This window comes from Pseudomonas sp. HN2-3, assembly GCF_020691745.1.
GTDB classification, from domain to species: Bacteria; Pseudomonadota; Gammaproteobacteria; order Pseudomonadales; family Pseudomonadaceae; genus Aquipseudomonas; species Aquipseudomonas capeferrum.
Genome location: NZ_CP085704.1, coordinates 5,460,777 through 5,518,447 on the forward strand (window position 1 = coordinate 5,460,777; position 57,671 = coordinate 5,518,447).

Genomic DNA, 57,671 nt, shown 5'->3' on the forward strand with positions numbered 1-57,671 from the left:
GGAAGCGGTTGAACAGCACGGTATCGTGTTCATCGACGAAATCGACAAAGTGGCCAAGCGCGGCAACGTCGGCGGCGCCGATGTGTCCCGCGAGGGCGTTCAGCGCGACCTGCTGCCGCTGATCGAAGGCTGCACCGTCAACACCAAACTGGGCATGGTCAAGACCGACCATATCCTGTTCATCGCTTCGGGTGCGTTCCACCTGAGCAAACCGAGCGACCTGGTGCCTGAGCTGCAGGGCCGTTTGCCGATCCGTGTCGAACTCAAGGCTCTGACCCCGGAAGACTTCGAGCGCATCCTGCAAGAACCGCACGCTTCGCTGACCGAGCAGTACCAGGCGTTGCTCAAGACCGAAGGGCTGAACATCGAGTTCCTTACCGACGGTATCAAGCGCCTGGCCGAAATTGCCTACCAGGTCAACGAGAAGACCGAGAACATCGGTGCCCGCCGCCTGCACACCCTGCTCGAGCGCCTGCTCGAAGAGGTGTCGTTCAGTGCCGGTGACCTGGCCAGCACGCACGACGAAGCGCCGATCCAGATCGATGCCGGGTATGTGAACAGCCACCTGGGTGAGCTGGCGCAGAACGAAGACCTGTCGCGCTACATCCTGTAAGCGGCAAGCCTTGAGCTGCAAGCGACAAGCTGTTCAGTGTCGCTTGCAGCACCGCGAGACATGATTTTTCCGCGATGGCTTGAATATCACTTCTTGTAGCTTGAAGCTTGTAGCTTATCGCTCAGAAGAGATTCAGCCCATGGCCCGCCTGCCCACCGCCATCAACCTGCACAAAGCCTCCAAGACCTTGAGCCTGACCTACGGCCCAGACGAGGTCTACCACCTGCCCGCCGAATTCCTGCGCGTGCACTCGCCTTCCGCCGAGGTCCAGGGCCACGGCAACCCCATCCTGCAAGTCGGCAAGATCAACGTCGGCCTCGCCGGCCTCGAACCCGCCGGCCAATATGCACTGAAACTGACCTTCGACGACGGCCATGACAGCGGCCTGTTCACCTGGGAGTACCTGGAACAGCTGTGCCTGCGCCAGGCGCAACTGTGGGCCGAGTACCTCGACGCGTTGCATCAGGCCGGAAAGTCCCGCGATCCGGCCGAATCCGTTGTGAAACTCATGCTCTAGCTCAAGCCGCCTGCGGTTTAGAGCGCATTTTCTAATCTCATCTGCTTGAATGCCCTACAGACAGCTCAGTGACGAGCTGTCTTGCGCATTACATGAAAGTCGGGTAACCAATGGAGCTGGCAAGGTCCCTGCATTGTCTTCAAGGCAACCAGGACCAGGCCGGTATGTAGAGGTCGCGAGCGAAAGCAGGCTGTCTTCACACGCAGAACTCCCCGCAGCTCATCACCCCATGCAACCGGCCCGCAGCACCGCTGTTCCTTATCACTGGTCACCCGAGTAGCAGTACCGGGCTCTGGACTGTGCACCCCGCCACAGGCAACCGGTACTCGTCTCTGGACAACGGAGCGTCGTAGATGAGTAACAAGAACAACGATGAGTTGCAGCGGCAGGCCTCGGAGAACACCCTGGGGCTGAACCCGGTCATCGGCATCCGCCGCAAGGACCTGCTGAGTTCGGCACGCACCGTGCTGCGCCAGGCCGTGCGCCAACCGCTGCACAGCGCCAAGCACGTGGCGCACTTCGGCCTGGAGCTGAAGAACGTGCTGCTGGGCAAGTCCAGCCTGACGCCCGAAAGCGACGACCGTCGCTTCAACGACCCCGCCTGGAGCAACAACCCCCTTTACCGCCGCTACCTGCAAACCTACCTGGCCTGGCGCAAAGAACTGCACGAATGGATCGGCAGCAGCGACCTGTCGCCCCAGGACATCAGCCGTGGCCAGTTCGTCATCAACCTGATGACCGAAGCCATGGCGCCGACCAACACCTTGTCCAACCCGGCGGCGGTCAAACGCTTCTTCGAAACCGGTGGCAAGAGCCTGCTCGATGGCCTGTCCAACATGGCCAAGGACATGGTCAACAACGGTGGCATGCCCAGTCAGGTCAACATGGACGCCTTCGAGGTGGGCAAGAACCTGGGCACCAGTGACGGCGCCGTGGTGTACCGCAACGACGTGCTCGAGCTGATCCAGTACAGCCCCATCACCGAACAGGTGCATGCGCGGCCGCTGCTGGTGGTGCCGCCACAGATCAACAAGTTCTATGTATTCGACCTGAGCCCGGAAAAGAGCCTGGCGCGCTTCTGCCTGCGCGCCCAGCAGCAGACCTTCATCATCAGCTGGCGCAACCCGACCAAGGCCCAGCGTGAATGGGGCCTTTCGACCTACATCGATGCGCTCAAGGAAGCGGTCGACGCGGTGCTGGCGATTACCGGCAGCAAAGACCTGAACATGCTCGGCGCCTGCTCCGGCGGCATCACCTGCACCGCGCTGGTGGGCCATTACGCCGCCCTTGGCGAGAAGAAGGTCAATGCCCTGACCCTGCTGGTGAGCGTGCTGGACACCACAATGGACACCCAAGTCGCGCTGTTTGTCGACGAGCAGACCCTCGAAGCCGCCAAGCGCCACTCCTACCAGGCCGGCGTGCTGGAAGGCAGCGAGATGGCCAAGGTGTTCGCCTGGATGCGCCCCAATGACCTGATTTGGAACTACTGGGTCAACAACTACCTGCTGGGCAACGAGCCACCGGTGTTCGACATCCTGTTCTGGAACAACGACACCACGCGCCTGCCGGCCGCCTTCCATGGCGACCTGATCGAGATGTTCAAAAGTAACCCGCTGACCCGCCCCGGTGCACTGGAAGTGTGCGGCACCCCGATCGACCTGAAGCAGGTCACGTGCGACATCTACAGCCTTGCTGGCACCAACGACCACATCACCCCGTGGCCATCCTGCTACCGCTCGGCGCACCTGTTTGGCGGCAAGATCGAGTTCGTGTTGTCCAACAGCGGCCATATCCAGAGCATCCTCAACCCGCCGGGCAACCCCAAGGCACGCTTCATGACCGGCGCCGATCGCCCGGGCGACGCGGCGGCCTGGCAGGAGAACGCCACCAAGCATGCCGACTCGTGGTGGCTGCACTGGCAGAGCTGGCTGGGCGAGCGTGCCGGCGAGCTGAAAAAAGCGCCGACCCGCCTCGGCAACCGCGCCTATGCCGCAGGCGAGGCATCACCGGGCACCTACGTTCACGAACGTTGAGTTGCAGCGCCGTGGCCACCTGCGGGTGACCACGGTGTTTACTTCACCACAGAGCCACGCGCATGCCGCAACCCTATATCTTCAGGACCGTCGAACTGGACCAGCAGTCCATCCGCACTGCCGTGCGCCCTGGCAAGCCGCATTTGACGCCGCTGCTGATCTTCAACGGCATCGGCGCCAACCTGGAGCTGGTGTTCCCGTTCATCGAAGCACTGGACCCGGACCTGGAAGTCATCGCCTTCGACGTACCGGGCGTGGGCGGCTCGTCCACGCCGCGCCAGCCCTACCGCTTTCCGGGGCTGGCCAAGCTGACGGCACGCATGCTCGACTACCTCGATTATGGCCAGGTCAATGTGATTGGCGTGTCCTGGGGCGGCGCGCTGGCCCAGCAATTCGCCCACGACTACCCCGAGCGCTGCAAGAAGCTGGTGCTGGCAGCCACGGCTGCGGGCGCGGTAATGGTGCCGGGCAAGCCCAAGGTGCTGTGGATGATGGCCAGCCCCCGGCGCTACATCCAGCCCTCCCATGTGATCCGCATCGCCCCGCTGATCTACGGCGGCGGCTTTCGCCGCGACCCGGACCTGGCCATGCACCACGCATCCAAGGTGCGTTCCGGCGGCAAGCTGGGCTACTACTGGCAACTGTTCGCAGGGCTAGGCTGGACCAGCATTCACTGGCTGCACAAGATCCAACAGCCCACGCTGGTGCTGGCAGGCGATGACGACCCGTTGATCCCGCTGATCAACATGCGCCTGCTGGCCTGGCGGATTCCCAATGCCCAGCTACACATTATCGACGACGGCCATCTGTTTCTGATCACCCGGGCCGAGGCCGTCGCCCCGATCATCATGAAGTTCCTTCAGCAAGAGCGTCAGCGCGCAGTCATGCACCCTCGCCCGGCTTCGGGCGTGTAGGCGCGGGTTTGCCTGCGATGGGCATCAGGCGCAAGGGTCAAGACCAGGGAGTGTTGCCATGAAAGACAAACCGGCCAAAGGAACGCCAACGCTTCCCGCCACCAGCATGAACGTGCAGAACGCCATGCTCGGCCTGCGCGGCCGCGATTTGATATCCACCCTGCGCAGCGTCGGCCGCCACGGGCTGCGTAACCCGCTGCACACCGCCCGCCACCTGCTGGCCCTGAGCGGCCAACTCGGCCGGGTGATGCTCGGCGACACGCCCTACCAGCCAAACCCGCGCGACACGCGCTTCAGCGACCCGACATGGAGCCAGAACCCGCTGTACCGGCGTGGCCTGCAAGCCTACCTGGCCTGGCAGAAGCAGACCCGCCTGTGGATCGAGGAAAGCCACCTGGACGCCGATGACCGGGCCCGTGCGCAGTTCCTGTTCACCCTGATCAACGACGCCCTGGCGCCCAGCAACTCGCTGCTCAACCCGCTGGCGGTGAAGGAGCTGCTCAATACCGGCGGCCAGAGCCTGCTGCGTGGCGCCGCGCACCTACTCGACGATCTGCGCCACAACGACGGCCTGCCTCGCCAGGTCGACGAGCGCGCCTTCGAGGTGGGCGGCAATGTGGCGGCAACCCCAGGCGCCGTGGTGTTTCGCAACGAGTTGCTGGAGCTGATCCAGTACCAGCCGATGAGTGAAAAGCAGCACACCCGCCCCCTGCTGGTGGTGCCGCCGCAAATCAACAAGTTCTACATCTTCGACCTGAGCGCGACCAACAGTTTCGTCCAGTACATGCTCAAGAATGGCCTGCAGGTGTTCATGGTCAGCTGGCGCAACCCCGATCCACGGCACCGCGAGTGGGGCCTGTCCAGCTACGTTCAGGCCCTGGAAGAAGCGCTCAATGCCTGCCGCAGCATCAGCGGCAACCGCGACCCCAACCTGATGGGCGCCTGCGCCGGCGGCCTGACCATGGCGGCGCTGCAAGGCCACCTGCAAGCCAAGCACCAGCTGCGCCGGGTACGCAGCGCCACGTACCTGGTCAGCCTGCTCGACAGCAAGTTCGAAAGCCCTGCCAGCCTGTTCGCCGACGAGCAGACCCTCGAGGCGGCCAAGCGCCGCTCCTACCAGCGCGGCGTGCTGGACGGCGCCGAGGTGGCGCGCATCTTCGCCTGGATGCGGCCCAACGACCTGATCTGGAACTACTGGGTCAACAACTACCTGCTCGGCAAGACCCCGCCAGCCTTCGACATTCTCTACTGGAACGCCGACAGCACGCGCCTGCCCGCCGCACTGCATGGCGACCTGCTCGACTTCTTCAAGCTCAACCCACTGACCCACCCGGCGGGCCTGGAAGTCTGCGGCACGCCCATCGACCTCAAACAGGTCGACCTCGACAGCTTCACCGTGGCCGGCAGCAACGACCACATCACCCCCTGGGACGCCGTGTATCGCTCGGCCCTGTTGCTGGGCGGCGAACGGCGCTTTGTACTGGCCAACAGCGGGCATATCCAGAGCATCATCAACCCACCCGGCAACCCCAAGGCCTATTACCTGGCCAACCCCAAGCTGTCGAGCGACCCGCGCGCGTGGTTCCACGACGCCCAACGTAGCGAGGGCAGTTGGTGGCCCTTGTGGCTGGAGTGGGTCACACCCCGTTCCGGCCCACTGAAGGCGCCACGCACCGAGCTTGGTAATGCAACCTATCCGCCGCTGGGCCCTGCGCCAGGCACCTATGTCCTGACCCGATGAGCACACCGCCTGGATGAAAACTCGCGACCGTATCCTTGAATGCGCCCTGCAGCTGTTCAACCAGCAGGGCGAACCGAACGTCTCGACCCTGGAGATCGCCAACGAGCTGGGCATCAGCCCTGGCAACCTGTACTACCACTTCCATGGCAAGGAGCCTGTGGTGCTGGGCCTGTTCGAGCGCTTCGAAGAGGCGCTGATGCCTCTGCTCGACCCGCCCCTGGAGGTGCGCCTGGATGCCGAGGACTACTGGCTGTTTCTGCACCTGATCGTCGAACGCATGGCCCAGTACCGTTTCCTGTTCCAGGACTTGTCGAACCTGACCGGGCGCCTGCCCAAGCTGGCCCGTGGCATGCGCAGCCTGATCAACGCGCTCAAGCGCACCCTTGCCGCGTTGCTCGCCAGCCTCAAGGGCCAGGGGCAGGTGGTAAGCGAGACCCAGGCACTGGGGCAACTGGTGGAGCAGATCACCCTGACGCTGATGTTCTCGCTGGATTACCAGCGCGTGCTGGGGCGCGAGGGGGATGTGGGGATTGTCGTGTATCAGGTGATGATGCTGGTGGCACCGCACCTGCAGCCCCCGGCAAGGGCGGCGGCGGAGCAGTTGGCGGTGAGGTACCTGGAGGGGTAAAGCTGTTCAATCGGCAGTGGCTTCTTCGCGGGGCAAGCCCGCGAAAAAGCCACGCAGTATCAGGCTTCGGTAACTGCGCTCACCGGTGCCGACGGTGTATTGCTGGCCGGTGCCGCGCTTGGCGCTGGCGCTGCGGTGGCAGCGGGTGCGGCGCTGGTGGCCGGTGTTGCCGGTTTGGCCGCAGCCGGTTTGGCCGGGGCCTTCTTCACCGCAGGTTTCTTCGCTGCAGCAGGCTTGGCTGCAACAGACTTGGCAGCCGGTTTTGCCGCCGGCTTGGCAGCGGCAACCTTGGCTGCGGGTTTGGCCGCGGGTTTGGCCGCAGCAACCTTGGCCGCAGGCTTGGCAGCAGCGGTTTTAGCAGCCGGTTTGGCAGGCGCCTTGGCCAACGGCTTGGCCGCAGTCTTGCTCGCAGCAGCTTTGCTCGCAGCAGCCTTGGAAACCGGCGTGACCGAAGCACCGGTCAGCTTCTCGATCTGCTTGGTCAGGCTGTCTACCTGCTGGTGCAGGGCCTTGATCTCGTTGCGGCTAGGTACGCCCAGGCGCGAGATGGCGCTGTTCAGGCGCTTGTCGAAGGCTTCTTCGAGCTCGCTCCACTTGCCCAGCGCACGGTCCTTCACGCCAGACACCCGCGAGGTGGTCGAAGACTTGGCGGTTTCGGCGACATCTTCAGCGGTCTTCCTGGCCTGCTTCTCGGCCTTCTCGCCGTCTTTCACCAACGTGTCGAACAGCTTCGGGCCGTCCTGGTCGATCTTCGAATAGATACCCAGCCCGGCCAGCCAGATCTTGCGGGAGTACTTCTCGATCCCGCCGACCCAGGAGCTGCTTTCTTTATCGGAATTCTTCTTGCCAGCCATCCTGCTCTCCTTATGGTTTGTGCGCGACGCGCTCAAGCAGCTCGTGCAGCTGTTCAAGCTTGATGGACAACGCCTCAACGTCATGTTTAGACGGAATGCCGAGGCGATTCAAGGCGCGACCAACCCGTGCGTCGAAAGCTTTTTCGATCTTGTCCAGTTGAACTTCGACCTTGCCGCGTACGCGGCTGACTTCCTGGGTCGCTTCGTCGATCTGGGTATTGGCGGCATCGAGCTCTTTGTCGATGCGTTTCTTGCCACGTTTTTCAACGCCTTCGCCGGCCTTGACCAGCTCGCTGAAGTACTCGGAACCTTCCTGGCCGACGCGGGCGTAAGCGCCGATACCTGCCAGCCAGATCTTGCGCGCGTAGCCGCGCACCTCGCCCAGGGTGCCCAGGGCGTCGTCCTTTTTCTTCACATTCACTTTGGCCATGCTCTGTACCTCATGCTCATGAGTGGAGAGGAACCGCCCATGGAGGTTGGGCTTGAGCATAAGGTAGTGGGCCAAATTAGAATCTTCACCCTAAGCTCGGCGCTTACGTATCTACCACCACGGCCCCTGGAAAGCGGACAAGCATGCAGCTCCCATCCGACTGGAGCGCTCCTGACATGCCCCCCGCCGCCCCCCTTGGTCATCTCTCCTTCAGGCACCTGGTTGCTGCCTGCTTTGCCGAACGCCCCAGCTTGCGTAGCGTCATGGCCAGGGCCGCCTTCGAAGCGCTGGCAGACCGTTACCCCTGGATTCGCAGCAACCACCCGCAGCTCCAGTCTCTCGAAGGCATGACCATCCTCCCCGCGCAAGCAGGCGATGGCTCAGTCGGGCAGCGTGATCTGGTCGAGACGTTGCTCGAGCACTTCCTGAGCAGCAGCCCCATGGCCCTGGCCGCCACCGACCAGCTCAGCCTGTCGCCGCCCGAGGTTTTTCGCCCACAGCCGCAAGCCCCCGTCATTGAACTGCGCATGGCTGAGGTGAACCAGGTATTCGACGAGGTGCTGGCAACCCTCATCGAAACGTTCCAACACGCGCAGGCCAGCTTCTGGTGTGGGCGCGATGGCGACTCGGATGTGTCCCGCTTGCGCTGGCTGGAGCAGGTGCTCAAGGCCGCGTTGCTCAATGCGATCGAGCGCATGGGCCTGAACGAGGACGAGAAGAACCTGTTGTACGGGTTGGTCGCCGAAGACAACGCCACCCCTGCCGTGCAGGGCCTGCAGGTATCGCTTCAGCAGCAAAGTGTCGAGCATCGGCTGGTATCGGCGGACCTGCTGGTGATCGCGGAGCGCGATGAGCGTCGCCTGGTGCTCTGGTGCCAGCCATCAGGCACTGTACGTCGCTTCGACGACCTCGCCGAGTTCGCCTGCGCGCTGCGCGACGCGCTGGCCGACCGCTATGATTTCGACACACTCTCTTGGGCCTGCGAACCGGTTAACGGCTGCGCCTTCCGCTACCAGGCCAGCCAGTTGCTCAACGCTGCCCTGCAGAACATCGAGCGCGTGCAGCTTTACCCGATCGCCCAGGCGCGTGAGCTGGAAAGCCTTTACAGCCAACTCAGCGACCCCTCCTCTGCGTTCACCGACGCCGGCAGCACCGACCAGCAGGCGCCCGCCATCCCCCTGCCGGGCTGGCTTGCCCAGGCCAGTGCCACCGACCGTTTCCGCTACCACATGGCAATGCTGGCATTGTCCTCGCGTCAAGCGTTGGCAAAGGGCACGCCGGCGCTTGCTGATCTCGAGGACCTTCAGCACTACACCGCCCGGCGCCTGCGAGAACAGATGCACGCGGACCACCCAGACAAAACAAGCGTGGACCCCGACCACCTGCTCATCACGATCTCGCAGGTCGTCGAGGCATCGTCCAACGGGCCGGCCCGCCTGGAACCCCTTGAAACCATCACCCTTACCGAACTGGCTATCGCGCGCTTGCAGCCGAGCCAGCATGAAGTGGCCTCGGCCGTAACCATGGACAGCACCCAGGCCGCCGAGGGTTGGCTGACCCTCGACTACATCAACGGGCTGGTACACACGCTCGACGTCGGGGGTCAGTACCCCCTGTACCTCCATGCCCGGCTGCAAGACCCGACTGATCGAGTCAAGCGCATCCAGGGCTTCGCCAGGCAATGGCGCAGCACCCTGCTGTTTGACGCGCTGCAAGCCAAGATCGAGGGGCATCTGAGTGAGCGTGCATGCCAGGCACTGGCTGAATTCTGCGATGACTCGACAGCTGCCGCGACCGCGATAAAAGTGGCCCCTCTGGCCTTCAACTGTGCAGCGGGCGCCACCAAGGCGAACCGGGTACGTGGCATGTTTCTGATCGAGGTTGTACAGACCCGGTCCTGGATACTCTACTGCCCTCTTGGCGCAAGCCGAAGCTTGCACGAGTACGCCAGCCAGGCGCAGCTCATGGCCAGCATCCGTGCCGCCGGTGAGTTGCAACGAAATATTCTGGCCTGGCTGGATGATGCTGACCGCCCGATCTACGAAAACGATGGTTTCACCCTCCCCCACTTGCACCCTCACCTGTCCGAACTGGCAGATCTGCTGGGGCCCGGCACAATGATGAGCGACCATGCCCTGGAGCAGTTGCGTGCGCCGGCCAGTCTGGCCTTCAAGGCGTGGGCAGACGACTTGGACAGCCAACTGCTCGAGGCACATGCCGAGGCGATGTTGCTGCTGGCCTCACGGCAGAGTGTCTCCAATGCCCAACAGCGCTGGGCGATGGTCATCCAACTGGGCTGGCTCGCGTTCAACACGGTCACCGTGCTGCTGCGCGGGCCTGCGGCGACAGTAGCCTGGCTGGTCTCGGCGTTTATCAGCGTGAAAGCCGACCTGGCAGCACTGTCCCAGGGCAGCCTTGAGGAAAAGGCCCTGGCCTGCTCCGACCTGTTGTTCAGTATCGCCATGCTATTGGTGCATACGCCTGCCACGGCGCGCCCTGAAACGAGCCCGCCCGGGCAAACCGGGGTGCACCTGGGTGGGCCTTTGCCTCGGCAAGCGGGCAGCGCGACGCCACAGGAACAGCCTCAGGCCAGAGACTGGCTCCCCCCCACAGAACACGCTATGCCCACGACGTTCAGGGTGAGCGCCTGGAGCGACAACCAACGCCTGGGCAATTTGCCCGACGCAGCACGCAGCGCCCTGCTCGAACTGCGCGCCAACGTTGACCTGCATGGGCTGGCTGCACAGCCGCAAGGACGCCTGCGCGGGCTCTACAACATCGACGGGCGCTATTACGTGAAGCTGGGAGCCGCCACCTACGAAGTCGAAGAGAGCTGGTCGGGGGTTCGCATCATCGGGCCCGACACCAGCAAAGGCGACTGGGCGGCGCAGGGGGGCGAATGGGATGGCTACCTCATCGTCGGCCGCGAGCGCAGCAGAGGGCCGTGGCTGACCCGCTGGAACGGCGAATGGGCGATCGATTTGCGGCTGGCGGGCGGCATGCCCAGGTCGCGCAAGACGATGCTCGATGAAAATCGACGGGCAATGGTTGCCTTGCAGGAAAACCGCAAACGCAACGACGACGAACTGGTGAAGAACGAGCGCTTCATTGAACGCTACCTGACGCTGACCCAAGCCTACGACAATGCCGCAGCGGCATTCAGGCAGACGGTGAAACAGTACCCGGGCGTGGCCCGCAACGAGCTACCCGAAGCACTGCAGACGCAGTTGCGCACGCTTCAGACCATGCGCAACGAGGCCCAGCCACACCTGCAGATACTGTCACTGACGTACGAAAAACAGGTCAACTTGCTAACCTCGCAAATCGAGCTGTTTGGCCAAATGAGCGAGCCCCGATTCGCCAGGTTCGACCCAAACAGCAGATCGGCTTACGCCCGCGGCCAGTGGTCGGAGCAACTGCTCGAAACGGACGTGCATCTTTATCACCGTTTGCTCGACCTGACCGACTATGACGTCCTCAAGCAACAGTCCGAGCAATTGGCCAGGCTACCCTTTGGTGAAGAACAGGGGCTGCTGTACCTTGCCTACCGCGATAACGTGGAAGCTGCCCACGCCACCCACAAGCGCTTGCTGGCGGTCAGTGAACGCCTCGACCAGAACCTCGCCCAAGCCCTGGCCGACACCAGCCTGCAGTTCGAAGGCAAGCAGGCAAAGCTTGAGGAGGTCATCGGCCAACGCCACTTTTCAACCGTCATCATGCGCGCTCAGTTACTCGCCGACCTGGCCCAGCTGAGTGTCGACAGAGATCAACTCACCCGTGAAAACTTCAACGAGCTGCTGCGCATGCAGGCAGCGCTGCGCAACCCTGGCTTCCAAGCGGCATTGCTAAGCCATGACGGCCTGGCCGCGGCAAACTTGCCCGCCGAGGAACAGGCAGAAATCCTCGGCACTGCATTGCGTGAATACGAGACATCGCTGGGTAAAGCCAACTACTTGTTGTCATTGAACGAGCCAGCACTGAACGCTGCACGCGTGGAGCAATACATCAGCCAGTTGACGGCCTTGAAGTCATCGGCCGAGCATGACCTGAACAACGCGCTGCGCGCCGGTGAAAGCGGTGAGCCGGCGCAAGCCCGCCAGATGACTTACCGAGGGCGGCCAGGCAAACGCAAGCTGATCCGCACCACGCAAGGCAGAACGATCCTGGCCGAACAGGCTCAGGACAACGGCGTGGCGACGCAGAACGACCCATTGACCCAGCAGACCATTGAGTACCAGCAGCGCAGCGATCAGTGGGAACAACTCCCCAGCATCGCCACCCCTCGCAGCAATGCCTACTTGCGCCAGGTCGGCACCAGCCTGCTCGCGCAGAAAGCCGACAAGCTTGCCCTGATCGCCCGCTACTCGAAGGAACCCAATAGCCTGGCAGACCTGATGGACTGGCAGATTCAGGACATGGCCGACATCGCCCGTCAACTGACGGCCGGGCCAGCCGACGGCCAGGCCCTGGCGGTGCAGCTGAACGAAGCCGTCGCGCAGTTGCAGGCAGAAAAGCGCCGCTTGCTAACCGATGCCTACTTCAACACCCAACACCCGGACAGCACGGCTCTGCGCTACCTGCATCAGGAGGGCCATATCGAGATCGCACTGGCCAAGACGCGCAAACGGCTCAAGCAAAACGACTACCTGGATGTGTATGCCATCCATCGCATACAACCCAGGCAGAAACTCTGGGAAGCGCACTTTCACTACACCAGTGCCCAAGCCGCGCCGCGTGAGTTCGCCAAAGGCCACTTGAAATTCTGGGAGCCACGGGCGATGAACCGAGACGAGCGCCTGCAGCGCTCACACGACTCGGCAGAGCGGATAAACATCTACCGGGGCGATTTGCGCCTTGAGCAGATCGATGGGGTGATCCCGTTCCCGTCCGTCTGAAAACCGCTCGGGTCAGGCCAGCGCCTTGTCCAGCGCCCGCTCGATCTCGCCCTTGATGGTGCCGCTCATCATCGACAGCATCATGCCCAGTTTCAGCTCGACGCGGATGCTGTCGTCACCGATGTGCACGCTGCCGTTGGCGCCACTGCGTGCCACGTCGACGCGGTCGCCGTTCCAGGTGGCCTTGAGGTCATATTCGCGGCTCAGCTTGTCCACCAGCGCTTCGGCCTTGGCGCGAGCGGCCTCGCGGCCAAGGGAGTGTTTGCGTTCGACGCTGATCTGGGTCATGCGGGTGTTCCTGAATATGAAGACATAATCGGCATTATGCCCGCCCCTGCCCCCCGGCACACCCCGCCAAGACAAATCCGCCCGTTCGCCCTAGAATGGCGGTAATTTTTTCCGGTGAAGCGATATGAACGACCAGCGCAAAGGCGAACACGCCGAACCCACCACCCATTTTGGCTACCAGGACGTCCCCGAGAGCCAGAAAGCCAAGAAAGTCGCCGAGGTGTTCCACTCGGTGGCGGCCAAGTACGACCTGATGAACGACGTGCTTTCCGGCGGCATGCACCGCCTGTGGAAGCGCTTCACCATCGAGCTGTCGGGCGTGCGCAGCGGCAACCGCGTGCTGGACATTGCCGGCGGTACCGGTGACCTGGCCGCCAAGTTCTCGCGGCTGGTCGGCCCGACCGGGCAGGTAGTGCTGGCCGACATCAACGAGTCGATGCTCAAGGTTGGCCGTGACCGCCTGCTCGACCGTGGCGTGGCGGGCAACATCGAGTTCGTCCAGGCCGACGCCGAGAAGCTGCCGTTCCCGGACAACCACTTCGACTGCGTGACCATCGCCTTCGGCCTGCGCAACGTCACCCACAAGGACGAAGCCATCCGCTCGATGCTGCGCGTGCTCAAGCCGGGCGGGCGCCTGTTGATCCTCGAATTCTCCAAGCCGACCAGCAAGCTGATGTCCAAGGCCTATGACGCGTACTCGTTCGCCTTCATGCCACTGGCCGGCAAGCTGATCACCAACGACTCGGAAAGCTACCGCTACCTGGCCGAATCGATCCGCATGCACCCCGACCAGGAAACCCTCAAGGCCATGATGGTCGACGCCGGCTTCGACCGCGTCACCTACCACAACATGACCAGCGGCATCGTCGCCGTACACCGGGGAATCAAGCCCTGATGCTGCTGGCCGGGCTGCTCGCCAGCGTCGAACATGGCCTGAACCGCGTCCTGCGCATGGACAGCACGGCATTGCCGCGGCTGGCTGCGCTCGAAGGCAAGGTCATCGAGATCGATTGCCGTCAGCCGGCCCTGCAGGTGTTCATCCTGCCCGATGAAGACGGCCTGATGCTGGCCGCGCACTGGGAAGGCGAGGTCGACTGCAGCCTGCGCGCCCCCGCTGGCAGCCTGGCGCAACTGGCCTTGGCCAGGGACAAGACCGCCGTGTTGCACAGCCCGCAGGTCGAACTGCATGGCGACAGCGCCGTACTGCTCGACCTGTTCGGCGTGTTGCAGGACCTGGAGCTGGACTGGGAGCACGAACTGCAGCGTTGGCTCGGCCCGGTCGCCACCGCGCTGCTGGCAGGCCACATCCGCCTGCGTGCGCGCTGGACCCGCCAAGGCCTGACGCGCTTCAGCCAGAACCTCTCCGAGTACCTGGCCGAAGAGTCCCGCACCCTGGTCGGCAAACGCGAAGCCGAAGCCGCCTTCAGCGAGCTCGATGCCTTGAAGGTCGATACAGAACGCTTAGAGGCGCGCCTGCTGCGCCTCTCCCGATCCCTTGATACCAGCGATAACGCATGAAGCTGCTCGCCGTCCGCCGTCTCTTTCGCATCCAGCGTGTGGTGATCCGCTACCGCCTCGATGACCTGCTGTTCGACCTGCCCCTGCCCTGGTGGCTGATGAGCCTGCGCCTGCTGATGCCCTGGCGCTGGCTGCCGCGCACGCCCTCCGCGCTCAGCCGTGGCGCGCGCCTGCGCCTGGCGCTGCAGGACCTGGGGCCGATCTTCATCAAGTTCGGCCAGCTGCTGTCCACCCGCCGCGACCTGCTGCCCACCGACATCGCCGACGAACTGATGCTGCTGCAAGACCGCGTGCCGCCGTTCGACCCGAAAAAGGCCGTGGCATTGATCGAGGAGCAGCTCGGCGCCAAGGTCGGTGAGGTGTTCAGCCGTTTCGACGTCGAACCGCTGGCCTCGGCCTCGGTGGCCCAGGTACACGCCGCGCGCCTGAAGAGCGGCGAAGAAGTCGTGGTCAAGGTGGTACGCCCGGGCCTCAAACCGATCATTGCCCAGGACCTGGCCTGGCTGTTCCTGATCGCCAAGGGCGCCGAGCGGGTGTCTGCCGACGCTCGCCGCCTGCACCCGGTCGAAGTGGTCAACGATTACGAAAAGACCATCTACGACGAACTCGACCTGCTCCGCGAGGCGGCCAACGCCAGCCAGTTGCGGCGCAACTTCGAGGGCTCCGAGCTGATGTACGTGCCCCAGGTCTACTGGGACCTGTGCCGGCCCAAGGTGCTGGTGATGGAGCGCATCTACGGCGTGCCGGTCACCGACATGGCAACCCTGGCCGACCAGCGTACCGACATGAAGCTGCTGGCCGAGCGCGGTGTGGAGGTGTTCTTCACCCAGGTGTTCCGTGACAGCTTCTTCCATGCCGACATGCACCCCGGCAACATTTTCGTCAGCACGGTAAAGCCGTGGAGCCCGCAGTACATCGCCATCGACTGCGGCATCGTCGGCAGCCTCACCGCAGAGGACCAGGACTACCTGGCGCGCAACCTGATCGCCTTCTTCAAGCGTGATTACCGCCGCGTCGCGCAACTGCACATCGATTCGGGCTGGGTGCCGGCGCACACCAAGGTCAATGAGTTCGAAGCCGCGATCCGTACCGTGTGCGAGCCGATCTTCGAAAAACCGTTGAAAGACATTTCCTTCGGCCAGGTGCTGATGCGCCTGTTCCAGACCGCCCGGCGCTTCAACATGGAGGTCCAGCCGCAACTGGTGTTGCTGCAGAAGACCCTGCTCAACATCGAGGGCCTGGGCCGCCAGTTGTACCCCGACCTGGACCTGTGGAGCACCGCCAAACCGTTTCTGGAACGCTGGATGCGCGAGCGCTACAGCCCAAAGGCCATGGTCGGCAACCTGTACAGCCAGGCCGAGCAACTGCCGCACCTGGCCGGCATGACCCGCGACCTGCTCGAACGCCTGTCGCAACCGCACCTGCACGACCCGCAACTGCCCCAGCGGCGCCGCCAGGGCGACCGCTGGGCACTGCGCCTGCTCGGCGCCGGCCTGCTCGGCGGTGGCGCGGTACTGGCCGCAGGTGCCGCCGAGGCCGCCAGCCTGGCCGCCCCGGCCGCCTGGCCGGCATGGCTGATGCTGGCCGCTGGCCTTTACCTGATCGTGCGCCAATAGCCAGCCGCGCCTCTGGCTGGCACACTAGCGCAAAGGGCCCGGCACAGGAGCGGGTCCGTTTTGGAGTCGACGATGAAAGACTGGCTGGACGAGATCAAGTGGAACAGCGATGGCCTGGTACCGGCCATTGCCCAGGACCACAAGACCGGACGCGTGCTGATGATGGCCTGGATGAACCGCGAATCCCTGGCCCTGACTGCCGCCGAGCAACGCGCCATCTACTGGTCGCGCTCGCGTGGCAAACTGTGGCGCAAGGGCGAGGAGTCCGGCCATGTACAGAAATTGCACGAAATGCGCCTGGACTGTGATGCCGACGTGATCATCCTGATGGTCGAGCAACTGGGCCATATCGCCTGCCATACCGGCCGCGAAAGCTGCTTCTACCGCGTCTACGAAGACGGCCAATGGCAAACCGTCGACCCGGTCCTGAAGGACCCGGACGCCATCTATAGCGCAGGACACTGACATGAGCGACACCCTCAACCGCCTGGCCGAAGTGCTTGAACAACGCAAGCACGCGGCGCCCGACAGCTCCTACGTGGCAAGCCTGCATCACAAGGGCCTGAACAAGATCCTCGAGAAGCTCGGCGAAGAGTCCATCGAGACGATCATTGCCGCCAAGGATGCTGCGATCAGCAAGGATTACAGCGATGTCATCTATGAAACCGCCGACCTGTGGTTTCATAGCATGGTGATGCTCAGCGCGTTGGGGCAGCATCCACAGGCCGTGCTCGATGAACTGGAGCGCCGTTTCGGGCTTTCCGGGCATGACGAGAAGGCTGCGCGTCAACCTTCCGCCTGACTGAATAGAATTCTAGGAGAGCAACATGGGTATCTTTGACTGGAAACACTGGATTGTACTGCTGGTGGTGGTAGTGCTGGTGTTCGGCACCAAGAAGCTGAAAAACTTCGGCAGCGACCTCGGCGAGTCGATCAAGGGCTTTCGCAAGGCCATGAGCGACGAAGAGAACAAGCCGGCCGAGCAGACGCCGCCGCCTGCACAGCCCGTTCCGCCAGTGCAGAACACTGCCCAGCAGGCCCAGGGCCACACCATCGAGGGCCAGGCCCAGCCGGTCCAAGAGCCACAGCGGAAAGACTGACCCATGTTCGGCATCAGTTTCAGTGAGCTGCTGCTCGTCGGCCTCGTCGCCCTGCTGGTGCTCGGCCCCGAGCGCCTGCCCGGCGCCGCGCGTACGGCCGGGCTGTGGATCGGGCGCCTCAAGCGCAGCTTCAACAGCATCAAGATGGAAGTCGAGCGCGAGATCGGCGCCGACGATATCCGTCGGCAGCTGCACAACGAGCACATCCTGCACATGGAAGAGGAAGCCCGGCGCATCCTCAACCCGCAGACGCCACCGGTGCAGCCACCGGTCACCACGGCCACGGTGCAACCTCCCGCAGGGCTCGAAGCTACGCCAGACGCCACGCCTGCCGCCCCGGCCGCACCCTCTGAACCGCCACAACCGCCGCGAGCCCCATGAGCGAAAATCCGGAACACGACCAGCCCATGCCGCTGGTCTCGCACCTGACCGAACTGCGCACTCGCCTGCTGCGTTGTGTCGCCGTCATCTTCCTGATCTTTGCCGGGTTGTTCTCCTTCGCCCAGCAGATCTACACCCTGGTCTCGGCGCCGCTGCGCGACCACCTGCCGGCCAATGCGACGATGATCGCCACCGACGTGGCCTCGCCGTTCCTCACGCCGTTCAAGTTGACCATGATCGTGTCGTTGTTCCTGGCGATCCCGTTCATTCTTCAACAGATCTGGGGCTTCATCGCACCCGGGCTGTACCGCCATGAAAAACGCATCGCCATTCCGCTGCTGGTGTCGAGCATCTTCCTGTTCTACGCCGGCATGGCCTTCGCCTATTTCCTGGTGTTCCCGCTGATTTTCGGCTTCTTCGCCAGCGCCACACCGGAAGGCGTGTCGATGATGACCGACATCGCCAGCTACCTCGACTTCGTCATGACCCTGTTCTTCGCCTTTGGCGTCGCCTTCGAGATCCCGGTGGCCGTGGTGTTGCTGGTGTGGATCGGCGTGGTCGACGTGAAGTACCTGAAGAAGGTTCGCCCTTACGTGATCATCGGCTGCTTCGTGGTCGGCATGGTCCTGACCCCGCCGGACATCTTCTCCCAGACCTTGCTGGCAGTGCCCATGTGGCTGTTGTTCGAGGTCGGTGTGCTGTGTGGCAGCCTGATCCGCAAGCGCAGCGAGCACGATGAAGCCGCAAACGATCACAACGACCAACCCCCTGCGACGCAACCGTGAACCTGCTGTTACTCGAACAAGCCGATTTCATCGCAGCCGACCGCGTGGTCCTGGCCGACCGGCGTTTCACCCACATGCAGGAGATTCACCGGGTGGCGGTGGGCGATAGCCTGCGCGTCGGGCAGGTCAACGGGTTGATGGGCCGCGCCACCGTGGTGCGCCTGGAAGGCCATGAAGCGGAACTGCAAGTGGGCTTCGACCAGCCGCCGCCAGCCAAGCTGCCGCTGACCCTGGTGCTGGCGGTGCCGCGGCCGAAAATGCTGCGCCGGCTGTTCCAGACCGTCGCCACCCTGGGTGTCGAGCGCCTGATCCTGGTGAACAGCTACAAGGTCGAGAAGAGTTTCTGGCAAACGCCTTTCCTTAACCCCGAAAGCATTCGCGAAAACCTCATCCTGGGCCTGGAGCAGGCCCGCGACACGGTGTTGCCCGAGGTGATCATCGAGAAGCGCTTCAAGCCGTTCGTCGAAGACCGCCTGCCGGCCATCGCCGAAGGCACCTTGGGCCTGGTGGGCCACCCCGGCCCCTACCCTGCCTGCCCGCGGGCCGTCGAGCAAGCGGTGACCCTGGCCATCGGCCCTGAGGGTGGCTGGATCCCCTATGAAGTCGAGCTGCTGGGCAAGGCTGGCCTTGCGCCTGTGCAACTGGGTGAGCGCATCCTGCGCGTGGAGACTGCCGTAATCGCGCTGTTATCGCGTATTTTCTGACGCAATCGTCAGGCTTTTCACCCATCAAGTTTCTCTCTCCCGGGCCGATGCCTTGGCAACACAATAATTAACCGTGCTGCCAAGTTACCGGGGAGTCGAACATGTACCGATGGTTAGCCCACGTGCTGGGAAATGTAAGCGTCAATCGCAAGCTGGGGTTGGGCTTCGGCCTGGTACTGCTACTGACCCTGGCCATTACCCTGACCGGCTGGCACGGCCTGGACAGCGTCATCGACCGCGGCGACAAGCTGGGTAATATCTCGGTGATCCAGCAATACACCCAGGAACTGCGCATCGCCCGCCAGCATTACCAGCGCGACCGCAATGACGCCGCTGTGGCCGAGCTGGAAAAGGCCCTGGCCAATCTTGATCGCCAGGTGCAGCTGATGCTGGGCCAGATCGAACTCCCCGCCGACCGCCAGCGCCTCGAACAGCAGCGCGAGGCCGTGCGCATCTATCAACAAGCGTTCAACGACCTGAAACAGGCCGGCCAGCGCCGCGAGGCCAGCCGTGCCGTGCTTGGCGACAGCGCCGACAAGGCCGTCGAGCTGGTCGGCCGGGTCAAGCGGGGCCTGCTGCAGGGCGGCGATATCAGCCAATACCAGTATGCGGTGGACGTCAGCGCACTGCTGCAACAAGCGCGCTTCCAGGTCCGTGGCTATACCTACAGCGGCGATGCGCAGTACCAGCAGACCGCACTGAAGGCCATCGACCAGGCCCTGGCCGAACTCAAGGCGCTGCCGGCCAAGGTGCCCGCCGAACATGCCGCCAGCCTCGACGATGCCGCCACCGCCCTGGCCGGCTACCGTGACGCGGTCAACCAGTTCGGCAGTGCGCAGGCTGCCAGCGAGCAGGCGCTGCAACACATGGCCGACCAAGGCTCGGTGCTGCTGCAGACCAGCCAGACGATGACCACCTCACAGACGGCAGTGCGCAACGCCGGTGCCAGCCAGGCCAAGACCCTACTCGCCGCCGCCACCGCCCTGGCCCTGGCGCTGGGCCTGCTGGCGGCCTGGGCCATCACCCGGCAGATCATCATCCCACTGCGCCAGACCCTGAACGCTGCCGAGCGCGTGGCCAGTGGCGACCTGAGCCAGGACTTGCCGGTACAACGCCGCGACGAACTGGGCCAGTTGCAGGCCAGCATGCAGCGCATGACCCAGGGCCTGCGTGAGTTGATCGGCGGCATCGGCGACGGTGTCACGCAGATCGCCAGCGCCGCCGAGGAACTGTCGGCGGTGACCGAGCAGACCAGCGCCGGGGTCAACAACCAGAAGGTAGAAACCGACCAGGTGGCGACGGCCATGAACCAGATGACCGCCACCGTGCACGAGGTGGCACGCAATGCCGAACAGGCCTCGGAAGCCGCGTTGATGGCCGACCAACAAGCCCGCGAGGGTGATCGGGTGGTGGGTGAGGCGGTGGCCCAGATCGAGCGCCTGGCCTCTGAGGTGGCCAACTCCAGCGAAGCGATGAACCAGCTCAAGGCCGAGAGCGACAAGATCGGCAGCGTGCTCGATGTGATCAAATCGGTGGCCCAGCAGACCAACCTGCTGGCCCTCAACGCGGCGATCGAGGCAGCACGGGCCGGCGAGGCCGGGCGTGGCTTTGCCGTAGTCGCCGACGAAGTGCGCAGCCTGGCCCAGCGTACGCAGCAGTCGACCGAAGAAATCGAAGAACTGATTGCCGGCTTGCAAAGCGGCACGCAACGTGTGGCCAGCGTGATGGACAACAGCCGCCAGCTGACCGACAGCAGTGTCGAGCTGACCCGCCGCGCCGGGGGCTCTCTGGAGACCATCACCCGTACCGTGTCGTCGATCCAGGCGATGAACCAGCAGATTGCCACGGCGGCGGAAGAACAGAGCGCGGTGGCCGAGGAGATCAACCGCAGCGTGATGAATGTGCGGGATATCTCCGATCAGACCTCGGCGGCCAGTGAAGAGACGGCCAGCTCCAGTGTGGAACTGGCGCGGTTAGGCACGCACCTGCAAGGGCTGGTAGGGCGGTTCAGGCTCTGATCGTGCAAGGCCTGCGGGCGTGGTGTAGGAGCGGCCTTGCGTCGCGATCGGGGCGCGTAGCGCCCCCAGCACTCTCTGCGGCGAAGCTGAAAAACCAGGGCCGCTACGCGCCCCGTTCGCGACGCAAGGCCGCTCCTACACAAGCGTCGCGGCGGGCCTGCAGAAATTCATACAGTCTTTGCTGAATTTTCCTACGGGATTATCAGGTCAAGTCCTACGCCTCCGCGGCCGATGGGCAGGGGTGTCATGCCGGCATTGCGCCGGCATGCCCTCTCTCAAACGGACGGAGACACATCATGCTCGGCTACCTCAACCGCAGGCTCGGCAACGTCGGTGTCGGCGCCAAGCTTGCCCTCGGCTTCGCCGTGGTCTTGCTGCTTACCCTGGCCACCACCCTCAGCGGCTGGCGCGCGCTGGATGGCGCTATCACCCGCTCGGAACAACTCAGTGAAATCGGCCTGATCAACGACCTGGTCAAGGACCTGCGCGCAGAGCGCATCACCTATCGCGTGCTCGGCGACGACGCCAGCAAGTCGCGCATCATGCGCATCCTCGACCAGCTCGAAGGCATGCTGACCACCCTGCAGCAACGCAGCCATGTCGATGATTCACGCCAGATGCTCACCCAGAAGCTGCAATTGTTGCAGCGCCTGCGCGACGACTTCGCCGAACTGCAGCGCACGGTCGCACAGCGGCACGCGCTGCGCGAGGCCATGCAGGCGCAGGAGCAGAAACTCAACGACGTCATCGACGAACTGCAGACCCAGGCCTTGCTGAAGATGCCTGCCGACAGCCAGCAAAGCGGCGTGCTGGGCCTGATGGATACCCTCAGCCGTCACGTCGACGGCGCCAACCAGCAGAGCCTGGTACCCGCCTATACCTTCTCGCCCGTCGAGGGTTTCGCCAAAGTCGGCGATGGCGCACTTGACGCCGCCGACAGCAGCCTTGGCCAGTTGCTCAAGGGGCTTGCGCCCCTGGGCCTGCCGCGCACGCTGACGGAACAGCCCGGTGTCGAGTTGGCCAAGTACCGCACCAGCCTGGACCAGTACCGTAGCGCCGCCGTGCGGGTCGAGCAGTTGCAAGGCAACATGGAAAACATGGGTGATGAGTTAAGCGCCGTCAGCGTGGAGTTGGGCGAGCGCAAGGTCGAGCAACGCGACAGCGAGGCCCTGGCAGCCCGCTCGTTGCTGACCAGCGTGGCCGTGCTGGCGCTGGTGGTGGGGGTCATCGCCGGCTGGCTGATCACCCTGCAGATTACCCAGCCGCTGCGCCAGACACTGGCCGTGGCCGCGCGTATCAGCAAGGGCGACCTGAGCCAGGTCGAGCCGGTGCTGCGCCGTGACGAGATGGGCCAGTTGCAGTCCAGCATGCGCGACATGACCTTGAGCCTGCGCGAGCTCATCGGCGGCATCGACCAAGGTGTCGGCCACCTGTCACAGGCGGCCACGCAACTGGCCGCCAGCAGTGAGGACACCAAGCTGCGCATCAACCAGCAACGCGAGGAAACCGACCAGGTGGCCACCGCCATGAACCAGATGAGCGCGACCGTGCAAGAGGTGGCGCAGAACGCCGAACAAGCATCGCTGGCCGCAACCAATGCCGACCAGCAGGCGCAGGTGGGCGATCAGGTGGTGGCCGAAGCCATCAGCTGCATCGAGCAACTGGCTGGGCAGATGGACGATTGCCTGGCAGCCATGCAGCATCTGGCGGGCGAAAGCCAGCGCATCGGCAGCATCCTCGATGTGATCAAGTCGGTGTCCGAACAAACCAACCTGCTGGCCTTGAACGCAGCGATCGAAGCAGCCCGGGCCGGTGAAGCCGGGCGTGGTTTTGCGGTGGTCGCCGATGAGGTACGCGGGCTGGCGCAACGGACCCAGCAGTCGACCGAGGAGATCGAACAACTGATCGAAAGCCTGCACAGCGGCACAGACGAGGTCACGCACCTGCTCGACAACAGCAAGCGCCTGACCGAGCAGAGTGTCGAGCTGAGCCGCAAGGCAGGGCATGCGCTGGGGCAGATCACCGATACGGTGTCGAGTATCCAGGGCATGAACCAGCAGATTGCCACGGCCAGCGAAGAGCAGAGCGTGGTGGCCGAGCAGATCAACCGCAGTGTGCTGAATGTGCGCGATGTGTCTGACCAGACCAGTGCGGCCAGTGAACAGACGGCGGCTTCGAGTGGCGAGCTGGAGCAACTGGGGCGGCAATTGCGGGGGATGGTCGGGCGATTCAGCCTTTGAGATTGCCGGGGGCGCAATGCGCCCCCAAGCGGTTACAGCACCTGGCGCAAGAACGCCTGCGCTCGCGGGTCCTTCGGCGTATCAAAGAACTGCGCCGGCGAGGCATCTTCCAGCAACTTGCCATGGTCGAAGAACAGCACCCGGTCAGCCACTTCCCGGGCAAAGCCCATCTCGTGGGTAACGCAGACCATGGTCATGCCTTCCTGAGCCAGGGTCTTCATCACATCCAGCACTTCGCCGACCATTTCCGGGTCGAGCGCCGAGGTCGGTTCGTCGAACAGCATCACCTTCGGCTCCATGGCCAAGGCACGGGCAATCGCCACGCGCTGCTGCTGGCCGCCGGACAACCGCGACGGGTACTCGTTGGCCTTCTGCGCGATACCGACCTTCTCCAGCAGGGCCCGGGCCTTGGCCTCACGCTCGGCCTTGCCGCGCTTGCGCACCACCTTCTGCGCCAGGCACAGGTTCTCCAGCACGGTCATGTGCGGGAACAGGTTGAAATGCTGGAACACCATGCCGACTTCGCGGCGGTAGGCGTTGATGTCGGTCTTCGGGTCGGCCAGTTGCAGGCCGTCGATGGCCACATGGCCTTCGTCGAAATGCTCCAGGCCGTTGAGGCAGCGCAGGAAGGTCGACTTGCCCGAACCCGACGGGCCAAGCACCACCACCACTTCGGCCTTGGCTACACGCGTGGTGACATTGTCTACCGCGCGAACCACTTGGCCGCGGGTGTCGAAGACTTTTACCAGGTCACGGACTTCAATCACTTTGCGCAAGCCTCCGCTCAAGCCGGCTGGCCAGGTGCGACAGCGGCAGGTTGATCAGCAGGTACAGGCCTGCCACGCAGAACCAGATCTCGAAGGTCGAGAACGAGGTGGTGATGGCCTCGCGGCCGCTCTTGGTCAGTTCGGTAATGGCGATCACCGAGACCAGCGAGGTGTCCTTGACCAGGCTGATGAACTGGCCGGCCAACGGCGGCAGCACGCGTTTGAAGGCCTGGGGCAGGATCACATGGCGCATCGACTGGCTGGCGTTCAAGCCCAGCGAGCGGGCCGCCTCGTTCTGGCCGCGGGCGATCGACTGCACACCGGCGCGGACGATCTCGGCCACATAGGCCCCGGTGAACAGCGCCAGCGCCGCAACCCCGGCGAATTCGCGGGACAGGTTGAGCACGGTGCCGATGAAGAAGTAGAAGATGAAGATCTGTACCAGCAGCGGTGTGCCCCGCACCAGTTCGACGTACACCGTCGACAAGTCACGCAGGGTCGGGTTGTTCGATAACCGGCACAGGCCCGCGAACAGGCCGATCACCAGGCCCAGGGCGCCCGACACCACCGACAACCACAGCGTGGTCCACAGGCCCCACGCCAACGGGCCAGCCGCCCAGTGGCGGGTCACACCGACCTGGTCGCCTTCGGCGACGTCATCGCCACGGCTCAATTGCAGGCTGTTGCTGTCCACATCGAGCACCTGCTCAACGCCGTCTTCGCCCTTGAGCGAGACGCGGGCGGTGTCACCGGAGATGACGATGTCCTGCACGGTGCCATTGCTGGCGGCGCGCTGGGCGTCTTCGGCCTGGTAGGCAAAATACTGAGGGACGCGGTTCCAGCGCCATTCATAGGACATCAACGAGGTGGCCAGATACAGACTGACCGCCAGGCCAACCAGCACCAGCGCAGTCAGCGCGTGCCAGGGCCACTGGGCTTTCTTGTGTTTGATCACGGGGTTACTCCAGAAAGCGGCAAGCCGCAAGCTACAAGCTGCAAGGAAAACCAGACCGCGTATTGGCCCACCTTCTCTTGCAGCTTGCAGCTTGCGGCTTGAAGCTACTTCTTATTCCATTTCCTTCAGCCAGTCCTTGTTCTTGAACCACTTGTCGTGGATACGATCGTAGGTCCCGTCATGCTTGATCTGGTGCAGGAAGTTGTTGATGAAGTTGATGCTGTCGTAGTCGCCTTTCTTCAGGCCGAATGCCAGCGGCTCGTAGGTGAAGGGTTCTTCGAGGAACAGCAGCTTGCCAGCGCCGGCCTTCTCCACCGCCACCACGTTGTAGGGTGCATCGTAGACGAAGGCGTCGGCCTTGCCGTTGACCACATCCATCACCGCTTCCTGCTCGTTGTCGTAGCCGTGGTACTTGGCTTTGGCGATCAACTTCTTGGAAACCATCTCGCCGGTGGTACCGAGCTTGGAGGTGATGCGGTACTTCTCGTTGTTCAGGTCTTTGTAGGTCTTGATCTCGCCCGCCAGGTCCTTGCGGATCAGCAAGGTCTGGCCGACCACGATGAAGGGTTCGCTGAAGTTCAGGCGCAGGTTGCGTTCCTGGGTCAGGGTCATGCCGCTGCCGATCATGTCGAACTTGTTGGTCAGCAGGGCCGGGATGATGCCGTCATAGGCGGTGGAGACGGTCTCCAGCTTGACGCCCATGGACTTGGCCATGGCTTTGAGGATATCGACCTCGAAGCCGATGATCTCGCCACGCTTGTTGGTCATCTGGAACGGCATGTAGGTTGGGTCCATGCCCACTTTCAGGGTGCCGCGCTTGACCGCGTCTTCGATGGCGCCAGCCTGGGCTGCCGAGACGGCGACCAGGGCGGTAACACCGACCAGCAGTCGCGAAAGGTATTTCTTGATCATCACCAAGTCCCCTAGCAAGAAAAGAAGCAAATCTTATTGTTGGCACGGCCGTACTGGCCGAAGTGTCTATCGGAGACGGATGCTAACGCATGGCGGCTCAGGGACCTAGCGCCGGGGGGGACTTTGTTGGCCAAAATCGATTGCATGGCCGGTCTGAAGCTTCGCGGGGCAAGCCCGCTCCCACAGGGACAGCACAGCATTGAAGCACTGTGAAGTCGCAGTGGGGGCGGGCTTGCCCCGCGAATGCTATGGATCAGGCGCCGACGAGTGCCGGCTGGCCTTCATTCTCTGGATGCAACGGCAACAACGGCGAATGCGGGTCGTTGTTGATCGAAGCACGCCACACATCGATCCAGGCAGCGTTGTGCTCGGCCCAGACCCGATCATGCAGGCGCGCCAAGGCGACCGGGTCGCTCAGCAAGGCCAGGCGGGTATTCAGGTCCAGCCCCTGCGGCCCAACGTCCAGCGCCTTGGCCACACGCTCGGCACGCAGCGCTTCGATCGCTGCAGCCTGGCCGTGGCGAGCCGTCGCCATGGCGCAGGCCAGGGCATTCTGCCGCGGGTCGACCACTGCCCGCACAAAACCGTCGTGCAGGGCATGCCAACGGTTCTCGTGGGTGTACTGGTCAGTAGCCAGCAGCTCCTGCGGCGTTGCGTATTCCTCAGGGATCAGGAACAGCTTCTCGTCCTTGGCCGCCAGGCCCAGGCGGGTGCGGCTGGAGATCACCGACACCGGGATCGACAGCACCAGCGAACCCACGATCGGCGCCAACCACCACAGGAAGCTCGGGTTCAGCCAGGCAACCAGCGCTGCCCAGGCAAAGCCCAGCAGGGTCTGCGGGCCATGGCGGCGCACGGCCTCGCTCCACGGCGTGGAGTCGTCGTCACGCTGCGGCGAGTTCCAGGTCGCGGCCCAGCCGAGGAACGCGGCCAGCACGAAGCGGGTGTGGAAGATCATCCGGACCGGCGCCAGCAGCATGGAGAACAGCATCTCCATCAGCATCGACAGGGTGACCTTGATACGCCCGCCAAACTCGGTGGCGCCCTTGGCCCAGATCAGGATGATGCTCAGCAGCTTGGGCAGGAACAGCAGCACGATGGTGGTGGAGAACAGCGCAACGGCTTTTTCCGGGTGCCACTGAGGCCACAGCGGGTAAAGCTGGTACGGTTCGATGAAGTATTGCGGCTCCATCAGCGTGTTGGTCGCCAGCAGCGCGGTCGACAGCACCAGGAAGAAGAACCACAACGGCGCCGACAGGTACGACATCACGCCGGTGAGGAACACCGCACGGTGCACCGGGTGCATGCCCTTGACCAGGAACAGGCGGAAGTTCATCAGGTTGCCGTGGCACCAGCGGCGGTCACGCTTGAGCTCGTCGAGCAGGTTCGGCGGCAACTCTTCGTAACTACCCGGCAGGTCATAGGCGATCCACACGCCCCAGCCGGCACGGCGCATCAGCGCGGCTTCGACGAAGTCGTGGGAGAGGATGGCACCGGCGAAGGCGCCCTTGCCCGGCAACGGCGCCAGGGCGCAGTGCTCGATGAACGGCTTCATGCGGATGATCGCGTTGTGGCCCCAGTAGTGCGACTCGCCCAGCTGCCAGAAGTGCAGGCCGGCGGTGAACAGCGGGCCGTACACACGGGTGGCGAATTGCTGCATGCGCGCATACAGGGTGTCCATGCCGGACGCCTTGGGCGCGGTCTGGATGATGCCGGCGTCCGGGTTGGCCTCCATCAGGCGCACCAGGCTGCTCAGGCACTCGCCGCTCATGACGCTGTCGGCGTCGAGCACGACCATGTACTTGTACTCGCCGCCCCAGCGACGGCAGAAGTCGTCGAGGTTGCCGCTCTTGCGCTTCACCCGGCGCCGACGGCGGCGATAGAAGATGCGGCCGAAGCCCTTGGTTTCGCGGCACACGTCCAGCCAGGCCTGTTGCTCGGCGACGGCAATGTCGGTGTCGTTGGTGTCGCTGAGCACGAAGAAGTCGAAACGGTCGAGGTTGCCGCTGGCGGCTACCGATTCGAACGTCGCCCTCAGGCCTGCGAACACCCGCGGCACATCTTCGTTGCAGATGGGCATGACCAGCGCGGTACGTGCCTCGGGCGCGATCGGCTCACTGCCGGCACTGCTGCCGGAAATGCGGTACTTGTCGCGCCCGGTGAGCAGCTCAAGGAAGCCCATCAGCGCCGTCCAGAAGCCCGCCGACACCCAACAGAACAGGATGCCGAAGAGAATCAGGATGGAGGTCTGCAGGGCATACGGCCACACCTGCACGACGGTTTCCCACAGCGACTGGTTGACGATCTCGTCGAGGTCGACGAACGACCAGCCCTGATACGGCAAGATGCCCTTCATGTACCAGCCGGCGACGATGGTCTGGCCGATCATCAGGGTCAGCAAAATATAGCGGCGGATCGAACCAACCGTGCGCCAGCGGGCCTTGGGCAGCTCGCGCTGCTCTGGCTGCGGCGCGTTGGTGCGCCCGGTCATGCGCCGCCACATGCGGATCAGCACGTTGGTGCGCCATGGCTCGGGCACCACGCGGGTGCGCTTGATCGGCGGTGCGATTTTCAGGCACAGCCGGCCGCTGCCGTCGACGCCGAGCATTTCGGCTTCTTCAAGCTCGGCGGCGCTGCCCACGGTCAGCCGCGGGCCCACCGAAGCCTGCACGGCCTCGGCGGCGTTGGCGGCCGGGTTGGCCGCCAGGCGTTGGTGCAGCTCACCGAACGAGGTGCAGCTGGCGAGTTCCGCGCGCTGCTCATCGCTCAGTGGGAGGTGGGCCAGGTATTCGCCAAGCGATTCCGGCCTTGCGCTTGAGTTACTCATCGGCAGGCAACTGATAGCTCCAGGTCTCGGTCAGCACTTGTTCGGTGGTGGCCGGGGTCCCGTTGGTGGACGCCGCGTCGGCGGCAGGTTGTTCGGCCTTGGCGTTTTTCTCGGCCTTGGCGTGCTTGGCAGCGGCCTTGTCCTGCTTGGCGTCCTTGGTAGCAGGCTTGGCGGGTTCGACAGGCACGTCGCGAACCAGCGCAGCGCGCATTTCCGTCGATTTGTTGGCTTCCTTGACCTTCAGCCGCAGGGTCAGGCGCCAGCCCTTGCTCTCTGGGTTATAGCGCAGGTTGTTCTCGACCACCTCGGCATTGTCGCCGACGCTGATCTGGCTGCGTACTGCGGTGTCTTCCGGCAGGGCGGCCAGGTTGGCACCTGCGAAGTCGACGATGAACGCCACGCTGCCATCAGGCTGACGAATCAGGTTGGACTGTTTGACGTCACCGGTGGAGCGCAGGGTCTGGGTGACCGAGGCCACGTCCTGGGCCTGGAACTGGGCCTCGTTGATGGTCCAGTGCAGGCGGTAGTCGTACTCGAACGGCTTGCCAGGCTCTGGCAGGGCCTCGGGGCTCCAGAACGCCACGATGTTGTCGTTGGTCTCGTCGGCGGTCGGGATTTCAACCAGGTCGACGGTGCCCTTGCCCCAGTCGCCCTTGGGCTCGATCCAGGCGCTTGGACGCTTCTGGTAGTTGTCGTCGAGGTCTTCATAGTCCTTGAAGTCGCGATGACGCTGCATCAGGCCGAAACCACGCGGGTTCTCGACGCTGAAGTTGCTGACAGCCAGGTGTTTCGGGTTGTTCAGCGGGCGCCACAGCCACTCGCCGTTACCGGCATGGATCGACAGGCCTTCGGAATCGTGCAGGGCCGGGCGGTAGTTCATGACCTTGGACGGCTGGTTAGGGCCGAACAGGTACATGCTGGTGAGCGGTGCGATGCCCAGGCGGCTGACGTGGTCACGCAGGTAGACCCGCGACTTGACGTCGACCACGGTGTCGCTGCCCGGACGCAGGGTCAGTTTGTAGGCACCGGTGGAGCGCGGCGAGTCCAGCAGGGCATAGATCACCAGGTGCTTGTCGGCAGGCTTTGGCTTCTCGACCCAGAACTCGGTGAACCGCGGGAACTCTTCACCCGACGGCAGCGCGGTGTCGATGGCCAGGCCACGGGCCGACAGGCCATATACATGGCCCTTGCCGACCACGCGGAAGTAGCTGGCGCCAAGCAGGGTCATGATCTCGTCCTGCTTGTCGGCCTTGTTGATCGGGTAAAGCACGCGGAAACCGGCATAGCCCAGGTTCTTGGTGGTTTCCGGGTCGTGCGGCACGTCACCGAACTCGAAACGGCTCGGGTCGTACTTGATTTCCTCGACCTTGGAGGCGGTCACTTCGTTGATTTTCACCGGGGTGTCGAAATGCATGCCCTGGTGATAGAAGGACAGCTTGAAGGGGGTCTTGTCCTTGGCCCACTCGGCCTTTTCCTGCAGGAAGTGAATCTTCTGGTAGTCGGCGAACTTCATGTCGCGGAAGACTGCCGGCAGATTGCTCTTCGGTGCTTCGTACTTCTGGCCGGCCAGATCCTTTGCCTTGGCTGCAACATCGTCAAGATTGAATGCCCACAGCTGGCCCGCGCTCATCAGGCCGACCAGTGCCACGCTGGCCATCAGGGCCTTGCGTAGCCGAATGCCGGGGATTCTTGATGCTTTATGGGGACTAACAATCACGAGCAACCCTCGCCGAAAACAGATCATGAAACCAACGGCCAGCTACAAATGCCGGGTTGGCGAGCACTGTTCGGACCCCGTAAGGGCGCAATGATTCCCCAAACGGATCCAGACAATACTCGAGTCAGAGTGAAACGAACCTGCGAACGCAGGTCCATGCAGCGCGCGATTATCCAGCAGGTCGCGTGACAACGCATCAGGCTGGACTAACTATTTATCGTACAAAACCCCTTGTTTTCCTACAAACAAGGGGTTTTTTAGCCTCACATTTGTAACATAAATGTTACGGGGCCATCATTGACCAGTTGCACCTGCATGTCTGCGCCAAATCGCCCACTCGCCACATCGGCGTGCTTGCCCTTCGCCTGTTCTAAAAGATAGTCGAACAGCTCGGCGCCGAGGGCCGGTGGCGCCGCCGTCGAGAAGCTCGGCCGCATGCCGTTGCGGGTATCTGCCGCCAGCGTGAACTGGGACACCAGCAACAAACCGCCGCCGACATCCTTGAGCGACAGGTTCATCTTGCCCTGCTCATCGCTGAACACCCGATAGTTAAGCAGCTTGTGCAGCAGCTTATCGGCCGATTCGCGGGAATCTTCAGGCTCGACCGCCACCAACACCAACAGGCCATGGTCGATGGCACCGACGACCTCCCCGGCAACCTCTACCCGTGCGCCACGCACACGCTGTAGCAGCCCCCTCACGCTTCTTCCAGGGGCAGGTCGAGCAGGCGACGGGCCATCTGCTCGGCAGCGCGCACCAGGGCATCGGTGATGCCCGGCTCAGAGGCCGCGTGGCCAGCATCGCGAATGACCTTCAGCTCGCTGTTGGGCCAGGCCTGGTGCAGCGCCCAGGCGTTGTCCAGCGGGCAGATCACATCGTAGCGGCCATGCACGATCACCGCCGGCAGGTGGGCGATCTTCGGCATGTCGCGGATCAGCTGGTCCGGCTTGAGGAAGGCATTGTTCATGAAATAGTGGCATTCGATGCGGGCAATCGACAGCGCGCGCTGCGGCTCGGAGAAGCGGTCGACCACCAGCGGGTTGGGGCGCAGCGTAGCGGTGCGGCCCTCCCAGGTGGACCAGGCCTTGGCGGCGTGCATCTGGGCGATCTGGTCGTTGCCGGTCAGGCGCTTGTGGAAGGCCTTGACCAGGTCACCGCGCTCTTCAGGCGGGATCGGTGCAATGTAGTCCTGCCAGTAGTCGGGGAACAGGCGGCTGGCGCCTTCCTGGTAGAACCACTCGATCTCCTGCGGGCGGCACAGGAAGATGCCGCGCAGGATCAGGCCATGCACGCGCTCAGGGTGGGTCTGGGCGTAGGCCAGGGCCAGGGTCGACCCCCACGAACCACCAAAAAGCACCCACTTGTCGATGCCCAGGTGCTTGCGGATACGCTCCAGGTCCTCGACCAGGTGCCAGGTGGTGTTGTTCTCCAGGCTCGCGTGCGGCGTGGAGCGGCCACAGCCACGCTGGTCGAAGGTGATGATACGGTACAGGTTGGGGTCGAAGTAGCAACGGCTCTGGGCATCACAACCGGCACCCGGGCCACCGTGGATGAACACCACCGGCAGACCTTCAGGCGAGCCGCTTTCATCGACATACAGCACATGCGGCGCTTCCACGGCCAGATCGTGCCGGGCGTAGGGTTTGATCTGCGGGTAGAGGGTCTGCATTGCGCACTCCGTGTGAGGATTAAGTCTGCCGTTTGGCATCATAAACCTGAATTGCGCTTAGAGCATGTGTCTGTGCTCAGATCATGTTATGCACATGCCACAGGCCACGCTGGCTAGCCTCGCTGCTTTATCAAGCGAGGCTAGCCAATGACTCACCTTCCCGACGCCAGCGATGACACTTCCCATCCTCAGGCCCTGATCGAGGGTAAAATCCCAGCCTGGATGGTCAGTACCACGCCTGCCACTCATCAGCACATGCGCACAGCACTGAACACCCCAGCCCCCTGGTTTGCCAAGGCTTGCCAGGAGCAACCGGCTGATGCCCGCAAGCTGGCCAGGGAATATGAGGCCTATAGGCACGCCAGCAGCGACGCAAACGCACTGTTCAAAGCCCTTCCCGACCTGGAGACATTCGCCAGGGAACAGCTGACCTCGGCCATCGAAGCGCGCTTCGGCCTGGCGCTGGATGTCACCCGGACCTACCTGTTCAACGCCGGCAAGGCCGAAGCCTATCAGGCAAGCATGGGTGCAGACCCGTTCACCGCTGCCCAGCGGGCGTTCAAGCTGGCCACCCAGAGCCTGCTGCATTGCGCCCTGCAAAATTTTGAAGCGGCCGAAGCCGAGCCTGGCGGTCTCGATGGCCAGACGTTGAAGTCCGTGGTGCTCGACAGCAATCAGTTCCTGGCGCATCTGCCCACCGGCAACCCGGTTCAGATAGCCCCGCAGGCTTTTGCCTCCTTAGTCCGCGAGCTGGACATCGGCGGCCAGTATCAGGCGTTGCTCGCTGCCGTCTACCAGCCGGACTCCGGGGGTGATGGCGCAGCGGTAAGCGAGACGCTTGGCAAGGCTGAGCAATGCGCCTTTCGCCTCGAGCTGCACAGGGCCTACCTGAGCAACATGCTTGACCTGCCCCTGTATGAGGCCTTGTTGAAGCTCATCCGGGGCGACGAGGTGCACTACCTGGAAAGCCCCATGCGGTGGGCGTTCCTCAAGCTGTTCGACGTGTCGGTGACCGGCGCGCTGGTGATCGGCGTGGTGCCTTTTCCCGAGTTGTTTCTGAGCTACGATACAACTCGCCTTCCGTACAAGAACGTCCTGGTAACCTATCTGCCGGGCGCGCCAGTGCCGCTGAAAGTGCACAGCACTGTTCTTGAAGTTCAAGTGCACTTGCGCGAGCAACTGTGGGCAATGCAGATCCGCCATCTGCAGCAGGGCGTACCTGCCCGCGACAGCGCCACCTTCATGGAAAAACTACGCGACTGCCTGCAACCGGTAGATTGGAGCCGTGTGCAGCCATCCCCGACGCACCAGGGTGAGCTGACCAACCGCGTACGTGACCCCGAAGCATGGGTAGCGGTGACGCTGCAGCCCTTCAACCGCTCGCTGCTCGACGAACTGGTCAGCCAGAAACGCCAACGGCGCATGGACGATGCCTCGTACCATGCCGTTTCAACGGCCCAGGAAGATCAAAAAACCACCGAAAAGCGCAGGGCCTACTTTGCCCAACTGGCATTGGGCGCTTTGAACCTCGGTGCCTTCGTCGTGCCTGGCCTGGGCCAGTTGATGCTTGGTCTGTCACTGATTCAACTCAGCTACGAGGTTTTCGAGGGCATCGAGAACTGGGCCGACGGCGATCGTGAGCAAGCGCTCGACTACCTGATGGACATCGTCGAGAACGTCGCACTCACCGCAGTGGCCGTGGCAACAGGCGCGGCCGATGGCACCCCGGCCGTCGAGAAGATACCCGTGGACATGCCCTCGTTCATCGAGGAGCTCGAGCCTGTGGTCATGCCCGATGGCGGTAGCCGTCTGTGGTTACCGGACGCCCGGCCGTTCGCCCATGACACCGTGCTGCCGGCTGGCCTGCAGGCGGATGAGTTCGGCCTGTATCACCATGATGGCAAGGCCTGGTTGGCAATCGAAGGCAACACCTACTCCGTCACGCAGGCGCCTGGCAGCACTGAATACCGCCTTGTGCACCCCAGCAAGGCACTCAGCTATGAACCACCGCTGCGCCACAACGGTGCTGGCGCCTGGCTGCTCCCCGCAGACCGGCCCGAGCAATGGCCAGAACTGCCCTTGTTCAGGCGCGCTGGCCACCTTGGCGCGCATTTCGACGATGAGACTGCACTGCGTATCCTGCGCGTAAGTGGCACGCAGGAGGATGTGCTGCGCAGGGCGCTGTGCGACAGTCAGCGCTTACCCGCGCAGTTGGAAGACACCCTGTCGCGCTTCAAGCTCTATCAGGCACTTGAGCAACGCCCTGAATTGGCTGAGCCGAACGTGCTCCACAGCGAATTCGAGAGGCACTATCGAGCGCTGCCCACGCCCCGGATGCCCGGCGCCGAAGTGATCCAATCTCGCTACCCACAGCTTCCAGCGCCCCTCACCGAAGAGTTGTTGCGCCATGCCAGCCCCTCCGAACGGGCTGAGCTGGCCCACGGCAAAGTCCCCACCCGGCTCGCCGAAGAGGTTCGTTGCCTTGCGCAGCAGGTCAGGCTGAACCGCGCCTACGAAGGGCTCTACCTGGAGAGCGTGCGTAACTGGGACAGCGATGTACTGGTCTTGCACACCCTGGAGCAGCTCCCCGGCTGGTCAACCGAGACCCCCATCACCGTTGAGCAGCGTCAGCGCTCGCCCGCCCAGGTCGCCAGCATCGGCGCCAGCGAAGTACCCGCGACCACGTTGATCATCAGCGCACGTGCGGGTTACGTGGTCATGGACAGTACCCGGCCCGACGATCTGCTTTCGGTGCACAGCTCATTGCCCGGAGCGCTGTTCGAAGTGTTGACTGCCGAGCAACGTGAGGCGCTGGGTGTTGAGGATGAGCAGGCGCTCAGACGCAGGGTTCAACAAGCGCCTCTGTTGCCCCGCGCGGCATTGCGCAAGGTCCTCGGCATGCAGAGCGTGCGCCCGGGCTTTCGCTCGCCAATGCGCCTGGCAGATGGTCGCTTGGGTTACCCGCTGGGTGGCAATCGCCCGCGCGTTGCCAGCATCTCGAGGCAAACATTGCTCAATTCAATACGCCAGATTGGCCAATACGCCCCCATTCCTCGCCCCGCCGAACAGACCCTGGCAGCGCTGGAAAACAGAAACCTGACCCGCGCCCAGATCGATGACATGCTCAGCGTGCTGCTGGAGCAACGCAACCAGCTGCAAAGCCGCCTGGCTGACTGGCGCCAGCTGGCCGCACGGATGCCCCATCAGCCCCCGGATGACTTCGAGCGGTTGATGAACGCCATTTCCCAGCACTGGTATGACCGCGCATTCCTGACCGCCAGCGATGCCGTCGGGCCGCTTCGCCTTGAACGCCTGTCCTTGGCGCAGTTTCCGCTCGAACTGCCTGAATTTTTCAGCGCCAGCGTCACGGACCTGCAACTGATAGAAACGTCACCCGAAAACTATGAAGGCTGGAACCAGCACGGCCCGCAACTGGACAGCCTGACGCGACAGTTCGCAAACCTGAGGTCGCTGGAGATCAGCCGGAACTACCGGCCTGAAGGGACGCCTTCCGCCCTGCAGTTCAGCCTGCCGATGATCGCCCAGCGGCTACCGGCGCTCGAATCGCTCAGCCTGACCAACCAGAATATCTCGCTGTCCTCGACTGACATCGACAGCCTGGCAGGGCTCACTCAGCTGCGACGCCTGGACCTGAGCGGCAACCGGTTTTCCGAGCATTACCCCCCGCGCTTCAACGAGCTGACACTGGACTACCTGGGCCTGGACAACATGGCACTGGATCATTGGCCAGAGGGGGTGGGGTTCAATACCCTGACCCAGGTGCATCACATTGGCCTGCGCAACAACCACATCAGGATCCTCCCGCACTTTCTGCGGGATAACCACATCAATATTGCCGAGCACGCGCTGGTCTCGATGCAGGGCAATCCGCTCTTCGAGGATGAGGTGAGGCGCGTGATGCTGAGCGAAGATGGCCGCGCCTCCCGCTTCGAAATGGACCAGCCTGAAGACGTCAGAGCGCGCCTGGCCGCCCAATTGGCACAACGCCAACAGCTACGCGACGCCATCGACAACTATGTAAACGCCTCCAGTTCGGCCGCCCCTGTCAGCCAGGCGGTCATGGCGGCCAGGACCCGTATCGCAGCAGCACTGAACGAGTTCTGGCATAACCAGGAGATAGGGCTGACGCGCGCGGCATTGCGCCTGAACGATGTTGACCTGGAGCATTTCCCGAGACGCTTGCCTGCCTTTTTCACCGCGCAGGTACATAACCTGGCGCTTGATCGCGTCAGCGGCTCAACCGCACAGTTCGATGCATTGCTGAGCCGGTTGGCACGGGTGACGCGCCTGACGATCGACGAATACCAGCACGCCGAGCAAACGTTGCCTTCTGCCCTTCTGCGCTTGCCTGGGTTGACCGACATTGCCCTGCGCCAGTCAGACCTGCTGATCGACCAGCAGGTGCTCGACACCCTGGGCGGTCTGCCCAACCTCAATTCACTGGACCTCACGGGCAACCGCATGGGGACGATCACACACGCGCCGCAGGCGTTGCAAACGATTCGCCGCCTCGACCTGAACAGCATGGCCCTGGACCAGTGGCCGGCCTGGGTAGACGGCCTGCTGCCCCTGGAGATGCTGGACCTGAGTGATAACCAGCTCACCGAACTGCCAGAGCACATCCTGGCCAACCTGGATAACGACTTCCCCATCAGCTCGATTCTGTTGTTCAGTAACCCGCTGACGGACGAAGCCGTCATGCGCGCCCGTGCCTCTTCCGACAGCCAGCGCAGCTATACCTTTGCCATCGACCTGTCCGACAGCATGAGCGAGTCATCGGGAGAGGGCGGGATGGGCGGCCACCACCACTTACCCTTCCTGGATCCAATGGCTGATGCACCCAATGTGGAAAACTGGCTGCTCGCGACGGACCTCGAAAACGAAGCACTGCGGGACAGCTGGGAGACACTCCAGGGTTCAGGTGAAGCCGAGCATCTTCTGGCGCTGGTCGGTCGCCTGCGCAACGCGGCCCCGTACCAGAACGGCAAGACCCGCGTGTCATTCTGCCAACGTGTGCGCAAGGTGCTGGTCAGTGCAGTGGTCAACACGCAAGACCTTGCGTTGTTCAACCTTCAGGCCAGGGAAGCACTGGTGCAGGACAATGGCGACCAGACCTGCCACGACGGCGCGCTGCTGGTATTCCAGAACATCGAACTGTACATCGCCAACCAGCGCCTGCAGATCGATGCGGCAGATACCGAGGGTAACCTTTATCGGGAACTGCGCCGCCTGTATCGCTTGCAGGCCCTGGATGAGGTTGCCCAAAGCGAGGCGGCCAACCGGGATGAAGCGGAGGTTCGCCTCACCTACCGTCGTGAACTGAATGCCCCGCTTGAACTGGGCCTACCCAACGACACCTTGCGCTACGCGATCAATGCCAATATCGATGAGTTGGCGTATGCCGAGCTGGAAGTGCAGCGTCGCGAGCTGGCGGAGGATTTCCTGAATTTTGCCGCCGCCAACCCGCGCTGGGTCCAGTACTTGCGCCAAGCCTATGCCGACCGTTTTGCAGACATCGAGCACACGTACCAGACCCAGGTATCCGAACTACCGGACCAATACCCTGACAGGCCCCTCTCTTCGTTGGCAGAAGAGTTCGAGGCATTGGAGCGCAACAGGCAAACACGCGAGTTACGCCTGATTCGCGAACTCACATCGTTTGCAGACCCTGATCGCAAGCCCCGTTCATCGACCGAGTAGGCAGCCACTCGCCTGGGCGGCCACTGTGTGCAGTCCGCCCCCCTGCGCTCACTTCCCGTAGCGTTGCACGCCCCAGGCCAGCACGCTTTCGAGCAAACGCCGCAGCACGGCCTGGGTCGGTTGCGCCAGGTCTTCGCGATAGGCGAACGGCTCGCTTTCTTCCATGTACGTGCTTTGCGCCAGCTCCAACTGCACCGCATGGATATGGTTGGCAGGGTTGCCATAGTGGCGGGTGATATGGCCGCCCTTGAAACGCCCGTTGAGTACATGGCTGTAAGCCGGCGCTTCGGCGCACACGCCCGCAAGCAACTGCGCCAGCTCAGGATCGCAGCTGGCGCCGTTGAAAGTCCCAAGGTTGAAATCCGGAAGCTTGCCGTCGAACAGGTGCGGGATCAGCGAGCGAATCGAGTGGGCGTCCCACAGCAACGCATAGCCGAACTGCTCACGCAGGCGGGCCAGCTCCTGGCTGATCGTGTCGTGATACGGCCGCCAGATCTGCTCCAGGTAGGTCGCGCGCTCTTCGGCAGAGGGCACCTGCCCTTCTTTGAACAAGGGCTGCCCTTCGAACAGCGTGGCCGGATACAAGCCGGTGGTTGCCCCGACGTACAACGGCTTATCGTCGTCGGGCCGGTTGAGGTCGATGACGAAACGCGAATACTCCGCCGCCACCACGCTGGCGCCCAGTTCACGGGCAAAATCGTAGAGCTGCGGAATGTGCCAGTCGGTGTCAGGCAAGCTGCGCGCCTGGTCGACCAGGCCCTCGCGCACCGCTGGGGTCAGTTGCAGGCCTGCGTGGGGCATGCTGATCAGCAGGGGTAAACGGCCCTGGTGAAAACTCAGTACCTTGTTCATTTCGCCTCGCTCAGTTGAGTATCTCGTGGCCCTTGCGCACCACACGCTTGGGCAGGTCGCCACCCAGCCAGTAGGCCAGGTCGGCGGGGCGCTCGATCTGCCAGGCGACAAAGTCCGCCACCTTGCCGGCTTCCAGCGTGCCATGGCTGTCGCCAAGGCCTAGCGCCGTGGCGGCATGGGTGGTCACACCGGCCAGGGCTTCTTCCGGGGTCATGCGGAACAGCGTGCAGCCCATGTTCAGCATCAGGCGCAGCGACAACCCCGGCGAGGTGCCCGGGTTGAGGTCGCTGGCCAGGGCAATCTTCACACCGTGACGGCGCAGGGCGTCCATCGGCGGCAATTGGGTTTCGCGCAGGAAATAGAAGGCGCCCGGCAGCAGCACGGCGACCGTGCCGGCCGCGGCCATGGCAATGGCGTCTTCCTCAGTCATGAATTCCAGGTGGTCGGCCGACAATGCTTGGTAGCGCGCCGCCAGGCTCGAGCCGTGCAGCGACGACAGCTGTTCGGCGTGCAGCTTCACCGGCAGGCCCAGCTCATGCGCCTTGATGAATACCCGCTCGACCTGGGCCGGGGAGAACGCAAGGTGTTCGCAGAACGCATCCACCGCATCCACCAGCCCTTCTGCGGCCAGGGCAGGCAGCATCTCGTCGCAGATGTGCGCAATGTAGTCGTCGGCCCTGCCGGCGTACTCCGGCGGCAGGGCGTGGGCGGCCAGGCAGGTGGCGCGCACGGCAAGCGGCAACTCGTCGGCCAGGCGCCGTGCCACGCGCAGCATCTTGCGCTCGTTGGCCAGGTCCAGGCCATAGCCGGACTTGACCTCGAGGGTGGTCACGCCATCACGCATCAACGCCTGAACCCGCTGGCGGGCACTGGCGAACAGCTCATCCTCGCTGGCCGCACGGGTGGCCCGCACGGTACTGGCGATGCCGCCGCCTTGCGCGGCGATTTCGGCATAGCTCACGCCCTGCAGACGCTGCTCGAACTCGCCGCTGCGGTTGCCGCCAAACACCGCGTGAGTGTGGCAGTCGATCAGCCCGGGGGTGACCCAGGCATTGCCCAGGTTCACCGTGCGCTCCACTTCGACCGGCCGCAGCGCGCTGCGTGGGCCGATCCATTCGATCAGCCCGTCGCAGGTGACGATCGCCGCGTCCTCGATGATCGAGTAACGGCCGTCGACCATGGTTGCCACATGGCAGTGCTGCCAGAGGGTTCTCATTTGCAATCTCCTGTACTAGCGGTGCAGCTCGGCCTGCGCCTGGGCCGCTTTGCCCTGCCCTGCCCGCGGCTTGCACCACAGCAGGTAGGACGCGACCAGGAACACCACCCAGACCACACCCACCAGCAAGGCTGCCTGAGTGTCCGGGAAGTAACCGAGCACGCCAAAGATGAACACCATGAACGCGATGGCCATGGCTGGGCCATAGGGCCAGAACGGTACCGGGAACTTCAGCTGGGCGGCTTCCTCGCGGCTCATGCTGCGGCGCATGGCCACCTGGGTGAGCAGGATCATCAACCACACCCACACGGTGGCGAAGGTGGCGATCGAGGCAATCAGCAGGAACACGTTTTCGGGGATCAGGTAGTTGAGCACCACGCCGATCAGCAGCGCCGCGCCCATCACCACCACGGTCATCCAAGGCACACCGTGCCGGGACAGCTTGCTGAACCCGCGTGGCGCGTGGCCTTGCTGGGCCAGGCCGTACATCATGCGGCCCGCGCCGAAAATGTCGCTGTTGATGGCCGAAATGGCAGCGGAAATCACCACGACGTTGAGCACTGCCGCCGCCGAACCAATCCCCAGGTTGCTGAAGATCTGCACGAACGGGCTGCCTTCGCTGCCGATTTGCGGCCACGGGTACAGGCACATCAGCACGAACAGGGTCAGCACGTAGAACAGCAGGATACGCAGCGGCACGGCATTGATGGCCTTGGGAATGACCCGTTGTGGGTCCTTGGCCTCACCGGCAGTGACGCCGATGATTTCGATACCACCGAAGGCGAACATGACCACTGCGAAGGAGGCGATCAGGCCACCGACACCATTAGGCATGAAGCCGCCGTGCTCGACCAGGTTGCTCAACCCGACCGCATGCCCGGTGCCGACCTGGCTGAAGCCGAAGGCCATGATGCCGAGGCCGGCAAGGATCATCGCGACGATGGCGCCGACCTTGAGCAGCGACAGCCAGAATTCCATCTCGCCGAACACCTTGACGTTGCACAGGTTCAGGCCGCCGATCAGGAAGACGATGCCCAGCACCCAGATCCAGCGGGCCACTTCAGGGAACCAGAAGCCCATGTAGATACCGAAGGCCGTCACGTCGGCGATGGCGACGATGACCATCTCGAAGGCGTAGGTCCAACCGAGGATGAAGCCGGCCATGGGGCCGAGGTAGGTGGTGGCGTAGTGCCCGAAGGAGCCGGCGACCGGGTTGTGCACGGCCATCTCGCCAAGGGCGCGCATGACCATGAACACGGCGGCGCCGCCGATCAGGTAGGCCAGCAGCACTGCTGGGCCGGCCATCTGGATGGCCGAGGCAGAACCGTAGAAAAGCCCGGTACCGATAGCGGAGCCGAGCGCCATGAAACGGATGTGTCGGGCCGACAGCCCGCGCTTAAGACCTTGAGCTTGTTGCATGTCACGTCCTAATTTTGTTTTTGTGGTCGTGAGATCGAGGGGCCGCGTTGCAGCCCTTTCACGGGTCAAGCCCGCCCCCAACAGGTTCAGCTCTGTGTGGGCGCGGGCTTGCCCCGCGAATGGGCCGCAAGGCGGCCCCAGAGGCATCACAGGCTAGGCAGAACCCCAGCTGGCAGCAGCCCGCTCAGGCTGCCTTTAGCCAGCAGCTCGACGGCCTTCTCGATATCCGGCGCAAAGAACCGGTCGCGGTCGTAGTGCGGCACTTCGCTGCGCAGCGCTCGGCGTGCCTGCTCCAGCTTGGCCGAGGTCTTCAGCCCCTTGCGCAGGTCCAGGCCCTGGCAGGCGCCCAGCCATTCGATGGCCAGCACGCCACGGGTGTTCTCGGCCATTTCCCACAAGCGCTTGCCGGCGGCCGGGGCCATCGACACGTGGTCTTCCTGGTTGGCCGAAGTGGGCAGGCTGTCGACGCTGTGAGGGTGCGACAGGGCCTTGTTCTCGCTGGCCAATGCGGCAGCGGTCACCTGGGCAATCATGAAGCCAGAGTTGACCCCACCGTTTTCCACCAGGAACGGCGGCAGCTGGGACATGTGCTTGTCCATCATCAGCGAGATGCGGCGCTCGCTGAGCGAGCCGATTTCGGCGATGGCCAGGGCCAAGTTGTCAGCGGCCATGGCCACCGGTTCGGCGTGGAAGTTGCCGCCCGAGATCACGTCGCCTTCGGCAGCGAACACCAGCGGGTTGTCCGACACCGCGTTGGCCTCGACGCCGAGCACTTCGGCAGCCTGGCGCAACTGGGTCAGGCAGGCGCCCATGACCTGCGGCTGGCAGCGCAGCGAGTACGGGTCCTGGACCTTGTCGCAGTTCTTGTGCGACTGCGACACTTCGCTGGACTCGCCCAGCAGGTCGCGGAAGCAGGCGGCGGTGTCGATCTGGCCACGCTGGCCACGCACGGCATGCACCCGTGCATCGAACGGCGAACGCGAGCCCAGCGCCGCTTCCACGGTCAGGCCACCGCAGGCAATGGCGGCGGCGTACAGGTCTTCGGCGTAGAACAGCCCGCGCAAGGCGTAGGCCGAGGAGGCCTGGGTGCCGTTGAGCAGGGCCAGGCCCTCTTTGGCGGCCAGGGTCAGTGGCTCCAGGCCGGCAACGGCCAGCGCTTCAGTGGCCGACAGCCATTGGCCCTGGTAACGCGCCTTGCCTTCGCCGAGCAGCACCAGCGACATGTGCGCCAGCGGTGCCAAGTCGCCGGACGCACCGACCGAGCCTTTGAGCGGAATGTGTGGGTAGACTTCGGCGTTGACCAGGGCGATCAGCGCATCGATCACCTTGCGGCGAATGCCAGAGAAACCACGGCTGAGGCTGTTGATCTTGAGCACCATGATCAGCCGCACCAGGTCGTCGTCCAGCGGCGCGCCGATGCCGGCGGCGTGGGACAGCACCAGCGAACGCTGCAGGTTTTCCAGGTCATGGCTGGCAATGCGGGTCGAAGCCAGCAGGCCGAAACCGGTGTTGATGCCGTAGGCGGTACGGTCTTCGGCAAGAATCTGTTCGACGCAGGCAACGCTGTCGTTGATCGGCTGGTCGGCGCTGGCATCCAGGCGCAGGCGCACGGGTGCGGCGTGGATCGCGCGCAGCTGGGCCAGGGTCAGGGTGCCAGGCTTGAGGGTCAGTTCGGTCACTTCGCTACTCCATTCTGTCGGGGCCCGCAGGCCCCTTCTTGTTGTTCAGTATCACTCAAAGTGCAGCGATCAGCCCGTGATCATTGGCAGGTCAAGGCCTTGCTCTTTGGCGCAGTCGACGGCGATGTCGTAGCCGGCGTCGGCGTGGCGCATGACACCGGTGGCCGGGTCGTTGGTCAGCACGCGGGCGATGCGCTCGGCGGCTTCATCGGTGCCGTCACAGACGATGACCATGCCCGAATGCTGCGAGAAGCCCATGCCTACACCGCCGCCGTGGTGCAGCGAAACCCAGGTGGCGCCGCTGGCGGTGTTGAGCAGGGCGTTGAGCAGCGGCCAGTCGGAGACAGCGTCGGAGCCGTCACGCATGGCTTCGGTTTCACGGTTGGGGCTCGATACCGAACCGGAGTCCAGGTGGTCGCGGCCGATGACGATCGGCGCCGACAGCTCGCCGCTGCGTACCATTTCGTTGAACGCCAGGCCCAGTTTGGCGCGAAGGCCCAGGCCGACCCAGCAGATACGCGCTGGCAGGCCCTGGAAGCTGATGCGCTCGCGGGCCATGTCCAGCCAGCGGTGCAGGTGGGCGTCGTCGGGGATCAGTTCTTTGACCTTGGCATCGGTCTTGTAGATGTCGTCGGCCTCACCAGACAGCGCGGCCCAGCGGAACGGACCCACGCCGCGGCAGAACAGCGGGCGGATATAGGCCGGCACGAAGCCAGGGAAGTCGAAGGCGTTGGCCACGCCCTCTTCCTTGGCCATCTGGCGAATGTTGTTGCCGTAGTCGAAGGTCGGGATGCCTTGCTTCTGGAAGTCGAGCATGGCTTGCACGTGCACGGCCATGGACTGCTTGGCGGCCTTGACCACGGCAGCCGGTTCGGTCTGCGCACGGTCGCGGTACTGCTCCCAGGTCCAGCCGGCCGGCAGGTAGCCGTTAAGCGGGTCGTGGGCGCTGGTCTGGTCGGTGACCATGTCTGGGCGCACGCCACGTTTGACCAGCTCCGGCAGCACTTCAGCGGCGTTGCCGTGCAGGGCGATGGAGATGGCCTTGCCTTCGGCGGTGTACTTGGCGATGCGCGCCAGGGCGTCGTCGAGGTCGGTGGCCTGCTCGTCGACATAGCGGGTTTCGAGGCGGAAATCGATGCGGCTCTGCTGACATTCGATGTTCAGCGAGCAGGCACCGGCCAGGGTCGCGGCCAGTGGCTGGGCACCGCCCATGCCGCCCAGGCCTGCGGTCAGTACCCACTTGCCTTTGAGGCTGCCACCGTAGTGCTGGCGGCCGGCTTCGACGAAGGTTTCATAGGTACCCTGGACGATGCCCTGGCTACCGATGTAGATCCAGCTGCCGGCGGTCATCTGGCCGTACATGGCCAGGCCCTTGGCATCCAGTTCGTTGAAGTGTTCCCAGTTGGCCCAGTGCGGCACCAGGTTGGAGTTGGCGATCAGCACGCGCGGGGCGTTGCTGTGGGTCTTGAACACGCCGACCGGCTTGCCCGACTGCACCAGCAGGGTTTCGTCGTCTTCCAGGCGGGTCAGGGTCTCGACGATCTTGTCGTAGCAGGCCCAGTTGCGGGCGGCCCGGCCGATACCGCCGTAGACCACCAGCTCCTTGGGGTTTTCCGCGACCTGCGGATCGAGGTTGTTCATCAGCATGCGCAGCGGCGCTTCAGTCAGCCAGCTTTTGGCGGTCAGCTTGTTGCCACGTGGGGCACGGATTTCAACGTCACGGTATTTGTTGTTGTCGGTCACGGGAAGGGTCCTCTGCGGTCGTCCGCGGGCAGATGTGTCGTGGGCAATATACAAACACACCTTTACTTGTATGTACAAGCATGGACAACCAAAATAATTGGACCTCTGCGCTGGTAACCAGAAAAAGCTGGGGCCGCGTTGCGGCCCCGGCTATCTCAACGTGAAATCAGTTCGATCAGGCAAAACCGCCCCTGAACCTCCAACCCCACCAGCGCGTCGTTACCCTCAAGCCGCAAGCAGTCATGCAACCCCAGCCGCTGCACCTCACCCCCTGCCAACTGCACCTCGACCTGATTGCTGGCGGCGAACAACAACACCGTCGACGCCGAACTGAACAGCCGGGTGGTGCCATCGAACCACTGCAAGCGCGCGCGATAGCGCTGTGGCGAGTAGATCAGGTTGAAATCACGAATCGCCCCACCCAGCAGCTTGCAACTGACCTGGCTCTCGCCTGCGAAGGCAAACGCGTCGTATGGCAACAGCGGCCGGCTGGCCTGCCCGTCGACCAGCAGGCGCATGCCATCGCCCTGCAGCACCGTGATGATCCGCTGGTAACCGGCGAACGACGAGAAACCGCCAGACTCTTCGATATCGGCAATCGACAGGCGCCAGCCGAACCCTTCGAGGCCTTCGCCGCTGTCGCGGGTGATTTCCTCGGTGAAGCCGCCCCCGTTCTTCCACGGCATGCGCGGGTAGCCCTGCGCACGCAACACCTGCAATTGGCTCATTTGCTGAATCGTCCTTCCAGGCGATGACGGGAACCGGGGTGGATCAACCGCGCGGCTGTGACCGGCTGGCGGCCGGACCAGGTGCGGCGGCGAATCAGCAGGCAAGGCTCGCCCCGCTCGATCTGCAGCAGCTGGCACTCGTGCGGCTCGGCCAGAATCGCCTCGACCACGTGCTCACCCTCGGTCAGCGGTGCGACCTGGGACAGGTAGGCGTATGGCGTTTGCCGGGTGAAGTCCTGCTTGAGGTAATCGGGCGCGATCGCCGCATTGACGTAGCGGTCCTCGATTTGCACCGGTATGCCATTTTCGTAATGCACGATCAGCGAATGGAACACCCGCTGGCCTTCGCGCATGTCCAGCGCCAGGGCACGCTCGGAGCCGGCGGCCTCCTCGGCGAGGATGACCACCTGGCAGCTATGCTGGTGGCCACGCCCGGCAATCTCGTCGGCGATGTTGTTGACTTCGAACAGCGCCGAACGGCTCTTGGGTTCGGCGACGAAGGTACCGACCCCTTGCATGCGCACCAACAGCCCTTCGGCCGTGAGCTCACGCAGGGCGCGGTTGATGGTCATGCGGCTGAAGCCCAGTTGGCTGACCAGCTCGCTTTCTGAAGGGACCCGGTGATGGGGCGGCCAGCTGCCGTTGTCGATCTGCTGGATGATCATCTGTTTGACCCGCGCGTACAGCGGCGCCGGGCCCTCGCCCATCTGGGCAACCAGCGCGGAGACAGGAGGTGTCGGCACGGCGTTGGATCCTTGTGCGATTGAATGAGCGGTAGCTTGCCGCAGTTTACCCGGCAGGCAAACACCTGTATATGTATATACAAGTTAACAATAACAGGATTTCACCGATGTCCGCCTACTTCGCCGAACGCGCCCTGCTGCCCAATGGCTGGGCCAGCAATGTCCGAATCGAGGTCGCCAGCGATGGCAACATGACCCGCATCGAGCCCGGCGCTTCGGCCGACGGTGCCGAACGGCTGGCCGGGCCGCTGCTACCCGGCATGCCCAACCTGCACTCGCATGCCTTCCAACGGGCGATGGCAGGGTTGGCGGAAGTGGCGGGCAACCCCAACGACAGCTTCTGGACCTGGCGCGACCTGATGTATCGCCTGGTTGGCCAGATCACCCCAGAGCAGTTGCAGGTCATCGCCCGCCAGCTGTATATCGAGATGCTCAAGGCCGGCTACACCTCGGTGGCCGAATTCCACTATGTGCACCACGACTCGGCAGGCAAGGCCTACGCCGACCCCGCCGAGCTGTCCCGGCGCATCAGCGCCGCAGCAGCCAGCAGCGGCATTGGCCTGACCTTGCTGCCCGTGCTGTACAGCCACGCAGGCTTCGGCGGCCAGGCGCCCACCGAAGGGCAACGGCGTTTCATCAACTCTACCGAGCAGTACCTGCGCCTGCAGGAACAACTCGCGCCACTGCTGGGCGCGCAGCCGGCACAGCAACTGGGCCTGTGCTTCCACTCGCTGCGCGCAGTCACCCCAAGGCAGATCGCCAGCGTGCTGGAAGCCGGCAACCCAAATAGCCCGGTGCATATCCACATTGCCGAACAACAGAAGGAAGTCGACGATTGCCTGGCCTGGAGTGGCCTGCGCCCGTTGCAGTGGCTGTACGAGCATGTCGAGGTGGACGCGCGCTGGTGCCTGGTTCACGCCACCCACGCCGAAACCGATGAAGTTGCCACCATGGCCCGCAGTGGTGCGGTCGCGGGGCTGTGCCTGACCACCGAGGCCAACCTGGGCGACGGTATCTTCCCGGCGGTGGATTACCTGGCGCAAGGTGGGCGCATGGGCATTGGCTCGGACAGCCATGTGTCGCTCAGCGTGGTGGAAGAACTGCGCTGGCTGGAGTATGGCCAGCGCTTACGCGATCAGCGGCGCAACCGGCTGTACCGCGGTGACCAGCCGATGGTCGGGCGCACGCTGTATGACGCAGCCTTGAGCGGCGGTGCCCAGGCGCTTGGCCAGGCGGTCGGTGAACTGGCGGTGGGCAAACGGGCCGACTGGCTGGTGCTCGATGGTCAAGACCCGTACATCGCCACGGCAGATGGCGATGCCATTCTCAATCGCTGGTTGTTCGCAGGCGGCGACCGCCAGGTGCGCGATGTGATGGTCAACGGCCAGTGGGTCGTGCGCCAGGGGCGGCATGCCCAGGAAGGGGAAAGCGCACAGGCGTTTGTCGAGGTCTTGCGCCAACTGCTGGGTTGACCGTGTGTGTGTAGGAGCGGCCTTGCGTCGCGAAAAGGGCCGCAAAGCGGCCCCATCGATACCAGCGGCGACGCTAAAGCCTGGGGCCGCTGGCGCGCCCCTTTCGCGACGCAAGGCCGCTCCTACACACACCACCACATGCAAGCGCGTGCGGGGTCAATGGCTCTTGACGATCTGCTGGTCAGCCGTGCGCCAGATCAGCCGGCTGGTGTCATAACCCTGCTGCCGCGCCTTGGACAGCAAACTCTCGCGCTGCCAGGCCGGCAGGCTTGGCGTGCGCGACAAGATCCACAGGTACTTGCGGTCCGGGCTGCCGACGATCGCCGTGTGGTAACGCTCGTCCACGTAGAGAATCCAGTACTCACCCCTGGCCACGCCCGGTACCAGGCGGGTGAACCAGTTGTCGAACTCGACCCACAGCTTGTCGGTATGCCCAGGCTCCTGGATGTTGGCATGCCCTTCTGCGCGCAACCATTCATCACCCAGGGTACGGCAGCGGTTGAGCACGCCGTAGGAGCCGTCAGATTTGAGGTTGTAGTGGGCCTCGGACTGCTCGCAGCCTTGCTGATAGCGCATCGGCAAGCGCGCCAGCTCATACCATTTGCCCTGGTAGCGCTTGAGGTCGACGTTACCGGCGGTTTTCGGTGCCAGCGGGTCATGCGCAGAGCTGGCGCAGCCGCCCAGCAGCATCACCAGGCATAACCCCAGCAGCAGGTGCAGACGCCTCATTTAAGGCCCTGCCCTGAATACATCAGCACCTTGTCAGCCGCGTACTGCACGCTGATGAAGCTCTTCTCGTCCCCCCAGGTACAGCTGCTCATGCCCAGCGCGCCAGAGCACTCGGCAGGCGTGCCGAGCAGTTGCTCGACCTCGGCCTTGTTCATGCCGGCCTTGAGCTTGGAATAGTTTTCCTGGTTGATCTTGCTGCACGCGGTCAGAACGACGCACAAGGACAACAGGGCGAGGGAACGCAACGACATGAGGACACTCCTGGACAGGGGATACAGGCGAGTGGCCTGCAGTGACCTTCGACGAGAAAATCCCTCCCTGGTTCCCTGCCCTCCCCCCTTTCCACCTACACCATTGGTCGGGTAGCCAATGGCGGCGTAAAAAAAACCGCCGCTGCGGGTGCAGGGGCGGTTTTTTGCTACGTCAGGGCTGCGTGGCAGGCCGATGAATCTCAGAACCTGGACCCAGGCTCCAGCAAAAAGTCCATCTCTTCACTGGTACTCGGCCGTTCCAGCATCAGGTTGCGGTGCGGGAAGCGCCCGAACCGGGCAATCACCCGCTGGTGCTGCTCGGCATAGTCGAGGAACCCCTCGAACAAGCGCCGATGGGCCTCGGGCTGCTCGTCCAGCAGTACCTGGTAACGCTCGACGCACAGGTTCTGCCAGTCCAGCACCTCGGCATGCTCCAGCACCAGCAGCACAAACACTCGCTGGATCGGCAGCAGCTGGTAATCCCAGCCTTTCTGCAGGCCCTGCATGGCCACCACCTGGGCACGCCGGTCGCCCTCGAAGGCGCGCGACGTGTCGCGGTGGATCATGCGCGGCAGCTGGTCCAGCAGGATCAGCAGGCCGAGCCAGCCTTGCGGGCTCTGCTGCCACTCGTCGAGCCCACCCGCCAGGGCATGCTCGACAAGCTCGCCAAACAGCGCCTGAGCTTCGGCATCGTGATGCTTGCCGAACCACAGCGTGCTCTTCTCGTCAGCCACGGCCTGGGGGCTGGTGCCCCAACCGAACCACCACTCCAACAACGGCTGCCAAGGTGCGAGCATGACTTACTCCTTGTGATACGCGGTGACGCGCTCGACCTCTTCCTTCGAGCCCAGAATGACCGACACGCGCTCGTGCAGGCTTTGTGGCTGAATGTCGAGGATACGATCGTAACCATTGGTGGATGCGCCGCCAGCCTGTTCGATGATGAACGACATCGGGTTGGCCTCGTACATCAGGCGCAGCTTGCCCGGCTTGCTCGGGTCGCGAGCGTCGCGCGGGTACATGAACAGACCGCCACGGGTCAGGATGCGGTGCACGTCGGCTACCATCGAGGCGATCCAGCGCATGTTGTAGTTCTTTTTCAGCGGGCCAGTCTCACCGGCCAGCAGCTCATCGACGTAGCGCTGCACCGGGGCTTCCCAGTGACGCTGGTTGGACATGTTGATGGCGAACTCGGCGGTGGTTGCCGGTACCTGGATGTTCTCGTGAGTCAGCACGAAGCTGCCCAGCTCACGGTCCAGGGTGAAGCCCTTGACGCCATTGCCCAGGGTCAGGATCAGCATGGTCTGCGGGCCGTAGATGGCATAACCGGCGGCGACCTGCTCGGTGCCTGGCTGCAGGAAGGCGTTTTCGTTGAGGGTTTCGTTCTGGCTCAGGTACTCGTTGGGGCAACGCAGTACCGAGAAGATGGTGCCGACCGAGACGTTGACGTCGATGTTCGACGAACCGTCCAGTGGGTCGAAGACCAGCAGGTAGGCGCCTTTAGGGTACTTGCCCGGGATCTGGTAGGCGTTGTCCATTTCTTCGGAAGCCATGCCGGCCAGGTGGCCGCCCCACTCGTTGGCCTCCAGCAGGATATCGTTGGAGATCACGTCGAGCTTCTTCTGCACTTCACCTTGAACGTTCTCGGTGCCCATGCTGCCCAGTACGCCGCCCAGGGCGCCTTTGGACACGTGGTGGCTGATCTCTTTGCACGCGCGCGCCACCACTTCGATCAGGAAGCGCAGATCGGCAGGGGTATTGTTGCTGCGGGTCTGCTCAATCAGATAGCGACTCAGGGTAACGCGGGACATGTATGGCTCCGAAATGGAAAGGGGGAGAAAAACCCCCGCAGTTTACAGGGAGAGTGCGATGCTAGCGAGCAATGAGACTCGCCTGGGCTGTCTGACGGCACAATAGGTCGGTAGTTCAGCCGTGGCCAGGCCGGCTGTCGAGTGGGGCCGCTATGCGGCCCTGGTAAGTCAGTCCAGTGCTTTCCAGATGTCGGTGGCATACTCGCGAATGGTTCGGTCCGACGAGAACCACCCCATCCGCGCCGTGTTCAGCACCGCCATGCGCCACCATTCCTGCGGCGTGTGCCACAGCTCATCGACCCGCCGCTGGGCATCCCAGTAGGCGTCGAAATCGGCGCACACCAGGAAACGGTCATAGGCCACCAACCCGTCGATCAGCCCGGTATAACGCGAAGGGTCATCGGGCGAGAACACCCCGCTGCGAATGGCCTGGAGCACATCGTTCAAGCGATTGGACGCCGCAATCGCTGCACTGGCGCCAAAGTCTCCGGCGCGCCGGCGCGCCTCGACCTGCTGCGCCGTGAGGCCGAAGATGAACATGTTGTCGGCCCCCACCTGCTCGCACATCTCGACGTTGGCGCCGTCCAGGGTGCCGATGGTCAGCGCGCCATTGAGGCCGAACTTCATGTTGCTGGTGCCTGACGCCTCGTAACCTGCCGTGGAGATCTGCTCGGACAAGTCTGCCGCCGGGATGATGCTTTCGGCCAGGCTGACGTTGTAGTTGGGCAGGAATACCACTTTCAGCAGGCCACGCACGGTGGGGTCGTTGTTGACCACACGGGCGATGTCGTTGGCCAGCTTGATGATCAGCTTGGCCTGGTGGTAGCTGGCCGCAGCCTTGCCGGCAAAGATCTTCACCCGTGGTACCCAATTGGTACCGGGGTCGTTGCGAATGGCCTGATACAGCGCCACGGTGTGCAGCAGGTTGAGCAACTGGCGCTTGTACTCGTGGATGCGCTTGACCTGCACATCGAACATCGCCTCGGGGTTCACCGTAACGCCGATACGGTCCTGGATGATGCTGGCCAGGGCGCGCTTGCTGTGCAGGCGCTGGGCGGCGAACTGCTTGCGGAAGCTGCTTTTGTCAGCAAAGGGCACGAGGTTGGCCAGCAGCCCTTCAGGGTCATCCTTGAGCTCGGGCCCAAGCGCCTCGACCAGCATCTCGGTCAGTGGCGGGTTGGACTGGAACAGCCAGCGCCTGAAGGTGATGCCGTTGGTCTTGTTGTTGATCCGCTGCGGGTACAGCTTGTGCAGCTCGGCGAACACCGTGCTCTTCATCAGCTGGCTGTGCAGTGCCGACACACCGTTGACACTGTGCGAGCCGAGAAACGCCAGGTTGCCCATGCGCACCCGGCGGCCGTTGTCTTCTTCGATCAGCGACACGGCCCGCAACACGTCGAAGTCGTGCAGCCCTTTCGCGCGCAGGGCGTCGATATGGTAGGCGTTGATCAGGTAGATGATCTGCATGTGCCGCGGCAGCATGCGCTCCATCAGCGCCACCGGCCAGGTTTCCAGTGCCTCCGGCAGCAAGGTGTGGTTGGTGTAGGCCAGCGTGCCGACGGTCAGCTCCCAGGCAGTATCCCAAGGCACTTCGTGCTGGTCGACCAGCAGCCGCATCAACTCGGCCACGGCGATCGAGGGGTGGGTATCGTTGAGCTGAATGGCCGCGGCATCGGGCAGGTTGAGCAGGCTGTCATGCATGTTCAGGTGGCGGCGCAGCAAGTCCTGCAGCGAAGCCGAAACGAAGAAGTACTCCTGGCGCAGGCGCAGCTCCTGCCCGGCTTCGGTACTGTCGGCCGGGTACAGCACGCGCGAAATGCTCTCGGCGCGCGCCACTTCGGCGACCGCACCCAGGTGGTCACCGGCGTTGAAGCGCTCCAGGTGCAGCTCCTCGAGCGCCCGCGCCCGCCACAGGCGCAAGGTATTGACGCTGGCGCCACGCCAGCCGACCACCGGCGTGTCATAGGCCACCGCCCGCACCGTCTCGCCGGGCGACCACACCTGCCGTTGCTGGCCTTGGGGGTCCTGCACGGTCTCGACGCTGCCGCCGAAACTGATCGGGTAGATCACCTCGGCGCGCTCGAACTCCCAGGGGTTGCCGAAGTCCAGCCAGTTCTCGGTCTGCTCCTGCTGCCAACCATCGACCACCGCCTGGCGAAACAGGCCGTGCTCGTAACGGATACCGTAGCCATGGGCGGCAATGCCCAGGGTCGACATGCTTTCCATGAAGCAAGCCGCCAGGCGCCCCAAGCCACCATTGCCCAGTGCGGCATCCGGCTCCAGCAGGCGGATGCGCTCCAGGTCGACGTCCAGGCCGTCGAGGGCTTCGCGGGCGATGTCGAGCAAACCCAGGTTGCTCAGGCTGTCATACAGCAGCCGCCCGATGAGAAATTCCAGGGAAAGGTAATAGACCCGTTTCTGACTGCGCCTGTAGGCCTGACGGGTATGGTCCATCCAGTGATCGACCATGTGATCACGCGCCGCCAGGGCAATGGCTTCGAACCAGTCATGGTCGAAGGCATGCTCGGGGTCCTTGCCGACCGCGTAGGTCAGCTTATCCAGCACAGCGGCGCGAAAATCGGCCACCTCGGCGTCACGTGCTTTGGGTTCCTGGGACATGCGGCATCCTCGGGCAAGTAGACGAATACGGAGGGAGATTGATGAGACTAGACCCTTCGACAGGGACTGACAGTACCTGTTCGCAGTTTTCATGCCTGATGAAGGAATCAGGCAAAAGGTTGTTCACAAATTGAACAACTCCGGTATGATCGCGCGCCCCAAGACCGTGATTCACCCCCATAACGATGAAAACGACCCTGATTGCCGCGGCCGAAGTCGACCGCCTGGAAACCTGGCAACGCTATGCCAGCCACATGTGCGGTGGCTGCCACTCGACCTGCTGCACGCTGCCCGTGGAAGTGAAGATCAAGGATCTGATCCGCATCGGCGTGGTCGACGAGTTCGAAAAAGACGAACCACCGAAAAACGTGGCCAAACGCCTGCAGAAGGAAGGCATCATCGAGCGCTTCAACCAGAAGTCGGGCATCTTCACCCTGACCCGGATGAGCAACGATGACTGCATGTATCTGGACCGCAAGAGCCGGCTGTGCACCATTTATGACAAGCGGCCAGATACCTGCCGCAACCACCCCAAGGTCGGGCCACGGCCTGGGTACTGTGCTTACAAACCGAAGGTGGTCGGCCGTTGACGATCCCAGAGAGACTGAATAGAATTTGAGCCGTCTCGATGTACACGGAGCTTCCTTTGGAAGTGTCTAGACGCCGCCACCTGGTTCCGGCCGTGCCGGTTGATGAGAGAAATCTCTAAGGGCATCCGCGATACGACCCCCTTTATTGGGGGTTTCGTATTTCTACAGGCAGCTATCGCCTTACTGGTCGTCGAATCGGCTCACCTCTCAGCTTCTTCACCATCAATAGCCAACCTTTTATTTTTTCATGTCGCTTGAGCCGCATTGGACGACTGGAAGGGTGGCCAGGGTCGCGTATGTAGGCGCTTTCAACGTGTGCGTAGGTGTAACAGGCTCCAGGTGACCCCACCCACATCAAACCGGCCGCGTGCCAAGTGCTCTTTCCATCCCTTGCCCTTCATCATTTGCCCCATGAAATAATTCAAAAGGCAGCGTACTGGGGGGGTGTGCTATTGCCAAAAACTCCTTAGTAAGCAATTACTTCCAGTGAAACATGGTGAAAAAGACAAAAAAAACGCCCCCGGCCTTTCGACCGGGGGCGTTTTCATTCAGCCAGAGCTAACTCAGCTGTTTTTGGCTTTCTTGGCAGCGCGGGTACGCTCGCTTTCATCCAGGATCTTCTTGCGAAGACGGATGGACTTCGGCGTTACTTCGCACAGCTCGTCTTCCTGGATGTATTCCAGAGCCTGTTCCAGGGTGAAGCGAACAGGTGGAACCAGAGCGATGACTTCGTCTTTACCCGAAGCACGCATGTTGTCGAGCTTCTTGCCCTTGGTAGGGTTGACGCCCAGGTCGTTGTCGCGGCTGTTCTGGCCGACGATCTGACCGTTGTAGATCTCTTGACCGTGCTCGACGAACAGCTTGCCACGCGCCTGCAGGGTTTCCAGCGAGTAGGTCAGCGCTTTGCCGGTTTCGACCGAAACCAGTACGCCGTTCTGACGGCCGGACATGTGGCCGGACTTCACGGTGTCGTAGCGATCAAAGATCGAAGTCAGGATGCCTGCGCCGTTGGTCAGGGTCAGGAACTGGTTACGGAAACCGATCAGACCACGCGCCGGGATGTTGTATTCAAGGCGTACACGGCCTTTGCCATCCGGGACCATGTTGGTCAGGTCGCCTTTACGCAGACCCATCTCTTCCATGACCTTGCCCTGCGATTCTTCAGGGATGTCGATGGTGACGTTCTCGAACGGCTCTTGCTTGACGCCGTCTACTTCGCGAATGATGACTTCCGGGCGGCCCAGGGCCAGTTCGAAGCCTTCGCGACGCATGGTTTCGATCAGTACCGAGAGGTGCAGCTCGCCACGGCCCGAGACCTTGAACTTGTCTGGGGAGTCGGTTTCTTCAACGCGCAGGGCAACGTTGTACAGCAGCTCTTTGTCCAGACGGTCCTTGATGTTACGGCTGGTGACGAACTTGCCTTCCTTGCCGCAGAACGGCGAGTCGTTGACCTGGAAGGTCATCGAAACGGTAGGCTCGTCAACGGTCAGCGGCTTCATCGCCTCAACGGCAGTCGGGTCGCACAGGGTGTCGGAGATGAACAGCTCGTCGAAACCGCTGATGCAGACGATGTCGCCAGCTTGGGCTTCTTCGACGTCGACGCGGTGCAGACCGTGGTGGCCCATCAGCTTGAGGATACGGCCGTTACGCTTCTTGCCGTCGGCGTCGATGGCGACAACCGGGGTGTTAGGCTTGACGCGACCACGGGCGATACGGCCAACACCGATCACACCCAGGAAGCTGTTGTAGTCCAGTGCGGAGATCTGCATCTGGAACGGGCCGTCACGGTCAACAGCTGGCGCTGGAACGTGGTCGACGACAGCCTGGTACAGGGCAGTCATGTCTTCGCCCATTTCGGCGTGGTCCAGACCGGCAATGCCGTTCAGGGCCGAGGCGTAGACCACTTTGAAGTCCAGCTGCTCGTCGGTAGCGCCGAGGTTGTCGAACAGGTCGAAGATCTGGTCCAGAACCCAGTCAGGACGCGCGCCCGGACGGTCGACCTTGTTGATCACGACGATCGGCTTCAGGCCGGCTTCGAAGGCCTTCTTGGTCACGAAGCGGGTTTGCGGCATAGGGCCGTCCTGGGCGTCGACCAGCAGCAGCACGGAGTCGACCATCGACATTACACGCTCAACCTCGCCACCGAAGTCGGCGTGGCCGGGGGTGTCGACGATGTTGATGTGGTAGCCGTTCCAGTTGATGGCGGTGTTTTTCGCCAGAATGGTAATACCGCGCTCTTTTTCCTGGTCGTTGGAGTCCATGACGCGCTCGTCGTTGAGCTCGTTACGCTCCAGAGTGCCGGACTGACGCAGGAGTTTGTCGACCAACGTGGTTTTACCATGGTCAACGTGGGCGATGATGGCGATGTTACGCAGATTTTCGATCACAAGTGTATCTCGATCAGAGGATTCGGTTGCCGCCTAGTCTAGGCGACCAATATGTAAGGTATAAGGCTCAGCAGGGCCGGCGGTCGGGAGGGCGATGGCGGATGCTGCCGCCATACAGCCCTGGCGTCTTATGCCGGACGATAAACACGCACATTGGCATGTCCCTCACTGAGCAGGTGGTGTGCGTGCAGACGGCTCATCACACCCTTGTCGCAATACAGCAGGTACTGGCGAGTTTCATCCAGCTGCTTGAAGCGACTATTGATTGCATAAAACGGCATCACCTGAACTTCGACGCCCTCGATCACCAAGGGTTCGTCTTCCTGTGCATCGGGGTGACGGATGTCGATGACGATCTGGCCAGGCAGCGCTTCGCGAACTTCTTCTACCTCGATGTCTTTGCCCAGCTCGTCGATCACGTGGTCGATCGAGATGAACTTGGCGCGTTCGAGGGCGCGCTCCAGCACGGCCATGTCGAATTGCTTTTCTTCATGCTCCATGCGGTGGCGCTTGGCGTGGGTGGTCGGGTTTACCGAGATCACGCCGCAGTATTCAGGCATGTGCTTGGCGAAATCGGCGGTGCCGATTTCGGTGGCTTGGTCGATGATGTCCTGCTTGTGGCTGGCCAGCAGCGGGCGCAGTACCAGCTTGTCGGTCGCCGAGTCGATGATCGACAGGTTCGGCAAGGTCTGGCTGGAGACCTGGGAAATCGCCTCGCCGGTGACCAGCGCTTCGATCTGCAGGCGGTCGGCCATATGGGCAGCGCCGCGCAACATCATGCGCTTGAGGGTCACGCCCATGTAGCTGTTGTCGACCTTGTTGAGAATCTCGCCGACCACTTCTTCAAACGGCACGCTGATGAACAGCACGCGCTGGCTGCTGCCGTACTTCTTCCACAGGTAGTGGGCCACTTCCATCACGCCCAGCTCGTGGGCACGGCCGCCGAGGTTGAAGAAGCAGAAGTGGGTCATCAGGCCACGGCGCATCATCTGGTAGGCCGCCACGGTGGAATCGAAGCCACCCGACATCAGTACCAGGGTTTGCTCCAGGGCGCCCAGCGGGTAGCCGCCGATGCCCTGGTGCTGGTTGTGGATCACGTACAGGCGCTGGTTGCGGATTTCGATGCGCACCAGGACTTCCGGGTTCTTCAGCTCGATGCCGGCGGCGCCGCACTGCTGGCGCAGCTGGCTGCCGACGTAGCGGTCGACGTCCATCGAAGTGAAGTCATGGTGGCCGCCGCGCTTGCAGCGCACGGCAAAGTGCTTGCCCGCGAGCAGATGACCGAAGTGCTGCTTGCACTTCTCGACGATGTCGTCGAAGTCGCCGAGCGGGTATTCCTCTACCTGCAGGAAGTGGGTGATACCCGGGGTGCAGGTGAGGCGCTCGATCATCTCGCGCTGGACCTTTTCGTCCTCGACGCGGGTGACCACTTCGAGATTATCCCAGACACCATCGACCGCGAGCTCAGGATCGAGATCCTTGAGCACGTTGCGGATGTTCTTGCCGAGCTGACGGATGAAGCGCTTGCGCACCGGCCGGCTCTTGATGGTGATTTCTGGGAAGACTTTGACGATAAGTTTCATTGGTTA

The 57,671-nt window shown here is 63.1% G+C and carries 44 protein-coding genes and 3 pseudogenes (1 of these 47 only partly in view); 23 read left to right on the forward strand and 24 right to left on the reverse strand.

The features are described from left to right. From hslU to LJX93_RS24815, 6 genes are all read left to right on the forward strand, one after another. Positions 1-613, forward strand: the final stretch of a protein-coding gene (gene hslU, locus LJX93_RS24790; RefSeq protein WP_033701920.1) for an ATP-dependent protease ATPase subunit HslU. It extends 731 nt beyond the left edge of the window; only the last 613 of its 1,344 coding nucleotides appear in the window; its start codon lies off the left edge, out of view; it ends in the stop codon at positions 611-613. Between the two features lie 139 nt (positions 614-752). Continuing rightward, positions 753-1,130 carry a gamma-butyrobetaine hydroxylase-like domain-containing protein gene (locus tag LJX93_RS24795; RefSeq protein ID WP_033701921.1) on the forward strand — a complete coding sequence of 126 codons (378 nt, stop codon included), beginning with the start codon at positions 753-755 and terminating at the stop codon, positions 1,128-1,130. Between the two features lie 353 nt (positions 1,131-1,483). After that, the gene (gene phaC, locus LJX93_RS24800; RefSeq protein WP_033701922.1) at positions 1,484-3,163 is read left to right on the forward strand and encodes a class II poly(R)-hydroxyalkanoic acid synthase; all 1,680 of its coding nucleotides are present in this window, start codon (positions 1,484-1,486) and stop codon (positions 3,161-3,163) included. A 62-nt stretch (positions 3,164-3,225) separates the two neighbouring features. Next, positions 3,226-4,077, forward strand: coding sequence for a poly(3-hydroxyalkanoate) depolymerase (phaZ, locus tag LJX93_RS24805; RefSeq protein WP_033701923.1), 852 nt, complete (start codon positions 3,226-3,228; stop codon positions 4,075-4,077). A 58-nt stretch (positions 4,078-4,135) separates the two neighbouring features. Beyond that, positions 4,136-5,818 carry a class II poly(R)-hydroxyalkanoic acid synthase gene (phaC, locus tag LJX93_RS24810; RefSeq protein ID WP_033701924.1) on the forward strand — a complete coding sequence of 561 codons (1,683 nt, stop codon included), beginning with the start codon at positions 4,136-4,138 and terminating at the stop codon, positions 5,816-5,818. A gap of 13 nt (positions 5,819-5,831) precedes the next feature. Beyond that, complete coding sequence (locus LJX93_RS24815) at positions 5,832-6,446, forward strand: TetR/AcrR family transcriptional regulator (protein ID WP_033701926.1); 615 nt, start codon at positions 5,832-5,834, stop codon at positions 6,444-6,446. A 59-nt stretch (positions 6,447-6,505) separates the two neighbouring features. Here LJX93_RS24815 and LJX93_RS24820 read toward each other — a convergent pair whose 3' ends face one another. Further along, positions 6,506-7,300, reverse strand: coding sequence for a phasin family protein (locus LJX93_RS24820; RefSeq protein WP_033701927.1), 795 nt, complete (start codon positions 7,298-7,300; stop codon positions 6,506-6,508). Positions 7,301-7,310: 10 nt separating this feature from the next. After that, positions 7,311-7,730 carry a phasin family protein gene (locus LJX93_RS24825; RefSeq protein ID WP_033701928.1) on the reverse strand — a complete coding sequence of 140 codons (420 nt, stop codon included), beginning with the start codon at positions 7,728-7,730 and terminating at the stop codon, positions 7,311-7,313. Between the two features lie 176 nt (positions 7,731-7,906). On the opposite strand from LJX93_RS24825, the gene LJX93_RS24830 reads away from it, so the two are divergent. Further along, on the forward strand, positions 7,907-12,625 hold the full coding sequence (locus tag LJX93_RS24830; RefSeq protein ID WP_227696505.1) for a dermonecrotic toxin domain-containing protein: 4,719 nt from the start codon (positions 7,907-7,909) through the stop codon (positions 12,623-12,625). A gap of 12 nt (positions 12,626-12,637) precedes the next feature. Here the strand turns inward: LJX93_RS24830 and LJX93_RS24835 are convergent, their stop codons facing one another. Continuing rightward, complete coding sequence (locus LJX93_RS24835) at positions 12,638-12,913, reverse strand: polyhydroxyalkanoic acid system family protein (protein WP_033701930.1); 276 nt, start codon at positions 12,911-12,913, stop codon at positions 12,638-12,640. A gap of 124 nt (positions 12,914-13,037) precedes the next feature. Here LJX93_RS24835 and ubiE point away from each other — a divergent pair, with 124 nt between their 5' ends. From ubiE to LJX93_RS27575, 13 genes and pseudogenes are all read left to right on the forward strand, one after another. Next, the gene (ubiE, locus tag LJX93_RS24840) at positions 13,038-13,808 is read left to right on the forward strand and encodes a bifunctional demethylmenaquinone methyltransferase/2-methoxy-6-polyprenyl-1,4-benzoquinol methylase UbiE (RefSeq protein WP_033701931.1); all 771 of its coding nucleotides are present in this window, start codon (positions 13,038-13,040) and stop codon (positions 13,806-13,808) included. Next, on the forward strand, positions 13,808-14,431 hold the full coding sequence (locus LJX93_RS24845; protein WP_033701932.1) for an SCP2 domain-containing protein: 624 nt from the start codon (positions 13,808-13,810) through the stop codon (positions 14,429-14,431). The genes ubiE and LJX93_RS24845 overlap by 1 nt, the downstream gene beginning before the upstream one ends. Next, positions 14,428-16,047, forward strand: coding sequence for a ubiquinone biosynthesis regulatory protein kinase UbiB (ubiB, locus tag LJX93_RS24850; protein WP_033701933.1), 1,620 nt, complete (start codon positions 14,428-14,430; stop codon positions 16,045-16,047). The genes LJX93_RS24845 and ubiB overlap by 4 nt, the downstream gene beginning before the upstream one ends. Before the next feature lie 72 nt (positions 16,048-16,119). Then, positions 16,120-16,512, forward strand: a complete 393-nt coding sequence (gene hisI, locus LJX93_RS24855; protein ID WP_033701934.1) for a phosphoribosyl-AMP cyclohydrolase — start codon at positions 16,120-16,122, stop codon at positions 16,510-16,512. Position 16,513: 1 nt separating this feature from the next. Continuing rightward, a complete protein-coding gene (locus LJX93_RS24860) occupies positions 16,514-16,849 on the forward strand; it encodes a phosphoribosyl-ATP diphosphatase (RefSeq protein ID WP_033701935.1) in 336 nt (111 codons plus the stop codon). A 25-nt stretch (positions 16,850-16,874) separates the two neighbouring features. Beyond that, a complete protein-coding gene (locus LJX93_RS24865; RefSeq protein ID WP_033701936.1) occupies positions 16,875-17,147 on the forward strand; it encodes a twin-arginine translocase TatA/TatE family subunit in 273 nt (90 codons plus the stop codon). Positions 17,148-17,150: 3 nt separating this feature from the next. Then, positions 17,151-17,528, forward strand: coding sequence for a Sec-independent protein translocase protein TatB (gene tatB / locus LJX93_RS24870; RefSeq protein WP_047583920.1), 378 nt, complete (start codon positions 17,151-17,153; stop codon positions 17,526-17,528). Further along, on the forward strand, positions 17,525-18,313 hold the full coding sequence (gene tatC / locus LJX93_RS24875) for a twin-arginine translocase subunit TatC (RefSeq protein WP_033701938.1): 789 nt from the start codon (positions 17,525-17,527) through the stop codon (positions 18,311-18,313). The genes tatB and tatC overlap by 4 nt, the downstream gene beginning before the upstream one ends. Then, the gene (locus LJX93_RS24880; RefSeq protein ID WP_033701939.1) at positions 18,310-19,017 is read left to right on the forward strand and encodes a 16S rRNA (uracil(1498)-N(3))-methyltransferase; all 708 of its coding nucleotides are present in this window, start codon (positions 18,310-18,312) and stop codon (positions 19,015-19,017) included. Before tatC ends, LJX93_RS24880 begins: the two co-directional genes overlap by 4 nt. 101 nt (positions 19,018-19,118) lie before the next feature. Beyond that, positions 19,119-20,132, forward strand: a pseudogene (locus tag LJX93_RS27560) (methyl-accepting chemotaxis protein); the annotation flags it as partial. A 198-nt stretch (positions 20,133-20,330) separates the two neighbouring features. After that, positions 20,331-21,035 (forward strand): methyl-accepting chemotaxis protein, encoded by a 705-nt coding sequence (locus LJX93_RS27565; protein ID WP_414004140.1) that lies wholly within the window; start codon positions 20,331-20,333, stop codon positions 21,033-21,035. Between the two features lie 296 nt (positions 21,036-21,331). Then, a pseudogene (locus LJX93_RS27570) lies at positions 21,332-22,372 on the forward strand (methyl-accepting chemotaxis protein); the annotation flags it as partial. Positions 22,373-22,570: 198 nt separating this feature from the next. Further along, positions 22,571-23,141 (forward strand): annotated as a pseudogene (locus LJX93_RS27575) (methyl-accepting chemotaxis protein); the annotation flags it as partial. 166 nt (positions 23,142-23,307) lie between these two features. On the opposite strand, the gene LJX93_RS24895 reads toward LJX93_RS27575, so the two are convergent. From LJX93_RS24895 to pip, 7 genes are all read right to left on the reverse strand, one after another. Beyond that, positions 23,308-24,042, reverse strand: a complete 735-nt coding sequence (locus LJX93_RS24895) for an amino acid ABC transporter ATP-binding protein (RefSeq protein ID WP_033702582.1) — start codon at positions 24,040-24,042, stop codon at positions 23,308-23,310. Further along, positions 24,035-24,997 (reverse strand): amino acid ABC transporter permease, encoded by a 963-nt coding sequence (locus tag LJX93_RS24900; protein WP_227696508.1) that lies wholly within the window; start codon positions 24,995-24,997, stop codon positions 24,035-24,037. The genes LJX93_RS24895 and LJX93_RS24900 overlap by 8 nt, the downstream gene beginning before the upstream one ends. Positions 24,998-25,108: 111 nt before the next feature. Then, complete coding sequence (locus LJX93_RS24905; RefSeq protein WP_033702583.1) at positions 25,109-25,906, reverse strand: transporter substrate-binding domain-containing protein; 798 nt, start codon at positions 25,904-25,906, stop codon at positions 25,109-25,111. 256 nt (positions 25,907-26,162) lie between these two features. Next, the gene (gene mdoH / locus LJX93_RS24910; protein WP_033701943.1) at positions 26,163-28,736 is read right to left on the reverse strand and encodes a glucans biosynthesis glucosyltransferase MdoH; all 2,574 of its coding nucleotides are present in this window, start codon (positions 28,734-28,736) and stop codon (positions 26,163-26,165) included. Next, entirely contained in the window at positions 28,729-30,453 is a 1,725-nt protein-coding gene (locus LJX93_RS24915) for a glucan biosynthesis protein G (RefSeq protein ID WP_201773246.1), read from the reverse strand. Before LJX93_RS24915 ends, mdoH begins: the two co-directional genes overlap by 8 nt. Positions 30,454-30,716: 263 nt before the next feature. Beyond that, positions 30,717-31,154: a D-aminoacyl-tRNA deacylase gene (dtd, locus tag LJX93_RS24920; RefSeq protein ID WP_033701945.1), complete on the reverse strand. Its 438-nt coding sequence runs from the start codon at positions 31,152-31,154 to the stop codon at positions 30,717-30,719. Next, positions 31,151-32,122: a prolyl aminopeptidase gene (gene pip, locus LJX93_RS24925; RefSeq protein ID WP_033701946.1), complete on the reverse strand. Its 972-nt coding sequence runs from the start codon at positions 32,120-32,122 to the stop codon at positions 31,151-31,153. The genes dtd and pip overlap by 4 nt, the downstream gene beginning before the upstream one ends. A gap of 147 nt (positions 32,123-32,269) precedes the next feature. On the opposite strand from pip, the gene LJX93_RS24930 reads away from it, so the two are divergent. Next, positions 32,270-37,843 (forward strand): dermonecrotic toxin domain-containing protein, encoded by a 5,574-nt coding sequence (locus tag LJX93_RS24930; RefSeq protein WP_227696509.1) that lies wholly within the window; start codon positions 32,270-32,272, stop codon positions 37,841-37,843. Between the two features lie 48 nt (positions 37,844-37,891). Here the strand turns inward: LJX93_RS24930 and hutG are convergent, their stop codons facing one another. The 7 genes from hutG to hutC all read right to left on the reverse strand — a co-directional run bounded on the left by hutG (position 37,892) and on the right by hutC (position 46,187). Next, positions 37,892-38,695 (reverse strand): N-formylglutamate deformylase, encoded by an 804-nt coding sequence (hutG, locus tag LJX93_RS24935; protein ID WP_095063896.1) that lies wholly within the window; start codon positions 38,693-38,695, stop codon positions 37,892-37,894. A gap of 10 nt (positions 38,696-38,705) precedes the next feature. Further along, positions 38,706-39,911 (reverse strand): imidazolonepropionase, encoded by a 1,206-nt coding sequence (hutI, locus tag LJX93_RS24940; protein WP_033701948.1) that lies wholly within the window; start codon positions 39,909-39,911, stop codon positions 38,706-38,708. Between the two features lie 15 nt (positions 39,912-39,926). Continuing rightward, complete coding sequence (locus tag LJX93_RS24945) at positions 39,927-41,330, reverse strand: amino acid permease (RefSeq protein ID WP_095063898.1); 1,404 nt, start codon at positions 41,328-41,330, stop codon at positions 39,927-39,929. 146 nt (positions 41,331-41,476) lie between these two features. After that, positions 41,477-43,009, reverse strand: coding sequence for a histidine ammonia-lyase (gene hutH / locus LJX93_RS24950; protein WP_033701951.1), 1,533 nt, complete (start codon positions 43,007-43,009; stop codon positions 41,477-41,479). 69 nt (positions 43,010-43,078) lie between these two features. Next, positions 43,079-44,752, reverse strand: coding sequence for a urocanate hydratase (hutU, locus tag LJX93_RS24955; RefSeq protein ID WP_033701952.1), 1,674 nt, complete (start codon positions 44,750-44,752; stop codon positions 43,079-43,081). A gap of 155 nt (positions 44,753-44,907) precedes the next feature. Next, complete coding sequence (locus LJX93_RS24960; RefSeq protein WP_033701953.1) at positions 44,908-45,480, reverse strand: HutD family protein; 573 nt, start codon at positions 45,478-45,480, stop codon at positions 44,908-44,910. Further along, positions 45,477-46,187 carry a histidine utilization repressor gene (gene hutC, locus LJX93_RS24965; protein ID WP_177326481.1) on the reverse strand — a complete coding sequence of 237 codons (711 nt, stop codon included), beginning with the start codon at positions 46,185-46,187 and terminating at the stop codon, positions 45,477-45,479. Before hutC ends, LJX93_RS24960 begins: the two co-directional genes overlap by 4 nt. Before the next feature lie 143 nt (positions 46,188-46,330). Here hutC and LJX93_RS24970 point away from each other — a divergent pair, with 143 nt between their 5' ends. Next, positions 46,331-47,695 (forward strand): formimidoylglutamate deiminase, encoded by a 1,365-nt coding sequence (locus LJX93_RS24970; RefSeq protein WP_033701955.1) that lies wholly within the window; start codon positions 46,331-46,333, stop codon positions 47,693-47,695. Positions 47,696-47,851: 156 nt separating this feature from the next. Here the strand turns inward: LJX93_RS24970 and LJX93_RS24975 are convergent, their stop codons facing one another. The 5 genes from LJX93_RS24975 to LJX93_RS24995 all read right to left on the reverse strand — a co-directional run bounded on the left by LJX93_RS24975 (position 47,852) and on the right by LJX93_RS24995 (position 53,105). Further along, the gene (locus LJX93_RS24975) at positions 47,852-48,424 is read right to left on the reverse strand and encodes a lipocalin family protein (protein ID WP_033701956.1); all 573 of its coding nucleotides are present in this window, start codon (positions 48,422-48,424) and stop codon (positions 47,852-47,854) included. Beyond that, positions 48,421-48,675, reverse strand: a complete 255-nt coding sequence (gene bamE, locus LJX93_RS24980; RefSeq protein WP_008094623.1) for an outer membrane protein assembly factor BamE — start codon at positions 48,673-48,675, stop codon at positions 48,421-48,423. The genes LJX93_RS24975 and bamE overlap by 4 nt, the downstream gene beginning before the upstream one ends. A 200-nt stretch (positions 48,676-48,875) precedes the next feature. After that, positions 48,876-49,472 (reverse strand): DUF924 family protein, encoded by a 597-nt coding sequence (locus LJX93_RS24985; RefSeq protein WP_033701957.1) that lies wholly within the window; start codon positions 49,470-49,472, stop codon positions 48,876-48,878. A 3-nt stretch (positions 49,473-49,475) separates the two neighbouring features. Next, entirely contained in the window at positions 49,476-50,486 is a 1,011-nt protein-coding gene (locus tag LJX93_RS24990) for a class 1 fructose-bisphosphatase (protein WP_033701958.1), read from the reverse strand. Positions 50,487-50,654: 168 nt separating this feature from the next. Continuing rightward, on the reverse strand, positions 50,655-53,105 hold the full coding sequence (locus LJX93_RS24995; RefSeq protein ID WP_033701959.1) for a glycogen/starch/alpha-glucan phosphorylase: 2,451 nt from the start codon (positions 53,103-53,105) through the stop codon (positions 50,655-50,657). Between the two features lie 185 nt (positions 53,106-53,290). Here LJX93_RS24995 and LJX93_RS25000 point away from each other — a divergent pair, with 185 nt between their 5' ends. Then, on the forward strand, positions 53,291-53,695 hold the full coding sequence (locus LJX93_RS25000) for a YkgJ family cysteine cluster protein (protein WP_016712459.1): 405 nt from the start codon (positions 53,291-53,293) through the stop codon (positions 53,693-53,695). Between the two features lie 563 nt (positions 53,696-54,258). Here the strand turns inward: LJX93_RS25000 and typA are convergent. Together typA and thiI are read right to left on the reverse strand one after the other, a co-directional pair. Beyond that, positions 54,259-56,082 carry a translational GTPase TypA gene (typA, locus tag LJX93_RS25005; RefSeq protein ID WP_033701960.1) on the reverse strand — a complete coding sequence of 608 codons (1,824 nt, stop codon included), beginning with the start codon at positions 56,080-56,082 and terminating at the stop codon, positions 54,259-54,261. A 128-nt stretch (positions 56,083-56,210) separates the two neighbouring features. After that, positions 56,211-57,665, reverse strand: a complete 1,455-nt coding sequence (thiI, locus tag LJX93_RS25010) for a tRNA uracil 4-sulfurtransferase ThiI (RefSeq protein WP_033701961.1) — start codon at positions 57,663-57,665, stop codon at positions 56,211-56,213. Positions 57,666-57,671 lie beyond the last annotated feature (6 nt).

What these genes read in the sequence shown, in the direction of transcription:
- LJX93_RS24990 (WP_033701958.1), bottom strand. Translation starts at nt 50,486, where the DNA reads ATGTCCCGCGTTACCCTGAGTCGCTATCTGATTGAGCAGACCCGCAGC.
- LJX93_RS27565 (WP_414004140.1), top strand. Translation starts at nt 20,331, where the DNA reads ATGACCGCCACCGTGCACGAGGTGGCACGCAATGCCGAACAGGCCTCG.
- LJX93_RS24995 (WP_033701959.1), bottom strand. Translation starts at nt 53,105, where the DNA reads ATGTCCCAGGAACCCAAAGCACGTGACGCCGAGGTGGCCGATTTTCGC.
- LJX93_RS24830 (WP_227696505.1), top strand. Translation starts at nt 7,907, where the DNA reads ATGCCCCCCGCCGCCCCCCTTGGTCATCTCTCCTTCAGGCACCTGGTT.
- tatC (WP_033701938.1), top strand. Translation starts at nt 17,525, where the DNA reads ATGAGCGAAAATCCGGAACACGACCAGCCCATGCCGCTGGTCTCGCAC.
- hutC (WP_177326481.1), bottom strand. Translation starts at nt 46,187, where the DNA reads ATGGGCGAGGGCCCGGCGCCGCTGTACGCGCGGGTCAAACAGATGATC.
- LJX93_RS24795 (WP_033701921.1), top strand. Translation starts at nt 753, where the DNA reads ATGGCCCGCCTGCCCACCGCCATCAACCTGCACAAAGCCTCCAAGACC.
- mdoH (WP_033701943.1), bottom strand. Translation starts at nt 28,736, where the DNA reads ATGAGTAACTCAAGCGCAAGGCCGGAATCGCTTGGCGAATACCTGGCC.
- LJX93_RS24970 (WP_033701955.1), top strand. Translation starts at nt 46,331, where the DNA reads ATGTCCGCCTACTTCGCCGAACGCGCCCTGCTGCCCAATGGCTGGGCC.
- LJX93_RS24960 (WP_033701953.1), bottom strand. Translation starts at nt 45,480, where the DNA reads ATGAGCCAATTGCAGGTGTTGCGTGCGCAGGGCTACCCGCGCATGCCG.
- ubiB (WP_033701933.1), top strand. Translation starts at nt 14,428, where the DNA reads ATGAAGCTGCTCGCCGTCCGCCGTCTCTTTCGCATCCAGCGTGTGGTG.
- LJX93_RS24985 (WP_033701957.1), bottom strand. Translation starts at nt 49,472, where the DNA reads ATGCTCGCACCTTGGCAGCCGTTGTTGGAGTGGTGGTTCGGTTGGGGC.
- hisI (WP_033701934.1), top strand. Translation starts at nt 16,120, where the DNA reads ATGAAAGACTGGCTGGACGAGATCAAGTGGAACAGCGATGGCCTGGTA.
- phaC (WP_033701922.1), top strand. Translation starts at nt 1,484, where the DNA reads ATGAGTAACAAGAACAACGATGAGTTGCAGCGGCAGGCCTCGGAGAAC.
- LJX93_RS24975 (WP_033701956.1), bottom strand. Translation starts at nt 48,424, where the DNA reads ATGAGGCGTCTGCACCTGCTGCTGGGGTTATGCCTGGTGATGCTGCTG.
- LJX93_RS24845 (WP_033701932.1), top strand. Translation starts at nt 13,808, where the DNA reads ATGCTGCTGGCCGGGCTGCTCGCCAGCGTCGAACATGGCCTGAACCGC.
- LJX93_RS24815 (WP_033701926.1), top strand. Translation starts at nt 5,832, where the DNA reads ATGAAAACTCGCGACCGTATCCTTGAATGCGCCCTGCAGCTGTTCAAC.
- bamE (WP_008094623.1), bottom strand. Translation starts at nt 48,675, where the DNA reads ATGTCGTTGCGTTCCCTCGCCCTGTTGTCCTTGTGCGTCGTTCTGACC.
- phaZ (WP_033701923.1), top strand. Translation starts at nt 3,226, where the DNA reads ATGCCGCAACCCTATATCTTCAGGACCGTCGAACTGGACCAGCAGTCC.
- hutI (WP_033701948.1), bottom strand. Translation starts at nt 39,911, where the DNA reads ATGAGAACCCTCTGGCAGCACTGCCATGTGGCAACCATGGTCGACGGC.
- hutG (WP_095063896.1), bottom strand. Translation starts at nt 38,695, where the DNA reads ATGAACAAGGTACTGAGTTTTCACCAGGGCCGTTTACCCCTGCTGATC.
- LJX93_RS24945 (WP_095063898.1), bottom strand. Translation starts at nt 41,330, where the DNA reads ATGCAACAAGCTCAAGGTCTTAAGCGCGGGCTGTCGGCCCGACACATC.
- LJX93_RS24865 (WP_033701936.1), top strand. Translation starts at nt 16,875, where the DNA reads ATGGGTATCTTTGACTGGAAACACTGGATTGTACTGCTGGTGGTGGTA.
- LJX93_RS24930 (WP_227696509.1), top strand. Translation starts at nt 32,270, where the DNA reads ATGACTCACCTTCCCGACGCCAGCGATGACACTTCCCATCCTCAGGCC.
- LJX93_RS25000 (WP_016712459.1), top strand. Translation starts at nt 53,291, where the DNA reads ATGAAAACGACCCTGATTGCCGCGGCCGAAGTCGACCGCCTGGAAACC.
- pip (WP_033701946.1), bottom strand. Translation starts at nt 32,122, where the DNA reads ATGCAGACCCTCTACCCGCAGATCAAACCCTACGCCCGGCACGATCTG.
- ubiE (WP_033701931.1), top strand. Translation starts at nt 13,038, where the DNA reads ATGAACGACCAGCGCAAAGGCGAACACGCCGAACCCACCACCCATTTT.
- LJX93_RS24860 (WP_033701935.1), top strand. Translation starts at nt 16,514, where the DNA reads ATGAGCGACACCCTCAACCGCCTGGCCGAAGTGCTTGAACAACGCAAG.
- LJX93_RS24825 (WP_033701928.1), bottom strand. Translation starts at nt 7,730, where the DNA reads ATGGCCAAAGTGAATGTGAAGAAAAAGGACGACGCCCTGGGCACCCTG.
- LJX93_RS24835 (WP_033701930.1), bottom strand. Translation starts at nt 12,913, where the DNA reads ATGACCCAGATCAGCGTCGAACGCAAACACTCCCTTGGCCGCGAGGCC.
- phaC (WP_033701924.1), top strand. Translation starts at nt 4,136, where the DNA reads ATGAAAGACAAACCGGCCAAAGGAACGCCAACGCTTCCCGCCACCAGC.
- tatB (WP_047583920.1), top strand. Translation starts at nt 17,151, where the DNA reads ATGTTCGGCATCAGTTTCAGTGAGCTGCTGCTCGTCGGCCTCGTCGCC.
- thiI (WP_033701961.1), bottom strand. Translation starts at nt 57,665, where the DNA reads ATGAAACTTATCGTCAAAGTCTTCCCAGAAATCACCATCAAGAGCCGG.
- LJX93_RS24820 (WP_033701927.1), bottom strand. Translation starts at nt 7,300, where the DNA reads ATGGCTGGCAAGAAGAATTCCGATAAAGAAAGCAGCTCCTGGGTCGGC.